Origin of the sequence: Sphingomonas sp. SORGH_AS_0789, from assembly GCF_031453055.1 — a bacterium.
Lineage (GTDB): Bacteria > Pseudomonadota > Alphaproteobacteria > Sphingomonadales > Sphingomonadaceae > Sphingomonas.
In genome coordinates this window covers 1,721,102-1,778,772 of record NZ_JAVIYV010000001.1, presented here as the reverse complement: position 1 = coordinate 1,778,772, position 57,671 = coordinate 1,721,102, and the positions used below count along the sequence as shown (strand labels likewise).

The 57,671-nt window shown below is 69.4% G+C and carries 42 protein-coding genes (1 of these 42 cut by a window edge); 21 read left to right on the top strand and 21 right to left on the bottom strand.

Features of this window, described 5'->3' with window-relative positions; genetic code table 11:
* Both QE360_RS08220 and QE360_RS08215 read left to right on the top strand, forming a co-directional pair.
* Positions 1 to 863, top strand: the 3' portion of a protein-coding gene (locus tag QE360_RS08220; RefSeq protein WP_309700692.1) for a chemotaxis protein CheB. It extends 151 nt beyond the left edge of the window; 863 of the gene's 1,014 nt are visible here — the last part of the coding sequence; its start codon lies beyond the left edge, outside the window; its stop codon occupies positions 861 to 863.
* Positions 864 to 865: 2 nt separating this feature from the next.
* Complete coding sequence (locus tag QE360_RS08215) at positions 866 to 1,159, top strand: hypothetical protein (protein WP_307104648.1); 294 nt, start codon at positions 866 to 868, stop codon at positions 1,157 to 1,159.
* A 24-nt stretch (positions 1,160 to 1,183) separates the two neighbouring features.
* Here the strand turns inward: QE360_RS08215 and QE360_RS08210 are convergent, their stop codons facing one another.
* From QE360_RS08210 to QE360_RS08195, 4 genes are all read right to left on the bottom strand, one after another.
* Positions 1,184 to 1,660: a hypothetical protein gene (locus tag QE360_RS08210; RefSeq protein ID WP_309700690.1), complete on the bottom strand. Its 477-nt coding sequence runs from the start codon at positions 1,658 to 1,660 to the stop codon at positions 1,184 to 1,186.
* A 311-nt stretch (positions 1,661 to 1,971) separates the two neighbouring features.
* A complete protein-coding gene (locus QE360_RS08205; RefSeq protein WP_309700689.1) occupies positions 1,972 to 4,821 on the bottom strand; it encodes a TonB-dependent receptor in 2,850 nt (949 codons plus the stop codon).
* Positions 4,822 to 4,983: 162 nt separating this feature from the next.
* Positions 4,984 to 5,796, bottom strand: coding sequence for a ferredoxin--NADP reductase (locus QE360_RS08200; protein ID WP_309697699.1), 813 nt, complete (start codon positions 5,794 to 5,796; stop codon positions 4,984 to 4,986).
* An 85-nt stretch (positions 5,797 to 5,881) separates the two neighbouring features.
* A complete protein-coding gene (locus QE360_RS08195) occupies positions 5,882 to 8,167 on the bottom strand; it encodes a TonB-dependent siderophore receptor (RefSeq protein WP_309700687.1) in 2,286 nt (761 codons plus the stop codon).
* A gap of 82 nt (positions 8,168 to 8,249) precedes the next feature.
* Between QE360_RS08195 and QE360_RS08190 the strand changes: the two genes are divergently transcribed.
* The 3 genes from QE360_RS08190 to QE360_RS08180 are packed head-to-tail and all read left to right on the top strand — an operon-like array spanning position 8,250 to position 10,505.
* Positions 8,250 to 8,576: a hypothetical protein gene (locus QE360_RS08190; RefSeq protein WP_309700685.1), complete on the top strand. Its 327-nt coding sequence runs from the start codon at positions 8,250 to 8,252 to the stop codon at positions 8,574 to 8,576.
* Complete coding sequence (locus tag QE360_RS08185; RefSeq protein ID WP_309700683.1) at positions 8,573 to 10,138, top strand: PepSY-associated TM helix domain-containing protein; 1,566 nt, start codon at positions 8,573 to 8,575, stop codon at positions 10,136 to 10,138. The genes QE360_RS08190 and QE360_RS08185 overlap by 4 nt, the downstream gene beginning before the upstream one ends.
* The gene (locus QE360_RS08180; protein WP_307101038.1) at positions 10,131 to 10,505 is read left to right on the top strand and encodes a hypothetical protein; all 375 of its coding nucleotides are present in this window, start codon (positions 10,131 to 10,133) and stop codon (positions 10,503 to 10,505) included. The genes QE360_RS08185 and QE360_RS08180 overlap by 8 nt, the downstream gene beginning before the upstream one ends.
* Here the strand turns inward: QE360_RS08180 and QE360_RS08175 are convergent.
* Positions 10,411 to 11,346, bottom strand: a complete 936-nt coding sequence (locus QE360_RS08175; RefSeq protein ID WP_307101040.1) for a glutaminase — start codon at positions 11,344 to 11,346, stop codon at positions 10,411 to 10,413. The two genes, QE360_RS08180 and QE360_RS08175, sit on opposite strands and share 95 nt — an antisense overlap.
* A gap of 115 nt (positions 11,347 to 11,461) precedes the next feature.
* On the opposite strand from QE360_RS08175, the gene QE360_RS08170 reads away from it, so the two are divergent.
* Positions 11,462 to 12,766 (top strand): MFS transporter, encoded by a 1,305-nt coding sequence (locus QE360_RS08170; protein WP_309700680.1) that lies wholly within the window; start codon positions 11,462 to 11,464, stop codon positions 12,764 to 12,766.
* On the opposite strand, the gene QE360_RS08165 is transcribed toward QE360_RS08170, so the two are convergent.
* Both QE360_RS08165 and QE360_RS08160 read right to left on the bottom strand, forming a co-directional pair.
* Positions 12,724 to 13,479 (bottom strand): DeoR/GlpR family DNA-binding transcription regulator, encoded by a 756-nt coding sequence (locus tag QE360_RS08165; protein ID WP_309700678.1) that lies wholly within the window; start codon positions 13,477 to 13,479, stop codon positions 12,724 to 12,726. The genes QE360_RS08170 and QE360_RS08165 overlap by 43 nt on opposite strands.
* Before the next feature lie 186 nt (positions 13,480 to 13,665).
* Positions 13,666 to 16,473, bottom strand: coding sequence for a TonB-dependent receptor (locus QE360_RS08160; protein WP_309700676.1), 2,808 nt, complete (start codon positions 16,471 to 16,473; stop codon positions 13,666 to 13,668).
* Positions 16,474 to 16,672: 199 nt separating this feature from the next.
* Here QE360_RS08160 and QE360_RS08155 point away from each other — a divergent pair, with 199 nt between their 5' ends.
* The 4 genes from QE360_RS08155 (at position 16,673) to QE360_RS08140 (ending at position 22,668) form a co-directional block, all read left to right on the top strand.
* Entirely contained in the window at positions 16,673 to 17,908 is a 1,236-nt protein-coding gene (locus QE360_RS08155) for a histidine-type phosphatase (protein ID WP_309700673.1), read from the top strand.
* 83 nt (positions 17,909 to 17,991) lie between these two features.
* The gene (locus tag QE360_RS08150) at positions 17,992 to 19,749 is read left to right on the top strand and encodes a type I secretion system permease/ATPase (protein WP_309700671.1); all 1,758 of its coding nucleotides are present in this window, start codon (positions 17,992 to 17,994) and stop codon (positions 19,747 to 19,749) included.
* The gene (locus QE360_RS08145) at positions 19,746 to 21,089 is read left to right on the top strand and encodes an HlyD family type I secretion periplasmic adaptor subunit (RefSeq protein ID WP_309700669.1); all 1,344 of its coding nucleotides are present in this window, start codon (positions 19,746 to 19,748) and stop codon (positions 21,087 to 21,089) included. The genes QE360_RS08150 and QE360_RS08145 overlap by 4 nt, the downstream gene beginning before the upstream one ends.
* Entirely contained in the window at positions 21,079 to 22,668 is a 1,590-nt protein-coding gene (locus QE360_RS08140; RefSeq protein ID WP_309700667.1) for a TolC family outer membrane protein, read from the top strand. The genes QE360_RS08145 and QE360_RS08140 overlap by 11 nt, the downstream gene beginning before the upstream one ends.
* A gap of 127 nt (positions 22,669 to 22,795) precedes the next feature.
* Here QE360_RS08140 and pelF read toward each other — a convergent pair whose 3' ends face one another.
* The 8 genes from pelF to QE360_RS08100 are packed head-to-tail and all read right to left on the bottom strand — an operon-like array spanning position 22,796 to position 34,951.
* Positions 22,796 to 24,283: a GT4 family glycosyltransferase PelF gene (gene pelF, locus QE360_RS08135; RefSeq protein ID WP_309700665.1), complete on the bottom strand. Its 1,488-nt coding sequence runs from the start codon at positions 24,281 to 24,283 to the stop codon at positions 22,796 to 22,798.
* Positions 24,280 to 25,152, bottom strand: a complete 873-nt coding sequence (locus QE360_RS08130; RefSeq protein WP_309700663.1) for a hypothetical protein — start codon at positions 25,150 to 25,152, stop codon at positions 24,280 to 24,282. Before QE360_RS08130 ends, pelF begins: the two co-directional genes overlap by 4 nt.
* Positions 25,149 to 26,093 (bottom strand): hypothetical protein, encoded by a 945-nt coding sequence (locus QE360_RS08125; RefSeq protein WP_309700662.1) that lies wholly within the window; start codon positions 26,091 to 26,093, stop codon positions 25,149 to 25,151. Before QE360_RS08125 ends, QE360_RS08130 begins: the two co-directional genes overlap by 4 nt.
* Entirely contained in the window at positions 26,090 to 27,580 is a 1,491-nt protein-coding gene (locus QE360_RS08120) for a hypothetical protein (RefSeq protein ID WP_309700659.1), read from the bottom strand. The genes QE360_RS08125 and QE360_RS08120 overlap by 4 nt, the downstream gene beginning before the upstream one ends.
* The gene (locus tag QE360_RS08115) at positions 27,577 to 29,292 is read right to left on the bottom strand and encodes a hypothetical protein (protein ID WP_309700657.1); all 1,716 of its coding nucleotides are present in this window, start codon (positions 29,290 to 29,292) and stop codon (positions 27,577 to 27,579) included. Before QE360_RS08115 ends, QE360_RS08120 begins: the two co-directional genes overlap by 4 nt.
* The gene (locus QE360_RS08110) at positions 29,289 to 30,170 is read right to left on the bottom strand and encodes an endo alpha-1,4 polygalactosaminidase (RefSeq protein WP_309704106.1); all 882 of its coding nucleotides are present in this window, start codon (positions 30,168 to 30,170) and stop codon (positions 29,289 to 29,291) included. The genes QE360_RS08115 and QE360_RS08110 overlap by 4 nt, the downstream gene beginning before the upstream one ends.
* Positions 30,170 to 31,588 carry an exopolysaccharide Pel transporter PelG gene (gene pelG, locus QE360_RS08105; RefSeq protein WP_309700655.1) on the bottom strand — a complete coding sequence of 473 codons (1,419 nt, stop codon included), beginning with the start codon at positions 31,586 to 31,588 and terminating at the stop codon, positions 30,170 to 30,172. Before pelG ends, QE360_RS08110 begins: the two co-directional genes overlap by 1 nt.
* Entirely contained in the window at positions 31,589 to 34,951 is a 3,363-nt protein-coding gene (locus tag QE360_RS08100) for a M10 family metallopeptidase C-terminal domain-containing protein (RefSeq protein ID WP_309700653.1), read from the bottom strand. It abuts the gene before it with no gap.
* A 219-nt stretch (positions 34,952 to 35,170) separates the two neighbouring features.
* Between QE360_RS08100 and QE360_RS08095 the strand changes: the two genes are divergently transcribed.
* Together QE360_RS08095 and QE360_RS08090 are read left to right on the top strand one after the other, a co-directional pair.
* Positions 35,171 to 35,851: a response regulator transcription factor gene (locus QE360_RS08095; RefSeq protein ID WP_307101071.1), complete on the top strand. Its 681-nt coding sequence runs from the start codon at positions 35,171 to 35,173 to the stop codon at positions 35,849 to 35,851.
* Entirely contained in the window at positions 35,848 to 37,203 is a 1,356-nt protein-coding gene (locus QE360_RS08090; RefSeq protein ID WP_309700651.1) for a HAMP domain-containing sensor histidine kinase, read from the top strand. The genes QE360_RS08095 and QE360_RS08090 overlap by 4 nt, the downstream gene beginning before the upstream one ends.
* A 368-nt stretch (positions 37,204 to 37,571) precedes the next feature.
* On the opposite strand, the gene QE360_RS08085 is transcribed toward QE360_RS08090, so the two are convergent.
* Both QE360_RS08085 and QE360_RS08080 read right to left on the bottom strand, forming a co-directional pair.
* Complete coding sequence (locus tag QE360_RS08085) at positions 37,572 to 39,974, bottom strand: TonB-dependent receptor (protein WP_309700649.1); 2,403 nt, start codon at positions 39,972 to 39,974, stop codon at positions 37,572 to 37,574.
* A 107-nt stretch (positions 39,975 to 40,081) separates the two neighbouring features.
* On the bottom strand, positions 40,082 to 42,541 hold the full coding sequence (locus QE360_RS08080; RefSeq protein WP_309700647.1) for a DUF3772 domain-containing protein: 2,460 nt from the start codon (positions 42,539 to 42,541) through the stop codon (positions 40,082 to 40,084).
* Between the two features lie 134 nt (positions 42,542 to 42,675).
* On the opposite strand from QE360_RS08080, the gene QE360_RS08075 reads away from it, so the two are divergent.
* The 7 genes from QE360_RS08075 (at position 42,676) to QE360_RS08045 (ending at position 52,252) form a co-directional block, all read left to right on the top strand.
* Positions 42,676 to 44,271 carry a GAF domain-containing protein gene (locus QE360_RS08075; protein ID WP_309700645.1) on the top strand — a complete coding sequence of 532 codons (1,596 nt, stop codon included), beginning with the start codon at positions 42,676 to 42,678 and terminating at the stop codon, positions 44,269 to 44,271.
* On the top strand, positions 44,268 to 44,648 hold the full coding sequence (locus QE360_RS08070; protein WP_307101080.1) for a response regulator: 381 nt from the start codon (positions 44,268 to 44,270) through the stop codon (positions 44,646 to 44,648). The genes QE360_RS08075 and QE360_RS08070 overlap by 4 nt, the downstream gene beginning before the upstream one ends.
* A complete protein-coding gene (locus QE360_RS08065; RefSeq protein ID WP_309700643.1) occupies positions 44,645 to 45,415 on the top strand; it encodes a Crp/Fnr family transcriptional regulator in 771 nt (256 codons plus the stop codon). Before QE360_RS08070 ends, QE360_RS08065 begins: the two co-directional genes overlap by 4 nt.
* Before the next feature lie 167 nt (positions 45,416 to 45,582).
* Positions 45,583 to 48,270, top strand: coding sequence for a TonB-dependent receptor (locus QE360_RS08060; protein ID WP_309700641.1), 2,688 nt, complete (start codon positions 45,583 to 45,585; stop codon positions 48,268 to 48,270).
* Positions 48,270 to 49,364, top strand: a complete 1,095-nt coding sequence (locus tag QE360_RS08055) for a phosphatidylinositol-specific phospholipase C1-like protein (RefSeq protein WP_309700638.1) — start codon at positions 48,270 to 48,272, stop codon at positions 49,362 to 49,364. The genes QE360_RS08060 and QE360_RS08055 overlap by 1 nt, the downstream gene beginning before the upstream one ends.
* Positions 49,365 to 49,519: 155 nt before the next feature.
* The gene (locus QE360_RS08050; RefSeq protein ID WP_309700636.1) at positions 49,520 to 51,031 is read left to right on the top strand and encodes a DUF1800 domain-containing protein; all 1,512 of its coding nucleotides are present in this window, start codon (positions 49,520 to 49,522) and stop codon (positions 51,029 to 51,031) included.
* Positions 51,032 to 51,040: 9 nt separating this feature from the next.
* Entirely contained in the window at positions 51,041 to 52,252 is a 1,212-nt protein-coding gene (locus QE360_RS08045; RefSeq protein ID WP_309700634.1) for a DUF1501 domain-containing protein, read from the top strand.
* A gap of 264 nt (positions 52,253 to 52,516) precedes the next feature.
* Here the strand turns inward: QE360_RS08045 and QE360_RS08040 are convergent, their stop codons facing one another.
* The 3 genes from QE360_RS08040 to QE360_RS08030 all read right to left on the bottom strand — a co-directional run bounded on the left by QE360_RS08040 (position 52,517) and on the right by QE360_RS08030 (position 54,538).
* Positions 52,517 to 52,966 carry an Rrf2 family transcriptional regulator gene (locus QE360_RS08040; protein WP_307101092.1) on the bottom strand — a complete coding sequence of 150 codons (450 nt, stop codon included), beginning with the start codon at positions 52,964 to 52,966 and terminating at the stop codon, positions 52,517 to 52,519.
* Between the two features lie 220 nt (positions 52,967 to 53,186).
* On the bottom strand, positions 53,187 to 53,975 hold the full coding sequence (locus tag QE360_RS08035; RefSeq protein WP_309700633.1) for a glutaminyl-peptide cyclotransferase: 789 nt from the start codon (positions 53,973 to 53,975) through the stop codon (positions 53,187 to 53,189).
* Positions 53,975 to 54,538 carry a helix-turn-helix transcriptional regulator gene (locus tag QE360_RS08030; RefSeq protein ID WP_309700631.1) on the bottom strand — a complete coding sequence of 188 codons (564 nt, stop codon included), beginning with the start codon at positions 54,536 to 54,538 and terminating at the stop codon, positions 53,975 to 53,977. Before QE360_RS08030 ends, QE360_RS08035 begins: the two co-directional genes overlap by 1 nt.
* Positions 54,539 to 54,653: 115 nt before the next feature.
* Between QE360_RS08030 and dapF the strand changes: the two genes are divergently transcribed.
* Both dapF and QE360_RS08020 read left to right on the top strand, forming a co-directional pair.
* On the top strand, positions 54,654 to 55,589 hold the full coding sequence (gene dapF, locus QE360_RS08025; RefSeq protein WP_309700629.1) for a diaminopimelate epimerase: 936 nt from the start codon (positions 54,654 to 54,656) through the stop codon (positions 55,587 to 55,589).
* 251 nt (positions 55,590 to 55,840) lie between these two features.
* Positions 55,841 to 56,665 (top strand): oxygenase MpaB family protein, encoded by an 825-nt coding sequence (locus tag QE360_RS08020; RefSeq protein WP_309700627.1) that lies wholly within the window; start codon positions 55,841 to 55,843, stop codon positions 56,663 to 56,665.
* 2 nt (positions 56,666 to 56,667) lie between these two features.
* Here QE360_RS08020 and QE360_RS08015 read toward each other — a convergent pair whose 3' ends face one another.
* Entirely contained in the window at positions 56,668 to 57,582 is a 915-nt protein-coding gene (locus QE360_RS08015; protein WP_309700625.1) for a winged helix DNA-binding protein, read from the bottom strand.
* Positions 57,583 to 57,671 lie beyond the last annotated feature (89 nt).

Genomic DNA, 57,671 nt, shown 5'->3' with positions numbered 1-57,671 from the left:
AGGTGATGACCCTCGACGTCGAGATGCCGGGCATGAGCGGGCTGGACTATCTGGCCGAGATCATGACGGAACGGCCGATGCCGGTCATCATGTTCTCGACCCGGACCGCCGCGGGCGCCGCCGAATCGGTCGAGGCGCTGCGGCTGGGCGCGATCGACTGTTTCCCCAAGCCCAAGGTCGCGGTGCAGGCCGAGCTGGACGACATCATCGGAAAGCTGGGCAAGCGGATCAAGTCGGCGCGCAATGCCGATCTGAAGCGCGCCAAGGCGGGCAAGCTCGCCGCCGCGCGCAAGGCGCCCGCTGCCGACATGCACTGGAACGGCCGCCTGCTGGCGATCGGCGCGGATGCGGCGAACACCCAGGCGCTGTTCGACCTGTTCCAGACCTTCCCCGCCAACTGCCCGCCGACCCTGGTCGTGCAGCAGATGAGCCCCGGCCTGCTCGGTCCGATGATCGAGCAGCTGCGCGAACAGATCGCGCCCAAGGTCGTCGAGGCGACCGACGGCATGAAGGTGGAACAGGGCACCATCTATTTCGCGCCGCAGGGCGAGACGCACATGGTCGTGGACAGCTGGCCCGAGGGCAACATCCGCCTGCTCGCGCGCGAGCCGGTGGCGGGCGAGCGCCCCTCGATCTCGCTGCTGTTCGCCTCGGTCGCCAAGGCGGCGGGGAGCAACAGCCTGGGCGTGCTGGTCGCGCTGGACGACGAGGACGGCGCGGCCGGCCTGCGCGCGATGATGGCGGGCGGGGCCTATGCCATCGGGCGCAACGGCACCGACTTCACCTTGTCCAAGGGCATGGCGTCGCAGCCGATCGCGGGCGACGCGATCGCCGCCAACATCCTCAAGCTCTGTAGCAAGTGACCATGGTCGCGCACGATCCCATGCCGGGAATGGAGCGCGAGCTGGCGCTGGCGCTGGCCGAGGAGCTGGTCGACCTGACCCGCTCCCTGGCCGAGCTGGCCTATGACCTGGGCAGCGACAGCGACACGCTGCGCCGCCACATGGTCAGCATCCAGTCGGTCGACCGGATCACCCAGACCCAGCTCGCCATCGCCGACATCCTGCGATCCGACGCGCCGGTCGCCGCGCGGATCGAGGGGGTCACGCTGGAAACGCTGGCGGATCGCCTGCGCGAACGGACCGCGCGCGCCGCCTGACCCCTTACCCGATCCGCCGGTCGATCAGCGCGCGGCCATACGCTCGATCAGCGGGCGCATGCTGCCCAGCCATTGCTGCATCCCGGTGCGGGCCTGTTCGCTCAGGCTCAACAGCGTCAGCCGACGATCGGTCGGATGCGGCGCATTCTCGAACATCCCCATCGACAACAGCATGTTGATCCAGCGGACCGCCGTGGTGCGCGGCACGCCCGAGGCGCGATAACAGGCGCTGGTTTCCACCTGTCGCCCCTCCTCTTCCTCCAGAAAGACGAAGAGCAGCATGTCGAACGCCGGATCGGCGAACAGCGACGAATCGAAGAAGCGCCCGATCCCCTCGCGCGCGGAGCGGACCACCCGCCCGATCTCGACCGGCGTGATGCGCGCCTCCGCCTCGGAGCGGACCAGGGTTTCCACCGCCTCCAGCTCGGCACGGATCCGCCGCAGCCTGTCGTCGATCCCCTCGGACACAGGTTCCGCCCCGATATCGAAGCGGTCGCTCATGACCTGCATTCCCCAGCCCATTCCATCGATCCCCCAAACCGTCCTTGCGGCGCGTCGCGATATATTCCGGTTATGCCGCGGTGCCGCAATTCATGAACGGGAAGATGTCAGCTAATCTGTCCTAAGTTAATCAGAAACTTGTCCGCAAAGGCGCCAATTTGCTCCCGCTTCGGAGCGATCGGCACGGGGGAGTCCGTCGGAAACGCGTTGGAGGCGGTTTGGGCGGCACCGGCCCGCTCCCCCACCCGGCCTCCCGCAGAATATCCTGGATGGGAGGCCGGACGGGGGAGCGGGCCGGTGCCGCTGAAACGTCAGAAGAACAGCTTGCGCACCGACAGGCGGACGGTGCGCCCGAGCGGGTCGAGATAGCCCGGCTGATAGCCGATCGGCACCGTGCCGGTCGAATCGGTCACCCGCTGGCGCTGGTTGAACAGATTGTCGACCGACAGGCTGACCCGCATGCCCCGGACCCAGGGATGCGCGCGGACCAGATCGAGCCGCTGGCCCAGATCAGCGAACAGGCGGAAATCGACCGTCGCCAGGCTGCCGAAGTCGAGCGCCTGCGGATTGGCCGCCGTGCCGCCATTGACCCGCGTCGCGCTGCGCCAGTTGCCCGAGAAACGCAGGCCCAGCCCGTTGTTGTTATAGCCCGCCTGCGCCTCCAGCTGGTGGCGCGAGCTGCCGCCGCTCGACCCGACCGCGTCGCCGCGCAACAGGTCGAGGACCGGGCCGCCATCGGCGACGGTGACACGGTCGGCGAAGGTCCAGGTGTGATAGAGCGCGAATTGCACGCGGCCACCGCCACGACCGCCGCCAAAGCCGCCGCCGCCTCCGCGAAAACCGCCACCGCCGCCCGGCCCGCGATCCGGTCCGGCACCACCGGGACCACCGGGGCCTCCGGGACCACCGGGGCCGCCGCCCGGTCCACCGCCCGGCCCCTCACCACGTGGACCGTCCGGTCCGCCGGGGCCGCCGCGCGCGCCGGGGAAAGCCATCCCCGCAAAGGGATTGGGGCCGGTCCCGGCGCGGAACGCCTCCAGCTCCTTCTGGATCTTGGACTTGATCGGCTTGGAGAAGTTGATCCCCCAGCGCAGCTGCGACCGCTCGGTCCGCGCGAAGTTGATCGGGCGCGAATCGACGCGCAGCAGATTGCCCGCCGCATCGCGGGTGAACCGGTCGGGAAAGGCCGCCTCGATCGCGGCGGTGGGCGTCGGGAAGGACGCGATCGGATCGTCGGTCGTAATGCGGAAATAATTGGCGGTCAGGTTGATGTCGCGGTCGTTCCACGGCTTCACCGTCGCGCCCAGCTTCATGACATGGCGATTGTCCGCGACCAGCGCCGGGTTGCCGCCGCTGACCGACGTCACCGTCGCGGTCGTGCCGCTGACATAGTCGAACAGCCGGACATTGGGGGTGGTGATCGTCGGATTGCCCAGCTGCTGCGGGGTGGGCGCATCCTCCTGATCGGTCCAGGAGGCGATGAAGCGCACCCCCTCCAGCGGCGACCAGTTCGCGCCGTAACCGACCGTGGTCAGCGTGCCGAAGTCCGACAGATGATCCGCCCCGCCATTGACGTTCAGCGACAAGTCGCCGATCGCGCTCAGGATGCCGCGATCGCGATTGGCAATGGGGAAGTCGAGATTGACCTGCCCGTTGACGATGTCTCGCGACACCTCGCCGGTCTGGACGGTGCCGAACCGGGTCGAGCGGCTGGAGAAATCATTGGTCTCGCCGCCCAGCTTGACGCTGGCCTGCACGTCGCCCGCAGGCAGTGCGAAGACCCGGCCGTTGAGCAGCGCGTCGATCTCGCCGGTCGAGGAGGTCGACCGCGCATAGTTGCGCGCCGCCAGCCCCAGCCCGTCGAGCGGCCCGAAGGGGTTGGCGGTCGGATCGCCCGCGTTCAACCGCGCCTGAAGCCCCGTCACGTCCAGCCCGGTGTCGGTGGCGACACGGCTTTCGGTCCGGTCATAGGCGCCGGTCAGCGACCAGCGCCACCGGCCCAGATCGCCGTTGAACACGGCGCCCAGATGCGCGGTCAGGCCGGTATTGTCCTGGACCAGCGGACCATAGGCATCGCTCAACCGGCTGATCGTCGCATTGGTCGACAGCGGGGAGTAGGGATTGCCCGCCGGCAGCGTCAGGCTGGCCGAGGGCAGGCCGTTCCAGCTGTTGCTCTGCGTCGTCTCCAGCTGCGCGTTGAACGAGGCCGCGACCTTGTCGAAGATGTTGCGCGCATAGACGATGTTCGCGCCGAACTGGCGCTGCGCCGATTGCAGCGTGCGATAGGGGGTGACGTCGGTGCTGTTGGTCGGGCTTGCCGCGAGTTGCGTCAGCGTCGGCGCGGCACTCAGCCCGGTGGGGATGCCGACCACGCTGGGCGTCCGGCCGGTCAGCGCGACCAGCGCCGGATCGCTGCTGACCAGATTGCCGCCCAGCGCCGCGTTGCTGGCCGGGGCGGTGATATCGCGCTCGGCCTCGGTCAGCCGCGACGTTTCCTGATAATCGGCATGGATGCTCAGCCGCTTGTCGCGCCGGATGGCCAGCCAGTCGAGCCGCCCCTGCCCCTGGGCCGAGCCGCCCTCGGTCGGAGCCAGCGCGATCGCCTCGGTCGCCAGCGAGCGGAAGCGCGGGCGCAGGACGAAGTTCACGACCTTCTGGTCGGGGCGATAGCCGAATTTGAGCGACACTTCCTCGGGCAGGATGTCGACGCGCAGGATCGCCTCGGTCGGCAGGTCGCGAATCTCCTGAAAGCCCGCGATGCGCCGCCCGTTGAGCAGGATCACCGGCGACCCGCCGCGCCCGCTGGTCGTCTGCGGCGCGAGTTCGGTCAGCAGGTCGGCGACGCTCGACACGCCATAGCTGCGGATGTCGGCGGGGCTCAGCTGCTGGTCGGGCGGGATGTCGCCCGGCACGGTGCCCGGTGGACGGCGGCCGTTGACGACGACGTCGCCCTCGCCGCCTTCCTCCTCTTCGGCCTCGGCCTGCGGGGCCTGGGCGCCCGAGGTCCGGCCCTGAGGCTTCTCCGCCTGCGGAGCGGTGGCGGCCGGGGCGGCGGCCGCATTTCCGGTAGCCGCATTTCCAGTGGCTGGGGCGGGTGTCGCGGCGGTCGGGCCTTGCGGCGTCGCGGGCCTCCTGCGCCTGTGCGATCGCCGGCATGGCACTCGCCAGCATCAAACCCGCCCAAAGCCGCATCGTTCGCCCTTTTCCCAAATCCTGTCGTTGGGCGTTAGGACGCAAATGTCGCACAAATGTGCCGCCCGCGACGACAAATGTCGCAGGGATGCGGAGCGATGGTCATTCCTCCCCTTGCGGGGAGGAACGGGTCAGCCTGCAAATGCCTTTTCGATCACATAGGCGCCCGGCTGCGCGTTCGAGCCTTCGGGGAAACCCATGGCCTCGAACCTGGCGCCCAGCGACTTGATCATCTCCATGCTGCCGCACATCATGATCCGGTCGGTCTCGGGATTGAAGCCGTGCGCGCTGGGCAGCCCGGCGAACAAGCGGCCATCGTCGATCAGCGCGTCGATGCGGCCGGTGGTGTGGAACGGCTCGCGCGTGACGGTCGGGACGTAATGGAACTTCTCCGCCGCGACTTCGCCCACCAGGGGATCCTCGGCCAGCTTGCCCGCCAGCTCGTCGTGGAAGGCCAAGTCGCTGACCCGGCGGACCGAGTGGACGATCACCACCTCGTCGAACATGTCATAGATGTCCGGATCGCGCGCGACCGACAGGAAGGGGGCCAGACCCGTGCCGGTCGACAGCATGAACAGCCGCTTGCCGGGCAGCAGCGCATCGGCGACCAGCGTGCCGGTGGGCTTGCGGCCCAGATAGATATGGTCGCCCGGCTGCACCTTCTGCAGCTTGCTGGTCAGGGGGCCGTCCTCGACCTTGATCGACAGGAAGTCGAGCTTCTCGTCATAGGAGGGGCTGGCGACCGAATAGGCGCGGAGCAGCGGCTTGCCGTTGTCGCCCTGCAACCCGATCATCACGAATTCGCCCGAGCGGAAGCGGAAGCTGTCGGGGCGCGAGATCGCGAAGGAGAAGAGATGCTCGTTCCAGTGATGGACGCTCTGAACCGTCTCGACGCTCAGCGCCGCGGTCGGGGTCAGTTCGGGCAGAACAGTATCGGTCGACAAACCACGCACTCCTTGGGGCCCGCCCCGCGCCGCCGGTCGATCGGCGGGCGGGCGAACAGTCAGTTTCGATGAATCGGATGCGCCCTTACCAAGAATAGCGCAGGCTGCCTACAAAGGTCCGCGATGCCCCGTAATAGCAGCCATTGTTGAAGAAGCAGCTGGTGATATGGCGCTTGTCGAACAGATTGGCGACATTGGCGGTCAGGCTCAGCCCCTCCATCGCCGGGCTGACCCGGCCCAGGTCATAGCCCAGCATCAGGTCGGCCAGCCAGTAATCGGGCGACTGGAAACGGCGGACGACGGTCTTCCCGGCCGCGACGGTGGTCGCCGTCCCGTCCGATTCCCCGACATAGCGCAGGCCCGCCCCGATGCTCAGCCCGCCCGGCGCGCCCGCGATACCCGCCTTGCCCAGATCATAGGACAGGAAGCTCGACGCGCTCCATTGCGGCACGCCCAGCGGCCGGGTGCCGGTGACGCCGCTCAGCTGGTCGCCGGTGCCGACCACGGGAGACCCCTGCGTCACGCGCGGATCGGTATAGGTCGCCGCCACCGTCACGTCGAAACCGGGGGCCAGCGTGCCGCGCCCGTCCAGCTCGATCCCGCGGATCGCGACCTCGCCGATCTGCACCTGCGAATTGGTCGGGATATTGCCGGTGCCCGCGTTCGGATCGGCGACCGGCACGTTGCGGCGACGCAGGTCGAAGGCCGACAGGGTGAACAGCGCGGTCGTGCCGCGTGGCTGGTATTTCAGCCCCGCCTCATATTGGCGGCCCGTGACGGGGGTGAAGTTCCGCCCGTCCCAGGTGCTGCCCGTCTGCGGCTCGAAACTCTCCGAATAGCTGACGAAGGGGGCCAGCCCGAACCGGGTCTCGTACAGCGCGCCCAGCCGGGTGGTGAAGGCGGTCTGGTTCAGGCGGGAGACCGCGTTGGTGTTCAGATTCTGCGTCGTCTGGTTGTAGCTGTCCCAGCGCCCGCTGGCGATCAATTGCAGCCCGCCGATCGCGATCTGATCCTGTAGATAGAGGCCGACCTGATCGCGCTTGGTGTAATTGTGCGTCTGGGTGAGCGGGAAGCTGGGCAGCGGCACGCCGTAGACGGGGGCGAACAGGCTGAGGTTCGGGATGTTGAACACCGGGTTCGCGTTCGTGCCGGTGTAGAAGGCCTGATAATTCTCGCCGCGATTATGCTGCCAGTCGAGGCCGCCCAGAATGGTGTGCCGAACCGGCCCGGTATCGAGCTTGCCGACCAGGTGATTGTCGACGGTGAAGGTCTGGAACGCCTCGTCCGACCCGCCGCCGCCGCGTTGCAGGGTGGAGAGGTCGCTGTTCGCATTGGCGCCGGTGCCGCGCGTCAGGAAGCCCGATCCATAGATCTGCCGGTAATGCAGCCCGATCGCCAGATAACGTGCGTTCGTCGTCCAGCTCAGCCGGTCGTTCAGGTCGTGGCGGAACAGGATCGTCGCCGATTTCTGAGTCCGGTCGAACGCCTCATAGGAGGGCTCCGACGTGTTGAAATCGACTGGCAGCACCCCGAACGGATTGGGCAGCGCAGAGCCATAGACGGGCACGCCGCTATACGACCCCGATTCGGGATCGCGCTGATAGTTGAGGATCAGCGTGACGCTGGTCGCCTTGTCGGGCGCGAAGGTCAGCATCGGCCGCGCATAGTAACGGCGATTGGCGGTGGATCGGATGAAGCCGTCCGATTCCTCGGCCCCCGCGATCATCCGGAACAGCCAGCGATTGTCGGCGTCGAGCGGCTGGTTCACGTCGATGCTGGAGCGCAGCAGCGCGTAATTGCCCGCCGCCAGCTCGATCCGGCCGCCCGCCCCGGCATAGGGCAGCTTGCTGGTCAGGTTGATCAGCCCGCCCGGCGTGCCCGAGCCATAGGTGACGCCCGCCGGGCCCTTCACCACATCGACCGATTCGACCAGATGGAAGTCGACCTGCGGAATGGCATAGACGCCGCCCAGCAGGCGCATCCCGTCCATGAACACGCCCGGCGAAAAGCCGCGCAGATAGAGCTGGTCGTAGCGGGTCGCGACATTGCCGCGCTGGTTGGGCGCGACCCCCGCGACATAGCCCAGCGCCTGGTTGATCGACAGCGCGTTGCGCCGGGTCAGTTCCCCCTGGTCGATGACCGTGATGCTCTGCGCCGTGGCGATCAGCGGAATGTCGGTCTTGGTGCCCGAGGCCGCGCTCTTCTTCTCGCGCTGTCCCTCGACCACGATCTCCTCGTTGCGCAGCCGCTGGGGATCGTCGTCCCCAGGAGTGGGCGCGGCGATGGCCGGTGTGGCCATGGCGGGCGTGGCGACGCCGACAAGGGCGCCCGTGGCGCAGGCCGCCAGCCATGCCGCACGAAATCCCCGCATGATATTTTCCTTAACCGCTATTGATAGTGACTCTCAAATGCTGCTAAAGCGATGACATCGAGATGACAAGGGGAAAGCGCGGGTGGCGTCACGCCAGGCCATGGACGGACAGGCTCCTTCGGGGTGGCGCGGTGGCGTCGCCATGGGCTGTCGCTGGCTGACCGCTGCGGTCGGCGGCTATGGATTCGCGGTGGCCGCCGCGATGCTGACCGCGCGCATCCTGCCGGTGTCGGACGCGCGGTCGCGGGTCGAGGCGACCGGATGGCCGATGATCCTGTCCTTCCTGGTCTATGCGGGCATCGGGCTGTGGGCGCTGCACGAGATAAGGCTGGCGCGCGTTGCCGCGGTGGTCTGGGGCGGCGCGCTGGTCATGGCGGCACTGCTCTGGTGGCTGGGGGTCCGCGCGTGAGCGAGGCGACGACCCCGGTGCAGCGCGGCTGGCGGCAGACCATGGCCTGGGCGCATGGCTGGCTGGGCCTGATCGCCGGGTGGATCCTGTTCACCATGTTCCTGACCGGGACCTCGGCCTATTTCCGCCCCGAAATCACCCAGTGGATGCAGCCGGAGATCCGCCCCGCCGTCGCGACCCCGGCACAGGCGGCGACCTCGGCGGTCCGCCATCTCGCGCGGGTCGGCGGCGACGACCTGCAATGGTATATCTATCTGCCCGACGCGCGGACGATCGCCACCCGCGTCTTCCGCATCCCCGCCAAGCCCGATCCCAAGGCGCGCGGGACCGAGCTGGACCTCGATCCGGTCAGCGGCGCGCCCCTGACCGCGCGCGAGACGCGCGGGGGCGAGCATTTCTATCGCTTCCACTTCCAGCTGCAATTGCCGTACCCCTGGGGCCGCTGGCTGGCGGGGCTGTGCGCGATGGCGATGCTGGGCGCGATCATCTCGGGCGTGATCACCCACAAGCGGATCTTCGCCGACTTCTTCACATTGCGCTGGAACAAGGGACAGCGCAGCTGGCTCGACGCGCACAACGTCACTGCCGTGCTCGGCCTGCCCTATCACGCGATGATCGCCTATACCGGGCTGATCACCCTGATCACCATGTACATGCCGTACCCGATCGTGATGAATTACGCCAAGCCCGCGCAGTTCGTCCAGACCGCCTATGGCCAGCCCGACGACGTGCCCGCCAGCGGCGTGCGCCGTCCGCTCGTGGCGATCGCGCCGCTGATCCAGGATGCCGAGCGCCGTCTGGGCGGCCCCGCCACCCGCGTCATCGTGACCAATCCGGGCGACGCCGCCGCGCGCGTGACGATCGCACAGGCCAAGCATGGCGCGATCAGTGCGCAGACCCCGATCGTCGTCTATGAGGGCGCGACCGGCCGGTTCCTCAGCCGGAGCGGCGCGCCCGCCTCGGCGATCCAGACGGCGGGCGTCCTGCTGGGCTTGCACCTGGCGCAATTCGCCGGGCCCGCGCTGCGCTGGGCCTATTTCGTGATGGGGCTGACCGGCGCGGCGATGGTCGGCACCGGGCTGCTGCTCTGGACCGCCAAGCGGCGCAAGCCGGGCGCGGCGCCCTTTTTCGGGCTCCGGCTGGCCGAGCGGCTGAACATCGCGGTCATTGCCGCCTTTCCGTGCGGCATGGCGGCCTATCTCCTCGCCAACCGGCTGATCCCGGCGGGGATGGCGGGCCGCGCCGATATGGAAGTGTCGGCGATGTTCTGGACCTGGGGCCTGCTCGCACTCGCCCAGCTTGGCCTGCCCGCGCGGCGCGCCTGGACGATCCTGTTCGGTGTCGCGGGTCTGTTCTGGACCGCGATCCCGGTCGTCAACGCGCTGACCGACACCCGCTGGCTGATCCCCTCGCTGCTCGACGGGGATCAGGTCTTCCTCGCCTTCGATCTCGCCTGTCTCGCCATCGGCGCCGGCTTCGCCGTCGCCGCGCGGGTCAGCGCGCGCCCCGCCGCCCGTACTCCCACACGGACCCGCCGCTTTTCGGAGCCTGCCCATGCTTGATACGATCGCCCTGTGCCTTGTCGGCTTCTGGTTGCTTGCCGCCGGTTCCCATCGCCATGCGCGCGACGCCGGGACGCTGCACGATGCCCGGCTTCGCACCGGATTGAAGCTGCTGGGCGCGACGGTGCTGCTGCTCGCCTTGTGGGGCAGCGGCACGGCGATCACGGGCGAGCGGATCGTGCGGCTGGCGGGGGCGGCCTCGATCGCGGGCGTCGCGCTCAACCTGATCCTGTCGGTGCGCGCGCATGCGGCCTTCGCCCCCTTGCGCGCGGTCAACCGGCTTGTGGGTCGAACACCGACCAGCCGGTCCGCTGCACCAGCCGTTCGAGCGCCAGCGTACCAAGCTGCGAATTCCCGCGCGCGTTGAGCCCCGGCGACCATACGGCGATCGAGGCCCGGCCGGGCACGATCGCCAATATGCCGCCCCCCACCCCCGACTTGCCCGGCAGGCCGACGCGAAAGGCGAACTCGCCCGATCCGTCATAATGGCCGCAGCTCATCATCAGCGCGTTGATCCGCCGCGCCCGTTGCGGTGACACCACCGAGCGCCCCGTCCCCGGATGGAGGCCCCGCGCCATCAGATAGCGCCCGGCGAGCGCCAGCTGCCGACAGCTCATGGCAAGCGCGCAGAAATGGAAATAGACGCCCAGCACCCGGTCGACCGGATGATGCAGGTTGCCGAAGGCGCGCATGTAATGCGCCAGCGCCTGGTTGCGGTGCCCCGTCTCCATCTCGGCCTGCGCCACGGCGGCGTCGATGACGATGTCGTCCTCTCCGGTCAGCGCGCGGACGAAGCGCAGCATCTCGCCGATCGCCTCGCGCGGTTCGTAACCGCCCAGCAGCACGTCGGCGACGACGATCGCGCCCGCATTGATGAACGGGTTGCGCGGGATGCCCTGTTCGGTTTCCAGCTGCACGATCGAGTTGAACGCGGTGCCCGACGGCTCACGCCCCACCCGCCGCCACAGCTGGTCGCCGACCGCGCCCAGCGCCAGGGTCAGCGCGAAGACCTTGGAGATGCTCTGGATCGAGAAGCTCTCCTCGGCATCACCCGCCAGATGGCATTGGCCGTCCGCCTCGACGATGGCGATGCCGAAACGGCGCGGATCGATGCCCGCCAGCGCGGGGATGTAATCGGCCGGTTTGCCCCGGTCGGGGGCCTCCGCCATCTCGGCGGCGATGTCGGCGACGATGGCGGACAGGTCCATGGCGCCGTCGTGCCGTGCGCGCGACACTTTGTCGAGCGCCGCGAACCCGTCATAAACCGCCGCTAGGGAGCCGTCGCTTCCTCCCCAAGCCCGACGACGGACCGACAGCAACGCCATGCGCGACAGGGACACGCCCCCGCCCGCCCCCGGATTCTGGACCCTTGCCGGGGTCGAGGCCTGGGAGCGATTCGCGATTCAGGGTGCCAAGTCGCTCCTTACCCTGTTCCTGCTGACCGACCTGCTGCGCCCCTGGGGGCCGCCGGTCCTCGGCCTGGCCGGGTTGCGCGCCGCGATCGAGGGGGTGACGGGGACGCGAGGCGACATCGCCTTCGCCTCGCAGCTTTACGGGCTGTACGGCGCGCTGACCTATCTGATCCTGCCGCTGGGCGGATGGCTGGCGGATCGCAGCGGGCGGCGGCGGGTCGCGATGTTCGTCGGCGCGGGGCTGATGGCGGCGGGGCTGGTCGCGCTGACGGGGCGGCCCTTCGCGCTGGTCGGGCTGGGCCTGCTGATCGGCGGGATCGGGCTGCTCAAGGGCAATCTGGCGGCGGAGGTCGGCGCGCTGCGCGGGTCGGCGGGAGGCGAGCGGCTGTTCGCGGCCTATCTGGCGTTCCTCAACGGCGGCGCGCTGCTCGGGCCGCTGCTGTGCGGCTGGCTGGCCGAGCGGTACGGGTTCGGCACCGCCTTCGCCGCGATGGCGGCGAGCATGGCGGTGGCGGTGCTACTGCTGCGCGCCGCCCCCCGCGTCACGGTCGCAGCGGCGGCGCGGGACGACGGAGCGGCCGTCGCGTGGCGGCAGGTGGTGCCCGCCATCGTCGCGGTCACCTTGTGCTTCTGCGCCTATGAGCAGCTGACCAATATCGTGCTGGTCTGGGCCGAGGCGCGGGTCGCGCTGTCGGTCGGCGGGTTCGCCGTGCCGCCCGGCTGGCTGGCGGCGGCGGACGGACTGTTCACCATCGCGCTGGCGCTGGGGGCGTATCGGCTCTGGCCCTGGCTCGCGCGGCGGCGGTGCGAGCCCGCTGCGGGGATCAAGCTGGCGCTGGGCGGCGTGGCGATCGCACTCGGCTATGGCCTGATCGCGCTGTTGTCGATGCGGGTCGGCGCGGTGGGGCTGGCGTGGCCGCTGGCGGCGATCCTGCTGCTCGGCATCGGCGTGGTGCTGTCCTGGCCCTCTGCGCTGGCGATCGTCACCGCCGCCGCGCCGCCCGGCCGGCGGGGGATGATGACCGGGCTGTTCTATCTCCACGGCTTCGTCGCGCATCTGGTCGTCGGGCAGCTGGGCACGCTCTATCCGGTGATGAGCGCGCCCCGTTTCTGGATGATCCATGTCGCGCTGGCGCTGGCGGGCGCGGTCGTCGCGCTCGCCATTCCGCGCGGTCAGGCGACGACGACCTCCACCGCCGCCAGCGCCTCGGCATAAGCGGGCGACAGCGGCACGTCGGTCACCAGCATGGCGACGCCGTCGAGCGCGGCGACCTGGACGGTGCCGTGGCGGTCGAACTTGCTGGCATCGGCCGCGATCACCGTGCGGCGCGCGCGGGCGATCATCATCCGGCACACCGCCGCCTCGCCCGCATGATAATCCGCAAAGCCATGGTCGAGATTGACCGATTCGACCGACAGGATCGCCAGCGAGGGCGTGAACATCGCCAGATAGTCGCGCGCCGTCGCGTCGAAACAGGCGCGATATTCATAATCCAGCTCACCCCCGGCCAGCAGCACCCGGTTGTCGTTGCGCCCGCCCAGCTCGGCGGCGACCCCCACCGCATTGGTGATGACGGTCAGCCGCTGGTGATCGCGCAGCGCGCGGGCGACATAATGGCCGGTGGTGCTGGCATCGATATACAGGGTCTGGCCGTCCGCGACGATCTGCGCCACCGCGGCCGCGATCCGCTGCTTGGCCTCGGCATGGCGTTGCAGGCGGGTGGCGAACGAGCCCTCCGTCTCCACCTTGGCCAGCCGCACCGCGCCGTGCGCGCGCACGACCGCGCCCGATGCCTCCAGCACGCGCAGTTCGCGCCGGATCGTCTCCTCGGACACCGACAGCGCCGCCGCCAGATCGCCGATGCCGCGGAAATTCCCCTCTCCGAGTAGCGCCACGATCTCGGTCTGGCGGCGCTGGCGTTTCATCATGGCTGTTCGGGCTCCTGCTATCGGGGTCATGCTAGACGGCGGGGCGTTTCGGTCAATCGGCCGTCGCATCCGGCCAGAAACGCCACAGGCCGCACACAAAGACGCCGATGGCTTTGCGGGCCATCGGCGTGAGGTGCGCTCCGATACCCGCGGGGGGCGCGTATCGGATCGGGGAGAAGGATCGGGTCAGAAGGCGTAGGTCAGGTTCAGCATGTAGATGCGCCCCGTCTCGACATAGCCGCCCTTGCGGTCGTTCGAGAGATAGGCCTTCCGCTCGCTGGTCGTCGCCCAGTAGCTGTGCTCGTTGAACAGGTTCTGCACCGACATGCCGACCGTCAGGCCCGAGGGCAGGACATAGTTGACGATCAGGTTGGAGATCGTCGTCGGCTGGATATAGGTGTCCGGGCGGCTGGAGCGCAGATCGTACAGGCGGTCGCCGGTGTAGTTGTAGTTCCACTCCGCCGACAGGCCGCCATGGCTGTAGAACAGCGCGGCGTTGTACATGATCTTGGGCGCCTGGGTCATGCGCTGGTCGCGCATCTGGCCGTTGACGAAGACGCGCGCATTGGCGCGCTGCACCGTGACATTGGCCTGGAGGCCCAGCCCGTCGAGCAGCCCCGGCAGCCCCTTCAGCGCATAGCGGCCGAACAGTTCGACACCATAGATCTTGCCGGTGGCGTTGGTGGTCAGGCTCGACACCTCGACCCCGCCCTGCTGTTCCGACTGCGGGTTGCCCCAGATGTTATAGTCGCCGGTCGCGTTGGTGGTGCCGGTCGCGAACAGGACGTGGTTGAGCTGCTTGTAGAAGGGGCTGATCGAGAAGAAGTCGGTGCCCTGCCCCTTATATTCGACCGAGGCGTCGTAGTTCCACGAGGTCTGGGCATTCAGATTGGGGTTGGGGATGAACACCCCCGTCACCTCGCCCAGATCGTTGCGGGTCACCTGCGTCGGCCCGAGCAGCAGGTCGAAGGCAGGCCGCGAATAGCTCTTCCGGATCGAGGCGCGGACGACCATGTCGTCGTTCGGCCGGTAATTGGCGATGACGCTGGGCAGCCACATGTCATAATTGCGGCTGGAGGTCGCGAACTTGCCGGTGTCGTTGCCCTGGTCCTGCCAATAGGTGCCCTTGAACCGGTTATATTCGTAGCGCAGGCCCGGCACGACCTGAAGGTCGCCGAACTGCATCGTCGCCATGGCATAGCCGCTCAGCCGGTTCTCGCGACCGTCGAGGCGGTTTTCCTTCAGCTTGACCGGATCGAGATTGGCGAGCTTGGGCGTCGAGAGCTGGCGGACCTGATCCTCGATATAGCCGGTGTCGATCAGGAAGATCGGCACCTGCGCGGCATTGTTCATGAACCCGCCGAGCATCCGGCCGGGCAGCGAGGTCAGCGCGGGGCCGGTCGCGGCGTAACGCGGCGAATTGCTGCCGTCCGCATTGGGGAAGGTATATTGCAGCGCGCCGTCATCGCCCAGCGCATTGGCGTAACGCTTGGCATCCTCGACCTTGGCACCCGCCGAGATGGACACCAGACCCTGGTCGGCATGATGCCAGGTCGTGTCGAACTGCCCCTCCAGGCGGCGTTCCCAGGTGTTCTCGAACTGCTGGGTGACATACCATTGCTTCAGCTTGGTCAGGTCGCTCAGATAGGCGCGCGCCGCGTCGGTCAGCACGACCTGCGGAAAGTTACGCTGGCCGATCGAGGTGACCATGCGGTAATTGGCGACGCCCGTATTGTCGGCGGTGCCGATATAGGGACGGCCCGCAAAGCCCGACTGGATGCGCAGCGGGTAATCCTGCGACCCGCGCGAATAGGCGCCGTGATAGTCGAAGGTGAAGTCGCCCGAGCGGGTCTGGCCGCCCAGCTTGGTCGTCACCAGTTCCTGGTTGCTGTGCTCGGTGCGGAAATAATGCGTCGCGGTCAGGCCGTAATCGGCGCGATAGCCTGCGGCGTCGTACGAGCCCTTGTTGGGGTTCGGGTTGATCTGGTCGGGGGCCAGGCTGGTCTGGCGCAGCGCGGTCTGGTCCATCCAGCTCTTGAGATTGTACCGGCCATAGGTCGAGTGCAGGTACAAGTCGGTGCTCTCGCCCTTCCAGTCGAGGTTCAGCGTCCCGCCCATCCGCTCGATGCGGTTGCGGAACGACTGCCACTGGACACCGCGTGCGAACAGATTGTCCAGATTGTCGCGGATCATGCCGGGGATGTTGTTGTTATACTTCTCCCAGTCGTGTTGGACCGCGGTCGACTCGCCCAGCACATGCTTCAGCCCGTAATAGGCCGAGGCATAGATGCCGAAATTGCCGAAGCGCTGCGCGGTCTCGACCTGCGCGACGCCGCCCCAGGGGTCCTCGCCGCGCGCGACGGCACGGCCCGCCACCTGGCCCTGCAGGCGGATCTGGCTGCGATGGTTGGGCAGGTCGAAGGCGGTGATCGGCACCATGTCGATGATGCCCGCGATCGCGTCGCCATCATATTTGGCGGTCGGCGCCTTGTCGACGCGCACCGTCTGGAGCGAGAAGGGCGACAGCAGGTTCATCGAGATGGCGCGGGTGCGCGCATCGGTCTGCGCCAGCCGCACGCCGTCGAGCGAATAGGCGTTGTACGAGGTGTCGAGACCGCGGATCGAGACATATTGCGCCTCGCCGGTCGCCGCCGCGTTGCGCGACTGGTCCACCGACGAGCTGATCCCCGGCAGGCGGGTCAGCAGGTCGGCCAGATTCTGCTGCGGCTGAAGGCGCAGTTCCTCGCCCGAGACGACGGTGGCCAGCGACTGGCTGCGCAGCTGTTCGTCCTGCGCGTCGACCACCGCCTGGCGATGACCCTTGACGACCACATCCTCGCCGACCTGCGGATCGGTGTCGGTGACGGTCGGCGCATTGGCCGTGGCGATCGGATCGGTCGGATCGGCGGCCAGCGCCGGCGTGGCCAGCATCAGCGTGGCGGCGGTGCCGCACAATAGGCGCACGACATGCGCCCGCTTGAACGAAGCGGTCATGGTTTTCCCCCTGGGACATCGTGATGGCGACGCCCCCCGGGCGCCTTCGACGGCCCCGCTAGAGACGGGCTGTGACAGTCCGATGACTTATTGACCGAATTTTGATGAATTTGAAAAAATGACCGCGGGATAGTCGCTTCGGCACGATCCGCCCGGTCAATGTCACAGTCCTGACCCGGAAACGGTTCAAAGCTCCAACATGACTCCTATCTCCGCCACCCTTCGCCGCCACCTGCGATCCGCGCTTTTCCTGATCACCGCCTCCGCACTGGCCGCGCCGGTCGCGGCGCAGGCGCCGGGCACCAGGGGCCTGACCCTGGACCGGGTGGTCCTGCTGATGCGCCACGGCGTCCGCGCGCCGCTGGACGGGGAAGTGCCGCACGGCACCCGCACCGCCAGCCCCTGGCCACATTGGACGACGCCCGAAAGCCAGCTGACCCCGCGCGGGGCCGAGGCGCTGGCGACCGAGGCGCGCGCCGACCGCGCCGACTGGGCGGCACGCGGCCTGCTCCCCGCCAAAGGATGCCCGGCATCCGACAGCATCCGCATCTGGACCAACAGTTCGCCGCGCACCATCGCCAGCGGACGGGCCTATGCCCAGGGCCTCGCCCCCGGCTGTACGCTGACCATCGGCCATCGCCCCGTGGGCGAGGCCGATCCGCTGTTCGAGCCGCTGCGCGCCCGTGCCACCCGCTTCGACGCGACGGCGGCGGTGGCGGACATCGGCCGCTTCACCGGCGGCATGGACGCGCTGGCCGCGCGGCATCGCGACGCGTTGCGCCTGCTCGATTCGGTGCTGGGCTGCGGCGATCCCAAGGGATGCGATCCGGCGGGCGCGCCGCGCCTGACGCCCTCGGCCGATGGCAAGGGCATCGACCTGTCGGGTCCGATCCGCACCGCCTCGGGCACCGCGCAGGTGCTGCTGCTGCAATATGCCGAGGGGCTGTCGCCCTCGGTCGGCGGCGTGCCGGTCGATGGCGCGGTGCTGGCCCGGCTGGGTGCGGTCCATGCCGCGCTGTTCGACGTCTATTCGCGCTCGCCCTATATGGCGGCGCACCAGTCGGCCGCGTTCGGCCGCCACATGATCGACGCGCTGACCGCCCGCGACGGGCGCAAGGTCGACATGCTGGTCGGGCACGACACCAACGTCACCGCGCTGGCCGGGCTGCTCGGCTTCGACCTCGTCGCGCCGGGCTATGCGACCAACGATGCCGCGCCGGGCGGGGCGGTGATGATCGAGCGCTGGCATGATCGCCGGGGTCGGCGCTTCGTCACCCTGTCCTATCGCACCCAGTCGCCCGATCGCCTGCGCCGCCAGTCGGCAGACGTGACCGTCACGCCCATCCGCGTGCCCGGCTGTCCCGCCGCCGCGCCCTGCCCGCTCGACCGCTTCGTCGCGCTGTTCGGCCGCCGTCTGGCGCCGCTGGCCCGGTAAGCCCGGCCGGGTGTCGTAATCCGGGACGAAACGGATGGCGGATTAAAGGCTTCGCTTACCCTTTGGGGTCTATAGCGGCGATCATGTCGCCCCCCGATTCCGTCCCGTCCCACGGATCGCCGAGCCCCGGCCTGATGCCGGTGGTCCGCGGCTGTCGTCCGCACCTGATCGCGGCGGCGGGGTTTTCGGGGATGATCAACCTCCTCAACCTCGCGCCGTCGATCTTCATGCTCCAGGTCTATGACCGGGTGGTGCCGACGCGCGGCGTGCCGACGCTGCTGCTGCTGACGCTGATCCTGACGATCGCGCTGGGCGTCTATGCGATTCTGGACGCGGTGCGGATGCGGCTGCTGCTGCGCGCCAGCATCCGGCTGGAGCGGCGGCTGGCGCCCGCCATCCTGCTGCGCATCCTGGGGTCGCCAAGCGGCACCGTGATGGAGCGCGCGCAGGCGATGCGCGATTTCGACACGGTTCGCTCCACCCTGACCGGCGCGCCCGTCATCGCGCTGTTCGACGCACCCTGGGCCCCGATCTACATCCTGATCGCCTTTCTGCTGCACCCATGGATCGGCGTGCTGACCCTGGTCAGCGCGCTGTTGCTGGGCGCGATCGCCATTGCCAGCGAGCGGATGACCGAATCCAGCGTCGTCGCGCTGCGCGGCCGCACCGCGCTGGCGCAGCGCGAGCAGGACGCCTCGATCCTCGCCTCCGACGTGGCGCAGGCTCTGGGGATGCGAGACGCGCTCGTCACCCGCCACCTGCTGGAACGCGCCGATCTGGCGCGGCGGCAGGCATCGCTTTCGCGCCGGTCGGGGCAGTTCCTGGCGGTCACCAAATTCCTGCGCCAGCTGCTGCAATCGCTGGCGCTGGCGCTGGGCGCCTGGCTGGCGGTGAAGCAGGAGATTTCGGGCGGCGCGATCTTCGCCGCCTCGCTGCTGCTGGGCCGCGCGCTCCAGCCGGTCGAGCAGATCCTCGGCGCGATCAAGCCGCTGACCGCCGCGCGCGAGGCGTGGCGCTCGCTCGACGGTTTCTGCCGCCGCCCCGGCCCCGAGCGCACGACCACCACCCTGCCCGCCCCCATCGGCCGGATCGAGGTGCGCGGGCTGGAGGTGCGGGCCCCCGGCGGCGACCGCGCCATCCTGTCGGACATCAGCTTTGCGGTGAATCCCGGCGAGGTCGTCGCACTGGTCGGCCCCAGCGGCGCGGGCAAGTCGACGCTGCTGCGCGTGCTGGCGGGCGCGCAGGCGCCCGATGGCGGCGAGGTGCGGATCGACGGCGCGTCGCTGGCCGACTGGAACCGCGAGCAGCTGGGCCGCCATCTCGGCTTCATGCCGCAGGCGCCGACGCTGTTCCCCGCCTCCGTCCATACCAATATCGCGCGCTTCCGCGGCGTCCTCGACGGCGAGAGCGAGGCGCTGGACGCCGAGGTCGTCGCCGCCGCGCAGGAGGCGGGCGCGCATGACGTGATCCTGGGCCTGCCGCACGGCTATGCCACGATGCTGGAGCGCGGCGAGGCGGGGCTGTCCGCCGGACAGGGCCAGGCGGTGGCGCTGGCCCGCGCGCTGTTCGGGCGGCCGACCCTGTTGTTCCTCGACGAACCCAATGCGCATCTCGACAGCGAGGGCGAGGCGCGGCTGGCGCGCTGCATCCTGTCCTTGCGCGAACGCAAGGCGACGGTGATCGTCTCGACCCATCGCACCGGCCTGCTCCAGATCGTCGACAAGGTGCTGCTGCTGCGCGACGGCAAGGTGCAGCTGTTCGACGACCGCGCCAAGGTGATCCGGTCGCAGGCGCCGGGCCGCCCCGACGAAGGCTTCGTCCATGCCGGGGGCGGCCGATGACCCCCGCCCGCGCCCAGCTGGCCGAGCGGCTGCACCTCGACGATTCGCCGCGCGCCGCGATCCGGCTGGGCAGCATCATTGCCTTCCTGTTCTTCGTCGTCGGCCTGGGCTGGGCGGCGGTCGCGCGGCTCGACGCGGCGGCGGCGGGCGAAGGCCAGGTCACGGTGTCGGGCAATCGCCGCACCGTCCAGCACCGCGACGGCGGTATCGTCAAGGCGATGGCAGTCCGCGACGGCCAGCATGTGACGGCGGGCCAGATCCTGTTCCGGCTGGAGGGGGCAGAGGTCGCCGCCAGCGAACGTGCGCTCGCCGCCAGCGTCATCGATCTCCAGGCGCAAAAGGCGCGGCTCGAGGCGGAGATTGCGGGCCGCGCCGTCGTCTGGCCCACCGACTTCGCCACGGCATCGGCCGAGGACCGCCCGCTGATCGCGCGCGCCGAAGCGCTGCAACTGGCGCAGCTGCGCAGCCGCAACGCCGCGCTCGCTGCCAGCGACCAGGTGCTGCGCCAGCAGGCCGCCGAGGTCGGTCGCCAGACATCGGGCTATAACGCCCAGGCCCAGGCCACCGCCCGCCAGCGCGAGAGCCTGGCCCAGCAGCTGGAGAGCACGAGGCGGCTGGCCGATGAGGGCTATGTCTCGCGCAACACGGTCCGCTCGATCGAACGCTCGATGCAGCAGCTGGAGGGGGCCGATGCCGATTACAGCTCGCGCTCCGCCGCCGCGCGCGAACAGATCGGCCAGACCCGCGCGCAGATGGTCCAGACCCGCCGCCGCCAGGTCGAGGACGCCGCCGCCGCCCTTCGCGACACCCAGTTCCAACTGAACGAGATGCAGCCCAAATGGGCCTCGGCCCGCGAGCAGCTGGCGCGTACCGAGATCCGCGCGCCGGTCTCGGGTCGGGTCGTCGGCCTGCGCGTCTTTACCGTGGGCGGGGTGATCCAGGCGGGGCAGCCGATCCTCGACATCGTACCCGATGCCGCACCGCTGATCGTGCGCGCCAATTTCGCGCCCGGCGACATCGACGGCGTCGTCGCAGGGCGGCCCGCCGAGGTGAAGTTCCTGTCGCTCCACGACCGGGGGCTGCCGATCCTGACCGGCACGGTCCATTCGGTGTCGGCCGACGCGCTGCGCGACGAAGCCTCGGGCCGCAGTTATTTCTCCGCCGAGGTCGCGGTGCCGCGCGACCAGATCGCCCGCATCGCGGCGGTGCGAGGCGGCGATACCGGCATCCGGGCGGGCGTGCCGGTCGCGGTCACCGTGCCGCTGCGCAAGCGGACCGCGCTGCAATATCTCCTCGATCCGCTGACCGAGGCCTTTGCGAAGTCCTTCCATGAACGCTGACGCGCTGCGCCGCCTCGCCTGCCTGCCGCTTATGCTGGCCGCCGCCCCGGCCGCCGCGCAGGAGCTGTACGATCCCGACACGCTCGACCGTGCCATCGCCGATGCCTATCGCACCAATCCCACGCTGGAGGCGGGGCGGGCGCAGCTGCGCGCGCACGACGAACAGATCATCCAGGCGAGCTCGCCTTACCGGTTGAGCGTCGGGGTGAACGTCAATTTCCAATATCGCCAGCAGGACCAGCGCAACCTGCTCGACCAGTTCGGGACGGTGCGGTCGCGGACCATGGGGGCGACCATCTCCGCCTCGCAAATCCTGCTCAATGGCGGGCGGACCGCTGCGCAGGTGTCCGCCGCCGAGGCGACCGTGCTGGCGGGGCGCGAGCGGCTGCGCGAGACCGAGAACGAGATATTGCTCGCGGTGGTCGACGCCTATGCCTCGGTCCTGCGCGACCAGGCGCTGGTGGCGATCCAGACCCGCTCGCTCGACAGCTATGGCCGACAGGTGGACCAGGCGGTCGCGCGCGAACGCGGCGGCGACCTGACCCGCACCGACATCGCGCAGGCGCGCGCCCAGCGCGAGATCATCCGCGCGCAGCTGGCCCAGGCCGAGGCCAATCTGCAATCCAGCCGCGCGCGCTTCGCCGCGCTGGTCGGTCGCAATCCCGGCCGCCTCGCCCCGCCGCCGCGCCTGCCGGGCAGCCCCGCCTCGCTCGACGCCGCGTTCCAGATCGCCGAAAAGGAAAGCCCCGCCATCTGGCAGGCGATCATGGCCGCACGCGCGGGCGACGCCCGGATCGCCGCGCAGCGCGCCGAGCGCGCACCGATCGTCGCGCTGACCGGCGGCTATGGCTATGCCAGTCCCTATTCCTATCAGATCCGCGACCTGGGCGGACAGGCGACCGGGGGCGTCAGCGTCACCATGCCGCTGCTCGCGGGCGGGCTGATCGGATCGCGCATCCGCGCCGCCGTCGCCGAGCGCCAGCAACTGGGCTTCGAGGCGGAAAGTACCCGGCGACAGGCGCTCGCCAATGTCCAGGACAGCTGGAACCAGTCGGTCGCGGCGCAGACCCAACAGGATTCGGGCCAGCTGGCCACCCAGGCGGCCGAGGCCGCGCTGACCGGCGTGCGGCGCGGGTTCCAGGAAGGCTTCCGGTCCAATTTCGAGGTGCTCGATTCGGAACAGCGGCTGCTCAACGCCCAGATCGTCGAGACCAATGCGCGCTATTCGGGCTATGTCGCGCAGGCGCGGCTGTTGGCGACGCTGGGCCGGTTGCAGGCGGGGGTGATCGAGGCCGGGGTGCCGAGCTATGACGCCTCGGCCCATATCCGGCAGGTAAAAAAGCAGGTCTTCGGCCCCTTCGACCCGATCCTCGCCCCGATCGACCGCGCCGCGCGCCCTTCGGCGGCGGCAAAGCCCGCACCCGTGCTGGCCGCCGCGACCGATCCGGTGCTCCACCCCGCCACGGCCATGCCCCCGGCGGGACTGGGCCAGTCGCTGCCGGTTACGCCGATGCCGGTGCTTCCGGCGCCCTCCTTCGGCGACCTCAGCGACACGGTGGTAACCGGCGGGGCACGCTAGGACCGAGCCCATGTCGCTATTCCTCCCCTGCAAGGGGAGGTGGCAGGCCGAAGGCCTGACGGAGGGGTGTCCCGCTCTCGATGGAATTACACCCCTGCACCATGCTGCGCTTGGTCCCCATCTCCCTTTAGAGGCGCGCCGCAAGTTCCCCGTACAACTGCCGATAGGCCCCGATGATCGCCGGATGGTCGTAATCGCGCACCACGCGCTCGCGCATCGTCTCGCCCATCCGGGTGCGCAGGTCGGGATCGTCCATGATCCGGCGGATCGCCTGCGCGGTGGCGGCGGGGTTGACCAGCGGGGTGACGATGCCGCCATGGCCGCTATCGGCACCGCCGCGCCCCTCGATCATCTCGCGACAGCTGCCGACATCGGGCGCGACGACCGGGATGCCGCACGCGCCCCCCTCCAGGATGACCAGCGGCTGCGCCTCGGACAGGCTGGTCAGGACCAGCAGGTCGATCCGCATCATCCAGTCCTCGATACGGACCCGCCCCTCGAAGCTCAACGCCTCGCCCAGCCCCAATTCGGCGACCAGCGCGGTGCATTCGGCGGCATATTCGGGGTCCTCGTCCTCCGGGCCCAGCACGACGAAGCGGATGTCGGGGCGCGCGGCATGGACGATGGCGGCGGCGCGGATATAGGTCTTCACGTCCTTGATCGGCACCACCCGGCCGAGCAGCGCGACGACGGGCCGGGCGGGATCTCGCCGGTCGGGCAGATGCGCGAAGCGTCGCACGTCGACGCCGTTGGGGATCGCCCGCACCCGCTCCGCCGCCGCTCCCAGCCGCCGCTGTACCGCGTTATTCTCGCCATAGAGCGCCACGATCGGGTCGCAGGCGGCGTAGCAAGCCTCGGCATAGCTGGTGAAGGCGCGCACCCACAGGTCGCGCAGGTCACGCACGCTGCGCTCCAGCTCCAGCCCAGTGTCGATCTGGTCGCCGATCCACTCGGCCATCATCACCTCGATCTGCCGTTCGAGCAGATAGATGCCATGTTCGGTGATAAAGGCGGGCCGCCCCGTCGCCTGCGCCGCACGCGCCGCCAGCAGGCCCGCAAAGCCGGTCGAGATGGTGTGATAGACCCGCGCGCGCGGCAAGGGCGCGATCAGCACCGCGAGCAGCCCGCCGAGCAACGTGCGCATCGCCCAGAAATAATGGTGGAAGGACGCGCGCGGCAGGATCGCGCGGTAATGGCGCTGCAACCGCTGGAAGGTCGCGGGATGCGCCAATATGTCGCCGGGCTCGGGCATCGGGTCCAGCCCGGCGAACAGGTCGAGCAGGGTCGCGATCGCCGCCCGCTCGCCGGTCGCGACAAAGGCCATCAGCGCCTCGGCGATCCGGGTCGCGACCCGGTTGGGAATGGCGCGCGGCGCGGCGGCGGCGGGGGCGAGGCCGATCTCGCGGACCATCGCGACATTGGGCGGCGGGGCGATCCGGAACGGCAGCGCGGCGGGCCCCGCCTTGATCGCGACGACGGCGAAGCGGATCTCGGGCAAATGGGCGATCAGGTCCTGAAGCCAGCCCGACACGCCGCCGATGACGTAAGGGTAGGCGCCCTCGACGATCAGGCAGACATCGGCGTCTAGGTCGTCAGCCTCGCCCATGCGGGTCATCGCGCCGCCTCCATCCGCCACCACAGGGCATCGTCGTCCGATTCGCATGCCAGCGCGTGAAGCCGGTCGATCGCAGCATAATCCTGAGCCGCCCACGCCGCCTCGATCGCCAGCGCGTCAGCCTCCGCACCCAGGCCATGGGCGCGGAGCAGCGTGGCCGCATCCTCGCACAGATGCTGGCGCTGGGTATCCGACAACAGGCGGTTGGCGCGGCCATGCTCGGCCAGCAACCGGGCGAGCGTCACCGCTGCCTGGCTATCGCCACTCGCCACCCGCGCCTCCAGCACGGCGCGCTGCTCGATCAGATTCTGGACGATCCGGGCCGAGGCGGCGGCGGCGAGCGCGCGGATGGTCTGGTCGGGATCGTTAAGCATCTGCGCGACCAGCGGCGACAGACCCGGCTCGAAGGCACGGACCACCGTCTCCAGCGCGCGGCGACGTGCGGCGACCGGACCATGGCGCAGGACGCCGTGCAGCGAATCGAGCCGTTCGGGGGCGGGATGATAGACCCGCCCGTCGAGCAGCCGCGCCATCTCCAGCGCCGCGCCGCGCCGCCGCGCGGGCACCGCACGCGCGCCGAACATGCGGTCGAGCCGGTCATGCCACGCGCTGCCCGTCGCCCATCGCTCGCCCATCCGGCCCAGCCCCTGCCCCAGCATCAGCCCGACCGGCCCGCCCAGCCCCAAGATCGCCGCCGCATAGCCGCCATGCGGATCGGACCGAAGCCAGACGGCATAGGTGACCAGGCTCAGCGCGGCATGCCCGAGCAGCGCGACCGCCACCGCCGCCCCGCCCGCCGGGACGAAGGCCATGACGAGGACGACCCACGCCAGATCCAGAATGGCGAGCGCGGCGTAACGCCGGGTCACGCCGATCCGTCCATCAGCGGGGCCAGCCAGCTGCCGATCTCGGTCAGTTCGGCCATGCGATGCGCGTTGAACGCCTCGATCGGGATGGTGTGGAACAGCAGCACGCCGATGGCGCCGCGTTCGCCCGCCAACGGCACCGCCGCAACGCCCAGCCCGGCCAGCCGGGTGCGATCGGCGCGGCGCGCGACATGGCGGATGCGGTCCTCCCCGGCCAGCGCCTCCACCATGGCGGGGGACAGGCTGTCGGGGCGGCCCGGGCTGTGCCCCTGCACCGCCGCGCCGCGCAGCCAGACCAGCGCCCCGTCGCCGACGATCCGATAGACGGTGAAATCCTCGCTGCGCGCCGCCAGCGCGATCAGCTGCGCGATCGCCGCGCACCGCTCCGCCACATCCTTCGCCGCCAGCCGGGTGGCGACCGCGACGACATGGCCCATGGTGCGCGGGTCGGAGGCGACCCGGCGTTGCAGCGCGCGATTGGTGCGCGTCAGCCGCTCATGCGCGTCGGTCAGCCGCCCGATATCGCGCGTCGCCTGCGCCGCGCGCCGCTCCGCCCGGCTATAACGTCGCTTGCGGACCAGCGTCGCCTCGCCCACCGCGACCGCGACGATCCCCCAGAGCAGGGGCGGCAGCGACAGGTGCAGCAGCATGTCGAGATAGTCGCGCTCGGTCCCGTCGCCATGCGCCGCAACCAGCCAGAACGCCGAGGCCGTCGCCGCCGCGACGACCCCCGCCCCGGTGCCATAGACCAGCGCCATGACCAGCACCGGGATCCAATAAGGGCTGGGCCGCACATCGGCAAAGCCCGTCCCCCCGGTCAGCAGATGGTCGAGCAGCGCGAGCGCGCCGAACGCCAGTGCGATCTCGCCCAGGATGCGCAGCCCCCGTCGCCAGCCGGGTCGGCGGACAGGATCGCGCGCCTCTTCGGTCGCCGCCGCGCTCACCGGGGCCGTCCCAGGCTGCGCGTCAGGACGGCGCGGCCGAACAGCTGCTGCCCCGAAAAGCCCGGTCGGCTGATCGAGGTCAGCCCGCCCGAGGCCTCGACGCGCCAGACCAGCCCGATCGGCGCGGCAAGCGCCAGGCTGGCATTGGGGCCATCGCCGCCGAAGCGGTCGACCGTCCAGCCCGCCAGCCCGGTCAGTTGCACCGCGCCCAGCGCCTCGCCCAGCATCGCCTGCACCGTGTGATTCTCGCGATCCGCCAGCGGGATCGCCATCGCACCGTCCGCGTCCAGCAGCGCGCGGCGGACATATTCGGCCTCCACCCGGTAGCTGAGGCCGAGCAGCGGATAGCGGCGGCGGATCAGATATTCGAGCCCGGCGGCTAGCGTCACCGTGTCGCTCGACGCCCGTTCACCGGCCAGGCCGTAGCGGTTGAGCCCCACCTCACCCTGCGCGACCAGTCCCGAGCTTAGGCGATAGGTCGCGCCCAGCGCCGCGCGCGAGAGATAGCCGCCCGCGAGCACCTGCGCGGGGGTGGCATAGTCGGGCATGTGGCGGGTCAGGGTCAGCCGCCATTGCGCCTCGGCCGGGCCATAGGTGATCCGCGCGCCGCCGCCGGTCACGCCGTCGTCGAGCGCGGCGGAGGCCAGAAGCTGCAACCGCGCCGCATCGCCCAGCGCGACCGCCAGGCTGGCATCCGCCACCGTCGCCGCCCGGTCCCGCCGCCCCTCGGGCGTATCGACCCGGCTTTGCAGGTGCCGCAGGCCGCCGCCCATCGCGACCGCATCGGTGACGGGGACATCGGCGCGCAGGCTGGCCTCGACCTGTCCCAGATCGCCGCCCTCGCGCGCGACCATCCCCATGGCGGCGGTGCCGCCCCCCGCCGCGATGGTCCGCCGTGCGCTCCTGTCGTCGGCACCCAGGGCGCGATAGCCGCGCGCCGCGCCGGCCGCGTCGCCATCGATCGCGCGCGCATCGGCCAACAGGCGCGCGGCGCGGGTATCGCCGGGATCGCGAGCGAGCAGCGCCCGGGCCTGACGCCGCCCGCGCCCCGGATAGCCCGCCGCCAGATCGGCCTCGATCGCGGCATGAGCCAGCTCGCGCGCCGGGTCGGTGGGCGCGGCCTGGGCGTCGTCGGTGTCGGCGGCGACCAGCGCGAAGCCGACGATCAGCGCCGGGCCGACGACCCGCGCATCCATCCGCCATCCCGCCGCCGGGCGCAGCACCAGCGTGACGTCGTTCCAGCGCAGATCGCCGATCATCTCGCCCGCCGCCTCGCGAAAGTCCCGGATCGCCTGTTCGCTCGGTGGGCGGTCATAGCGGACGACCAGTTCGCCCCCGCTCCGCTCCAGCGACAGCGCGACCCCGGCGGGCCAGACCAGATGCGGTTCGCCCGGCGCGACGATGCGGCGATCGACAAAGACCGTGTCGGGCACCACCAGCTGGGGCACGGGCGCGCCGCCGTTCGCCGCGAGGTCGTCCAGGGTCACGGCGTCAGCACCGCCCGCGCGCGCCCCGGCTGGCCCGAGGCGATCAGCAGCCGCGCCTGAAGCGCCGCCAGTTCGGTGTCGCGCGGCGCGGCGCGGCGCAGGTCCGTCACCAGCGCCAGCGCCTCGCCACGACGGCCCAGCCGGTCGAGCAGTTCGGCCCGCACCCGCCCGGCCGGGGCCTGCGCCAGCGCCCGTTCCAGCCAGGGCCGCGCCGCCGCCGCGCCGCCCAGCCGGGCTTGCGCGTCCGCCATCAGGCGCAGGGCCGAGAGATCGCCCGGCGTCTCGGCCAGATGGTCGCGCAGCAGGTCGCGGGTGCGCGCCGCATCCCCCGCATTCCACGCCGCCCAGGCCAGATCGAGCCGGTCGCGCGGCCCCGCCATCCCGGCCGCGACCCGCCGCTCGGCAAGCGCCCGTGCCTGGGTCGGCTCCAGCCCCCCGGCCCATGCCGAAACCCGCCGCAGCGTGGCCGGGTCGAGCGGCCGTCCGTCGAGCAGCGTCGCCATCGCCGCGCGCGCCGCGCCACGCTCCCCCGCCGCCTGCGCCAGACCCAGCCGCAGCAGCGCGATATCGGTCCGCCCCGCCAGCGGATGCCGCTGGACAAAGGCCAGCGCGGCGGCGGGCGAGTCGCGCTCGGCATAGGCGGCCAGCCAACGGCCTTGCTCGTCGGCCGGGCCGGACTGCGCCTGTTGGCGCAACCACTCGCGATCCGCCGGGGCGGGGCGCGGCCCCATGAGATAGAGCAGCCGCTGCCCCTCGGGCGAGACAGGCGATTGTCCGGCGACGGCGCGGCGCAGCAGCGCGATCGCATCGTCGCGCGCGCCCAGCGCCAGCAACCGCTCGGCCAGGTCGGGCAGGGCGGCACCGGGCTGCGCCGCCCGCGCCAGCAGCATCCGGCGCAGCCCCGCCCGGTCGCCGGTGCGGGTCAGCCAGTCGGCATGCGCCCGTTCCCGCTCGGCGGCAGGCAGGGCCGCGATGGCACGCTCGGCGGCGGCGCGGTCGCCGATGCGCTGGGCGACCCGCAGCGCCAGCCAGGGATCGGCCGCGCGCCAGTCGGCCGCCCCCGCCTGGTCGAGTTGCGCGATCCACTCGCCATGCCCCTGCGCCTCGGCGCGCTGGGCGAGATCATGCGCCAGCCGGACATCGGGCGGCGGGATCGCGCCCGAACGGACGGCGGCGACCAGCAGGTCGGGACGGTCGAGCGCATAGCCCGCCGCGACGATCGCGGGCGGCGCGACCCCGATGGGCCTGCGCACCGCCTCCGCCAGCAGCGCCTCCGCCTCGGCGCGGCGGCCGAGCTGGCGCAGCGTCTCGACCCGGAAGGCCCAGGTCCCGGGCGTCGCGCCATCGGGGCGCGCCGCCAGATAGGCGATGGCGACCGCCGGACGCCCGGCGGCGACCAGGTCATAGGCGACCTGCAGGCTGCTCGTCGCCACGCCCGTATCGATCAACGTCCGGGTCAGCCGCGCGAGCGTCGGGGCATCGGCGGTCGGCAGCATGGCGGCCAGTTCGGGATGGGGCAGCGCCGAGGGCGGCGCGGGTGCGGGGGGCGGCGCGGGCGATGCGACCGGCGGGGGCGGCGGTGCGGCGCGGCGTGCGGTCTGCTCCACCTCGCGCGCGCTGGGCATCAGGAAAAGGCCGAGCGCCAGGACCGACACACCTGCCCCGACGGGCAGCGCGACCGCCATCCAGCGCTGCGACGACTGGCGCCTCATCCCGCCGGCTCCGCCACCAGATGGTCGAGCGCCAGCGTCGCGACATAGGGGCTGAAGCCCGCCGCCCGCTCACGCGCATAGAGCGCCGCGACGGTGCGCCTGTCCGCCGGGTCCCAATAGTCCAGCGTGGTCAGCACCAGGTCGGGATGGCGCGCCTTGGCGGCGCGCAGCCGCGCGGCCTGCCAGGCCCAGTCGCTGTCGGACAGCATCTCGTACCGCTTGTCCGCGAAGCTCCAGCGCGAGGCCATGGATTCGCCCAGCAGATAGTCGATATGCGGCGCGACCTCTGGCAAGGCGGCATAGCCCCGGTTCAGCATCAGCCGGATCTCCGGAAAGCGCGCGCGCAGCGCCGCGACCAGCGCCGCGCCCGCCGCCACCATGCCCTTGCCGCCTATCGGGTCCGCCCGTTCCATCGCCTCGGCATTGTCGAGCGTATCCATGAAGATTCCGTCATAGCCGCGCGCCAGAATCGCCGGGACGACGGTATCGAGCAGCGTGGCCCGCCAGGCGGGATGGCGCAGATCGGCATGCCGCGCCTCCGGCCAATGCGGGTTGGGCGCGCGCAACGCTCCGGCACGGTCGAGCGCGGCGAAATAGGGGCGTGCCTTCTGCACCTCGCCCAGACTGACATAGCCGAGCAACAGGCCGACGGGACCGCGCAGCCGGTCGATCGCGCGGGGGTGATCCGGCTCGAGCACCAGCAGGTCGAGCTGCCGGGCCAGCACCGGATCGGTCGCGGGCCCGTAATCGACGCCCCAGCGCCAGGGCGCGCCGCCATCGCCCCGACCGGCCTGCCGCCCGGCGACCGTCAGCCCCAGCGCGCCCGCCCCCAGCACGAGCATCGCGCGTCGACCCACCATCGCCGCCATTCCGTTCATCACGCCCACCGTCCCTCGCACCCGACCACGGCGGGGTTGTTACCGACGAACAGCAGATACACCAGGCGGATCGTGGCATCGGCGACCAGCGCGATCCCGACCGACGCCGCGACGATCGCCCCGGCCATATAGCCCCAGCCGAAAGCGGCATAGCCCGCATCCCAATGCAGCCAGACGGCCAGCGCGCTCGCCAGCGCGAAGCTGGTCCAGATCAGCACCACCCGCGCGAACAGGTCGTAATAGGACAGGACGATGGTCGCGCCGATCGCGACCAGATGGAACACCGCCCCCGCCGCGCTGTGGCGAAAGGCGAAGATGCCGCGCGGGTCCGCGCCGATTAGCTCGAACAGCGGCACCGCCAGCACCCAGGCCAGCGCGGCGACCAGCGCCTGGATCAGCACCAGCAGGCGCAGGCCATCGAACAGCGTCTCGATCAGCTCGGCCCGCGCCTCCTCGATCCGCGCCAGCGTCGAGGTGCCGGTGCAGCGCGCCATCAGATTGCCGAACGCCTGGTCGAACCGCGTCTCGCTGACGATCAGCAACAGGGTCAGGCCGGGCACCAGCGTCAGCAGGCCCAGGAAGCTGCCCGCATCGTTGATCGGGTTCAGCCGCAACCGCCCCAGCATCGCGACGCTGGCCGGTCCGCCCCAGAGCAGCCATTTGTCGATCCACAGCGCCACCGCCCCCGCCAGCCCCGCCGCCGCCACGATCAGCGCCAGCCGCCACGCGATCAGCCCGCGCGAGGGCATGACCGGCGGCGCGGTGAAATAGCGACGAAGCAGCAGCATAATCGCGCCCAGCGTCACCCCCGTGCCCCCGGTAACTCCGGCCAGCACGATCGTCCCGTTCGGCGCGGGCCAGGCGGCCAGCAGGAGCGCGACGACGCCGATCCCGATCAGATAGGCGACCGGCACCGCGCGATAATGGCGCAGCGCGGTCAGCATCGGCGCGGCGATCCAGATCTGGGTCAGCCAGGCAAGCAACAGGCTGGCCAGCGCCGCCTGCCCGAGCGGCAGCCCGGCCAGCCCGCCAAAGACCACCGCGCCCATGACCATCGCCGCCCCGCCCCCGGCGGCCAGCGCGACCAGCAGGATGCCCGGCACGCCCCCGGCATCGCGCGCGAACAGCCGGTCGGCGACCAGCCGCGTCGCCAGGATCGCGATCGGCCCGGCGGTCAGCGCCGACAGGCTGAAGCCATAGATCAGGACGGTGCGCACCATGCGCGCATCGGCCGCCCCGATCGCCTGCGGCGCCCAATGCTGGAGCAGCGCCACCGCGATCGCGGTGATCAGCCATGGCCCCGCGCTGATGACGGCACCGTGAAGCGCGGCGCCGGCGATACCGCCGACCCCGCCCTCGCGTGCCATCCTGGCCAGTTGGAAACCTATGCCCGCCATGATGGCGGCTTTAGTCTTCAATTATAAATAAAAGTCGTTCGCGGTCAGGCTGTGATGGCCGAGCAGCGCGATCGAGAAATCGGCCAGCGCGAGCGCGTCGGTATTGCCCTCGACGATGGTATATTCCTTGCCGTCGATCATCTGGTAGCTGAAGCGAAGCTGGGCCGCGCCGGTGAACCTGGCCCCCGGCGTGGTCAGCAGGGTGAAGGCCTGATCCCCCCTGGCGAACAGCGAGATGTTGGCATCGATCGCCGACAGGTCGATCTTGTCCTCGCCCGAACGGAAATCGGTGATGACGTCGCGCTGTGACAAGGCCAGACTGTCCAACGTGGATTCGAAGCGGAACACGTCCTTGCCCGCGCCGCCGGTCAGGACGTCCTTGCCCCAGCCGCCGATCAGCAGGTCGTCGCCGTCGCCGCCATTGAGCCTGTCATTGCCCAGCCCGCCGACCAGCTTGTCGTTCCCGCCCAGCCCGTTGAGCACGTCATTGCCCCAGCCGCCGTCCAGCACGTCCTGTTCGCCCGTGCCGTTGATCGTGTCGTTGAAGATCGTGCCCGTCTTGGTGATGCCCACCACGTCGGTAACGCCGACCGACAGCGTCTGGGTGTCGACCGCGCCCTTCGAATCGATCGCCAGCACGGTGACGTCATAGACATTGTCGTGGTTCGCGTCGGTCGGATTCTCATAATCCGGCGCGTTCACGAACTTCAGCACGCCGGTCGTCGCGTCGATGGTGAAGGCCGCGCCGTCGCCGCCCTGCGCGATGGCATAATGCACGCTGTCGCCCAGCGGGATGTCGGCATCGGTCGCGGTGATCGTCGCAACCGCGGTGCCGTTCTCGGCGATCGACAGCCTGGCCGTATCGGCGCTGCCGAACGCGGTGATGGTCGGGCCGCTATTGGCGACATGGCCGATCGTCACGTCGTGCTGGCCGATCGACCCGATGTCGAGCGTCAGGATCTCGCCGACCAGGCTGGTCACGGTCGCGCCCTTGACCGTGGTCCAGTCGGTGCCCGGCGCCTTCAGGTCGATCACGACCTTGCCCTCGCCCTCGACCGAGAAGCTCAGGTCGCGGCCGTCGCCGCTCAGCGAGATCAGCGAGGCGCGCATCGGCAGGTCGGTGATGTGGGTCACATCGTCCGCCGCCTGGCCCATGGTGATGGTATAGGTGCCGCCCGACTTGGGCAGGAACACCTTGTTCGCGTCATAGGCGTACCAGCCTGCCACGCCCTTGATGACCTGCCCCGCCTTCTGCCCGTCGACGTCGAGCGCGAAGGTGCCCAGCCCCTCGGTCGAGGACACGGTGGCGGTGATCGTGTCGCCCGACACGCTGGTCGTGATCGACGCCTTGTGGAAGGCCGAGATGCGGCTCGCCAGATCGGCCAGCGTCACGAACTCGACCCCGGCGGCGGCCGCCTTGGCGACGAAGTTGGTGAACATCGACGTGACATAGGGGCTCGTCTGCGCGGCATCGCCGGTCCACATGGCGGGGCCGTAATCATGCCACGGCCACACGATGACCGGCGCATCGGCATTCGAGGTCAGCGAGGCCAGCTCCCTGGCCCACTCCGCCTCCGCTTCGGCGACCGTCTTCTTCTGGAATTCGATCAGCGAGAAGTCGAACATGGTGTTCGGCGCCAGATAGACCTTGCCGTCCGCCGCATTGCCCGGCGTCTGATAGCCGAAAGCGTTGGGATAGCCCGCGCCAACGCCGGTATAGCCGCCCGACAGATAGGAGACATGCTTCATGATCTCCTGGCTGGTCGCGATCGTCTCGGGCGCGCCGGGCACCGCCGCGCCGCCCAGCGACACCTGACGGCCCAGATAGGCGCTCATCTGCTTTTCCAGCTCGGCGCGCTCGGCCCCGAACTCATAGGCGATCTGCTCAGGCGTCAGGACATTGGTGTCCTCGGGATGGGTATAGCTGTGCAGCCCGATCTCGTTGCCCGCCGCCATCATCCTGGCATAGATCGGCGCGGAGACCGACCAGTCGGTCGAACGCTGCTGCGCCGGGTCGTTGCCGATATTGACGTAATAGCTGCCGACGAAATTATAGAGTGACTTCCACTGGTCGAGGATGGGCAGCAGCTTGGAATAGATGCCGGCCGAGCCGTCCTCGGGCTTCACCTCGTCCGAATATTGGCTCTGGTCCATGTCGACACGGGCCGCGAACAGCCCGGCGTCGCGGGTCATCTGGAGCCCGACCTTCAGCCCGCCGGTGCTGGCCGAGCCGTTCACCGAATAGCTGATCGCCTTTTGCAGCAGATTGTCGTCGGCCATCGCCGCTTCGGTCGAGAAGATGACGTTGCGGCCGCCGGTCTTGGTCGCGATGGCGGCGGCATAGTCCTGGCCGTTCACGGTCTGGGTCGCGATCGTCTCGCCGGTGCCGCTGACGCTGGTGAAGGCGTTCCAGCCGACGCCCTTATAGTCGCGGATCGTCTCGCCGGTGGCATAGCCGTCGAGCACGCTGTGATTGGCGTCCGCCGCCTTGATCGTCACATCGGCGGGCCAGCCGCCGGTCACGCGGGTCGCGTCGAACAGCAGCTTCATCCGCGCATAGCTGTCACCCGCCAGCGCCGTGCCGTCCGCCGCGTTGGTCATGAACTCGCCCGCCGCGATCAGGCCGATGCCGAACTGCTTGGTCGCCTGTTCCAGCGTGTGGGCGATGGCATCCACCTTGTCCGCCTGGACGTTGCGGAAGGACGGGAAGACGATCGAGTCGTACTTGGCCAGCGTCGACAGGTTGGTCAGGTCGTCTTCGGTGATGATGTCGAAGGGGGTGCCCGCCTGCATCGCCTGGCTCTGCGCGGCCATGAACAGCTGCGAATAGGCGGTCTTGCTGAAATAGGCGTTGGCCGTCGTCTCGGACCAGACGATGGCGATGCGGTGCGAGGGGGCGGCGACGATGCCGGTGTCGTTAAAGACGGTGAAGGGCTTGGCGGAATAATTGCCGGGCAGGAAGACCTGGTCGTTCACGTCATAGAGCGTGTCGATCGCCTGCGGATTGCCGATCGCGGCCTTGGGCACGCGGAACTCGACCGTCTTGCGGTCCGCCGACCATGCCGCCTGCAACCCCGCCATCACCAGCGTCTCGCCCGCGCCGCCCTGATAGAGCGAGACGGTGCCGTCGGCGTTGAAGTTGATATTGTATTCCGCGCCGCCCGCAAAGCCGAACACCTGATATCCGGTCGCGGCGTTGCGGTCGGTGTTCAGCCACGCGGTGGTGTTGGCCCCGATCGCCATCGGCGCGGTCATCGCGAAGACGAAATCGCTGCCGTCGCTCCTGGCATAGATGGAATAGCCCTCGCCCAGCCCGGTATCGATGCGGTCGGCCGCGTTCCAGTCGGACAGGTCGCCATCCACGTTGATCGGTGTCGTCGCCATGATTTCCCCGTTGTCCCCCCGCGGCCCCATGACGCCCCGTCCGGCGGGCATGGTTCACCTGTGTTAGCCCGGCTCGTACGCGCGGAGGACGCGCGGCGATATGACGGAGTCCGCGCCACCTTTGTCCCGCCTGTTCCACAGCGATACGGACGGGACGATCTTGCCAGCACAATTTTGCTCGATAGGGCAAAAGCCCGTCTGGTTTTTGGAAAGACTCGAATGAGCCTGCACCTGCTCCTCGTCGAGGACGATGTCGAATATGCGGACCATCTGGTCCGGGCGCTGCATGCGCTGGATCACCGGGTCGAGCATGTCGGCGACGGACGACAGGCGCTCGCCGCGCTCGACCGCGAACAATATGACGCGGTGATCCTCGACCGGATGATGCCCCGCCTCGACGGGCTGTCGGTGGTGGAGACGATGCGCGCGCGCGGGATCACCGTGCCGGTCATCATGCTGACCGCCTTGTCGATGGCCTCGGACAAGGTCGAGGGGCTGGAGGCCGGGGCGGACGATTATGTCGTCAAGCCGGTCGATGCGCAGGAGTTGAACGCGCGGCTGGGCGCAGTGCTGCGCGGCCGTCGCTGGACCACGAGCGAAAGCGACACGATCCGCGCCGGGGACATCGTGGTCAGCCCGACCAGCTTTCGCGCGTGGCGCGGCGGACAGCCGGTGACGCTGGCCAATCTGGAGCTGAAGCTGCTGGCCGAACTGGCGCGCCATGCGGGCGAGGTACTGACCCGCGCCATGCTGATCGAGCGGGTCTGGGGCTATGATTTCGAGCCGGAGACGAACATCGTCGACGTCTATATCCGCCGCCTGCGCATCAAGCTGACCGAACAGGGCGGCAGCGACCCGATCGAGACGGTGCGCGGGATCGGCTATTCGATGCGGCCATGATCGCGCGCGCGATCCGGCGGCTGTCGCTGCGCGGGCTGACCATCGGCGTCCTGCTGCTGTTCCTGGTGGCGACGCTGGGCACCGGCGTATCGATCTTCGCGGCCAGTCGGGTCGCGGTGGCGGAACTGGTCGACCGCCGGATCGACATCGCGGGCGATCTGGTGCTGGAGCGTGATCCGGGCGAAGGGGTGATCCCCACGCCCATATTGCTGGCGCGCATCGCCGCCCTGTCGCGACAGCGGGATACGGGCGATATCGGCCTGTCGCTGATCGCCCCCGACGGCCATATGCTGGGCGGCAACATCACGCTCAGCCGCGCGCTGCCGATCGGGCGCTCCAACCTGCGCCAGCATGACGGCATCGCCGGGCTGTCGCATGGCCGCGCGCTGGTCCGCGATGCGGGCGAGGGACGCCGCCTGGTCGTGGCGGTCGAGACCGAGCCGTTCGACAGCTATCGCGCGACCCGGACGCGCATCTACCTGGTCGGGTTCGGGTCGATCGTGCTGGTCGTGCTGGGCGGGGGGCTGGCCTTTTCGCTGCTGGTCGGGCGGCGGATCCGCGATCTGCGCCGCACCGTCGATGCGATCATCGCAGGGAATGTCCGCCACCGGGTGCCAGTGACCGGATCGGCGGACGAGTTCGACCGTCAGGCCGACGCCTTCAACCGGATGCTCGACCGGATCAGCGAGTTGATGGAGGGGTTGCGCGGCGTGTCCAACGACATCGCCCATGACCTGCGCACCCCGTTGGCGCGGCTGCGCGCACAACTGGCGGAGATGGTCGAGGACGCCGCCGACCCAGTCCAGGCCGGGCGGGCGACCGCCGCGCTGGCGCAATGCGACGCGCTGCTCGCCATGTTCGCCGCGCTGCTGCGCATCGCCGAGATCGAGGCGGGCCACCGCCAGGCGGGCTTCGCCGCGATCGACCTGGCCGCGCTGGTCGAGGATAGCGCGACGATGATGATCCCGGTCGCCGAGGAAGCCGGGCACAGGCTGACGGTCGAGATCGCCGCGCGCCCGGCGGGGTTCGTCGGCGACCGGCAGCTGCTGATCCAGGCGATGGTCAACCTGATCGGCAATGCGATCAAATATGGCGCCCCCCATGGCACGATCCGCGTCCGGCTGGACCCCGGCCCGGTGCTGCGCATCGCCGATGACGGCCCCGGCATCCGCCCCGAGGACCGGGCGCTGGCGCTGCGGCGCTTCGGGCGGCTGGACGGTTCGCGGGCGCAGGCGGGGCACGGACTGGGGCTGCCGCTGGTCGATGCCATCGCGCGGCTGCATCGCGGGCGGCTGGAACTGGGCGATGCGGAGCCTGGGCTGGTCGTGTCGATGTGGTTGCCCATCGCCTGAGATTGCGCCTGGAAACTCGTGGGCCGGCGCCGCTAGGGCGGATCGGCATTCACGATGGCTTCTTCTTTCCCTCTCCCCTGGACAGGGGAGAGGGTTAGCGAAGCTTGCCAGCCTGCTGGCTAGCGCAGCTTGGGTGAGGGGTCGAGCGAGCTCAAAGGCTCGCGCGCTCGCTTGGCGAGCGCCCACCCCTCACCCAGCTCCGACTAAGCCTTTGCTACGCAAAGGCCAAGTCTGCACAACCCTCTCCCCTCTGCGAGGGGCGAGGGACGGAAAGGTGTCGCTGAATGTCGATCGGCCTTGCCGTACTTCCAAAAAAAGGGCCGCCCCGAAGGACGGCCCCATAGTCGAGGGTAAGGGTATCGAACGGATCAGAAGCGGACCGTGCCCTCCAGGCCGATGGTGCGCGGCGGGTTGAAGTTCGCATAATCGCCCAGCGTCGCCGCATTCGCGGCCGAACGGCGGTAGATATAGGTGTTGTTGAGGAGGTTGCGGCTCCACAGCGACACGGTCATCTTGGTGCCGTTCTCGGTCAGCGGCAGATCGGCCAGCGCGATGCGGCCGTTCATCACGAAGCTCTTGTCGGTGCGCGTCGTCTCGTTCTGGAAGCTGTAGACCGGGTCGGCATAGTTGCCGTCCAGGTGGAAGCGGATCTTGGCCTCCGAACCCGCCAGCGGCACCTCGTAATCGACATAGGCCGAGGCGGCGTTGCGCGGCGTGAACACCACGAAGACCTGGGTCAGCGCGTTGTTCAGGAACGGGTTCGGCGTCGCCGGTACGTTGGTGTAGGTGTATGCATAGGACGCACCGACCGTCATGCCCTCGACCGGGTTGGTGGTCACGTCCGCCTCGAACCCGCGAATCTTGGACTTGCCCGGCGCGTTGCGGGTCTCCTCGGTGTGCAGGTTGTAGGTCGGGCTCGACGGGTTGGTGTCGACATTGTCGAAGTCGATCTGCGTGCCCGTGCGGTCCATGATGTAACCGGCCAGGTTCAGGCGGACGCGGTGCTGGAACAGGTCCATCTTCGACCCGATCTCATAGGACTTCACGGCTTCGGGACCGAAGGCGGTGAAGGTCTGCGACCGCGCGTTCGCGCCGCCCGCGCGGTAGCCGGTCGAGTATTTGGCATAGAGATGGATCGTGTCGCTGGCGTCGAACGCCGCCGTCACCATCGGATCGAACCGGTTGTTGTCGAAGGTGAAGGGGAAGTTGGTCGACTTGCCCTGCACCAGATACAGCGTGCCGTTGCGCTTGTCGTGGGTGTAGCGACCGCCGACGGTCAGGTGGAACGCATCGAAGCCCGCCGGGGTATAGGTGCCCTGCGCGAAGGCGGCATAGCTATAGGCGCGCGCGAAGCTGCCGCGCTGGAGGAAGAACGAACCCGGCGCCCAGCCCTGGTTGCCCGAGGTGATGGTGCCCAGCGCGGTCTGCGACAGGATGGTGTAGCCCGAGCCGTCGGCATTCCACTGGTTGGTCGACGGGGTCGCGGCGACTTCACGCGCATTCTCGGTGAAGTAATAGAGGCCCGCGACGTAATCGAACTGCGGCAGGCTGCCCACCGCCTGGAATTCCTGGCTGAACTGGTGCTGCTGCATGAACGACAGGCTGTAGCGGCTGAACTTGCCGTTCGGCAGGAAGACGGTGCGGTGCGCGCCGCCCGAATTGTCCCACTGGTCGGTGTCGACGCCGCGCCATGCGGTGATCGAGCGCAGCTCCAGCCCCGGCATGACGTCATAGTTCAGCTTGGCCGAGAAGCCGTGCGTGCGGTCGGTGCTCAGCGCCTGCGGCACGCCGATATCGGCGGCCTTCATGCGGTTGTCGCCCGACACGACGACCAGCGGCGACAGCGGCGCGATGGTGCCCGAGGGCAGCTTGCCGCCATTGGCGTTGATCTGCGCGATCGTCGCGACCGGCAGGCCCTTGGGGTTGTAGTTGACCAGCTGGCTGTAGAAGGGCGTGTTCTGGTCCTTGGCCTGGTCGTAGGACAGCTCGACCGAGAAGCCGTCGACCGGCTTCCACAGCGCGGCGGCATGGCCACCGACGCGGTTGAAATAGCCCCAGCCGGCGGCGCCGGGCAGCGGGTTGGTCACGAACGCGTTCTGGTGCTGGAGCACGCCGTCCAGCTTGATCGAGATGTTGTGCCACTCGGGCAGGTTCAGGTGCACCGCGCTGTTATAGGCGCCGTAATTGCCGATGCCGGCGGTCACCGCGCCGCCGAACTTGCCGGTCGGCTTGGCGGTGACGATCGACAGCGCGCCGCCCTCGGTGTTGCGGCCGAACAGCGTGCCCTGCGGCCCGCGCAGCACCTCGACGCGCTCGATGTCGAACAGCGCGGCGTTCAGGCCCTGCGAACGGCCCAGATACACGCCGTCGATATAGACGCCGACGCCAGTGTCGCGCGCGGTCTGGTTCTGGTCGAAGGGCACGATGCCACGGATGCCGACGGTCAGCGCCGACTGGCGCGCCTCGAAGGTGGCGACGCGGAGCGACGGCACGGTACCGTCGGCCAGGTCGAGCAGGCTCTGGACGTGACGGTCCTTCAGCACGGTCGGGTCGAGGACCGAGATGGCGATCGGCGTCTTCTGGAGGCTGGTCTCGCGCTTGGTGGCGGTGACCACGATCTCCTTCAGCTGGCCCGGCTCGTCCGCCGGATCGGCCGCCGCCACGGGGGCGGGATCGGCGGGCTTGGTGTCGGCGGCAAAGGCGGGTGCGGCCGCCATCGCCAGAAACGCGGTGCCGCCCAGCAGCGTCGCGCGAATGAAATCGGTCTTCATGCTATCTTATCCCTATCCCCCGACCGACCTTCCGGTCGTCGCTGGCCGCGCGGATAGGGATGCTCCGCGAAGCTGGTGTTACCTTTTCATGACCAGCCCATACTTCCTCAATTCATTTTCGTTTCATCTGGACCGGGCCGTGGCGGGGCGGGCGGGGCCGCCGTTCCGCCATGGCGGACCAGTTCCATCTTCTGCGGCAGGGTGCCGATCTCGATCCCCCGAGCCCGGAGCGCCGCCAGCAGCGCGAACAGGACCGCGCTACGCGTGCCATAGGCCGCACGCGGGCTGTCGACATGGGCGAAGCAGTTGAAATGGATGCGCCCATCGACGATCGAATCGATAAAGGCCTTGGGCGCCGGGTCGGCCAGCACCGCCGCCTCTGTCGCGAAACAGTCGAGCACGATCGCGCGGACCGCGTCCGCATCCTCCTCGATCGGGACCGAGAACTGGATCTGGATCCGCCCCAGCGGCCCGGCCAGCGTCTTGTTGAGCACCGACTTGGTGATCAGCTCGGAATTGGGGACGATCAGGGTGGAATGGTCGGCCAGCTCGATCTCGGTCGACCGCACGCTGATCCGCTTGACGTCGCCCTCGTCGGTGCCGACGCGGATCAGGTCGCCGATCTTGATCGGCCGCTCGGCGAGGAGGATCAGGCCCGAGACGAAATTCTGGGTGATCGCCTGAAGGCCGAAACCGATGCCGACCGACAATGCCGACAGGAGCAGCGCGATCCGCTCCACCCCGATGCCCAGCGACGCCAGCGCCCAGATCACCGCCAGCGCGATGCCTATATAGCGCGCGACCAGGCTGACCGAATTGCGCCCCGATCCGTCGAGGTCGGTCGCGGGGAGATAACGATGCTCCAGCCAGCGCATGAAGACGCGCACCAGCCCCAGCCCGATGAACAGCACCGCCAGCCCGCGCAGGATCGCCCCCGGCGAGATCCAGACATTGCCGACCTTGATCCCGTCGGTGAACAGCGCCAGCTGGTCGAAGATCGCCCCCGGATCGCCGCTCGCCCCGAACGGCCGCAGCAGCACGCCCAGCGCGACCAGCACCAGCACCAGCCGCAGGATTCCCGACAGGGCCAGGCCGAACTGGTCGACCATGCTGCCGCGCACGCCCAGCGCGCGGGTCAGGGTGACGCCGACCTTGCTGTCGCGCACGAACACGCTGGTGGCGATGTCGTCGGCGGCGACCAGCATCAGGTACAAGGCCGAGCCGAGCAGCACGGTCCAGCCGATCATCACCGCGACGAACCAGCTGAACCAGATATAGCCGATGGCCAGCGCCAGCCCGGCGACCGCCACCGCGATCCAGGCGAGCAGCGTGACGACGCTCAACCCCGCGCTGACCCCGGCGCTGGTGCTGTCCTCGCGTTCGGCACGCGCGGCGCGCAGCCGTCCCAGCACCACCAGCGTCGCCGCGATCAGCATCAGGTGGAGCAGCGCCTCGACCGCCTGGGTCGCGATCACCGCGCTGCGGCTGCTGCCGATCGCGCCCTCGAACGACGCGACCATCGCGGTGGTGAAGGTCATCAGCGTCAGCAACCAGGACAGCGGACGCAGGCGGGTGGCGGTCTCGTCGTCGATCGGCGCGATCCGCCAGGACGGCTGGCTGCGCATCAGGATCGCCCCCGTCACCGCCGCGGTGAACCCCGCCACGCCCGAGGCGAAGACGAACCCGTCGAGCAGCCCGGTCCAGCGTTCCGGCAACAGCCCCGACCAGCGCAGCCCCTGCACGAACACGAACGCCGCCATCAGCGGGCACAGCGTCCCCACCGCGACCCGCCAGAAGGTGTTGGCCGAACGCCGCACCCGGCTGGGCGGGGCCTCCGCGATCAGCCGCCGCTGCGCCAGCCGGTGCGCGCCCAGCCGGACGGGGCCGAGCAGGATGACGGCAAGCGCGAAGCCCAGCATCGCATGCCAGGGGATGCCGCCGCGCCACTGGCGCGCAATCTGTTCATGCCCTTGTTGCAGGAACAGCGCGACCCGGCGCAGGTCGCGCGGCGTCTGGTCCAGCACGACCTTCCAGAAGCTGGGGCTGAGCGGCGACGGCACCTTGGAGGACAGTTTCTGGCTGAACTGTTCAGCCTTGCTGCGGTCGATCTCGTCGATCAGCTGCCCCGCCTCGACCCCGGCCAGCCGTCCGCGCTTGATCGCGGCATCCAGGGTCGAGCGTAGCGCGTTCAGGCTCTTGCGCTGCGCGCGCAGCTCGGGCGCCTCGACCTCGCCCGGCGTCACCGCGCCCAGCCCGGTGATCCGGGCATTGACCAGCGCCAGCTGCTCGGTCAGCGCGTTCACCGCCTGGGTCGTCGCGTCCTGCGCGCCCTGCGCCTTGTCGCGCAGGTCCTGGCGGGCGTCGTCGTCGAGCTGCGTGTCGAGCCCCTGGTCGACCGCGCGAACATCCTGTTCGGCCTGGACGATGCGCGCCGTCGCCACCGTCATCGGGTCGCCCTGCGCGGCGACCGGCGCCGCCAGCGCCGGCATGGCGATCATCGTCAGCATCGCCGCGAGGATCGCGACGGGCCGGATGACGAGGCGAAGGGACAGCATCGGACGGGACATGGACAGGGCCAGCAGTTGCAGACGCGCCGGGTCATAGCTCCCCCTCCCCGCATTTGCCACTTGCTCCGAAATCGTGTGTATCCGGGAGCCCAGCCCGGCCGGGATCGTTCGGGACATTCAGGATTTTTTGGACGATGACCGATCTGGCCCCTCTCGACGGACATGCATGGCCGCCGGCCTCGCCGCCGGGATCGATGTCGCGTGACGCGCATGTGCTGGCCGGGATCAACCGCATCCTCCAGGAAGCGCTGCGCGCCTCGACCGAGGAGGAACTGGGCCGCCTGTGCCTGGAGGTGGCCGAGGACCTGACCGGCGCGGCGTTCAGCTTCTTCGGCGAGCGTCGCACCTCGCACGACCGGCTGGACCATATCGCGATCAGCGAACGCGGCTGGCGCTCCTATACCGGCGACGATCCCGATTTCAGCCAGCGGCAATTGCCCAACGGCATGAAGATCCACGGCATTTTCGGACAGGTCATCCTTCAGGATCGCAGCCTGATCGTGAACGACCCGACCAGCCATCCGTCGCGGGTCGGCCTGCCCGACGGGCATCCGGCGCTGCACAATTTCCTGGGGGTGCCGCTGCGCCGCGACGGCGAGACCTTCGCGATGTTCGCGCTGGGCAACCACCCGACCGGCTTTACCGAGCGCGAGCGCGCCATCGCCGAGGAACTGGCCCCCGCCATCGTCCAGGCGCTGCTGCGCAAGCGGGCCGAGGTCGCCTCGCGCGCCAGCCAGCGGCGGCTGCTGACCCTGATCGGCGGGATTCCGCAGCTGGTCTGGACCGCGACGCGCGACGGGCAATGGACCTGGGCCAGCCCGCAATGGGTCGCGATGACCGGCCTGTCGGTCGAGGAGAGCCTGGGCCATGGCTGGCTGGTCGCGGTTCATCCCGACGACCGCGAGGCGGCGCGGCGCTTCTGGGCCGAGGCCAGCGATCGCGGCGACCTGGCGATGGAGGGACGGCTGCGTCAGGGACAGATCGGGCGCTATCGCTGGTTCAAGACGCGCGCGACCCCGGTCCATGACGATCATGGTGCGGTCGTCGAATGGTTCGGCACCTCGACCGATATCGACGACCTGCGCCGCCTGCGCGAACGGCAGGAGACGCTGGTCGCCGAATTGCAGCACCGGGTGCGCAACATCCTGACCATCGTCCGTTCGATCTTCACCCGCACGGTCGAGAGCGGCGGCCCGATCGACGAGATTTCGGACCATTTCCGCGGCCGCCTCGACTCGCTGGCGCGCACCCAGGTGGTGGCGACGCAGACGCGGTCGGGCCGGGTCGACCTGGAAAACCTGATCCGCGACGAGCTGCTGGGCGTCGGCGCGATCGAGGACGAGCGGCTCTCGATCGGGGGGCCGGACGTGGCGCTGGCCGCCGATACCGCCGAGTCGGTCGGGCTCGCGATCCACGAGTTGACGACCAACGCGCTGAAATACGGGGCGCTGCGCCATGCGGGCGGGCGGTTGTCGATTACATGGAAAATCGAACCCAAATCAGATTGTAAATGCGAACTGATTGTAAAATGGGATGAAACAGGTGTACCAGCAATGCCGGTCCCGCCTGTACGCCAGGGATTCGGGACCGAGCTGATCCGCGAGGCGCTGCCCTATGGGCTGGGCGCGCGGACCAGTCTGGAATTTCGCGGCGGCGGTGTCCTGTGTGTGATGTCGCTGCCTTTGCCGGGCGACGATGCCGGGCTATCGAACCGGAGCGCCGAGGGATGAGCCATTCGCCACTCGCCGAGAAACGGATCCTCGTGGTCGAGGACGAATATTTCATCGCCCGCGACCTGGAGCGGGCGTTGCGTGCGGCGGATGCGATCGTGATCGGCCCGGTCGCGACCCTCGAACAGGGGCTGGCGCTCGCCGAGAACGAGGCGCTCGACGCCGCCGTGCTCGACGTCAACCTGGCCGGATCGCGCGCCTTCGCCATCGCCGACCGGCTGTCGGCGCGCGACGTGCCCTGGGCCTTTCTCACCGGCTATGACGAATGGGCGCTCCCCGCCCCCTATCGGTCCGCGTCGATCGTCGCCAAGCCGTTCCACGCCGATCGCGTCATCCGCGCGATCGGGGCGCTGATACCCGACAAAGGATGCGCATGACTTCGACCTCCCTTCGCGCCGAAGCGATGATCCCGCCCCCCGAAGACACGCTGTCGACGGCGGCGCTCCGCCGATTGTCGGCGCTCACCCCGCTGGATGAGGCCGATCTGGCGCTGCTCCGCCGCGCCGCCGCCGATCCGACCAGCTATCCGGTCCGCCACACCTTCCTGACGATCGGACGCCCGGTCGCCGAGCCGATGCTGCTGCTCCAGGGCTGGGCGGCGCGGGTTCGCATCCTTCCCGACGGGCGGCGGCAGTTCATGAGCTTCTATCTGCCCGGCGACGTGATCGGGCGCGCGCATCATCCGATGCCCCTCGCCTCGGCCACCGTCGTCGCGATCACCGAATGCGTGGTCTGCCCCGCCCCCGCCGCGCCGCCCGGATCGGGACTGGCCCAGGCCTATGCCATCGGCGAGGCGCTGGAGGAGGCCTATCTGCTCGGCCATGTCGTCCAGCTCGGCCGCCTGAACGCGCAGGAGCGGATCGGCGACTTCCTCCTCGAAATCTACGAACGGCTGTCGCTGGCGGGGCTGACCGTGGGCGGCAGTTTCGAGATGCCGCTGACCCAGGAGATGCTGGCCGATGCGCTCGGCCTGACCCCGGTCCATGTCAACCGCATGATCCAGCAGGCGCGGCGCGACGGCGAGCTGATGTGGAAATCGGGCCGCATCCTGCTGCGCGACCCCGACCGCACCGCGCGCACCATCGGCCGGATCTCGCCCCAGGTCAGCGGAGCCCCCCACCCCGCCCAGAAGCTGGCGCCATAGGGCGGATCGCCGCCGCGCCGGACTGCGGTGGAATGACCGGGAAGTGATCGCTTGGTGATCCACTCACCGCGTTTCACCGGAATGTCATCAACCTTTCGTCAAGCTGACATGCACGCCTCCTAACGCCGCCGCCGAACCGGCAGCAAGGCCGATGGGGGAATCATATCATGCTTACGTTGCGCAGCCTGCTGAAGGCTTCGGCCTCGCTCATCTTCGCGACCGGCCCGCTGACCGCCGCCGCACAGGAAACCGCCGCGACCACCGCCGCCGCGCCGCAGGCCGCGCAGGACAGCGATGCCGCCGGTCAGAATGACGAGATCGTCGTCAACGGCACCTATGCGCGCAGCCTGGCGGCGGGGATCGAGACCAAGCGCCGCGCCGCCTACGGCGTCGACTCGATCAGCTCGACCGATATCGGCAAGTTCCCGACCCAGAATGTCGCAGAGGCGCTTCAGCTGGTCCCCGGCGTCGCCATCACCCGCCCGCGCGGCGAGGGCCTGTATGTCAGCGTCCGTGGCCTGGGGCCGCAGTTCCAGAACACGCTGATGAACGGCCGCACCGTCGCGCTGAACGACCTGATCGAGAATGGCGGCGCGGCCGGGCGCCAGTTCCGTTTCGAGATGCTGCCCGCCGAGTTCACCTCCAGCATCGACGTGGTCAAGACCCCGACCGCCGACATGAGCGAGGGTGCACTGGGCGGCAATATCGACGTCAAGACCTTCCGCCCGCTGGAGGTCGGCAACAAGACGACGATCAACATGCGCGGCACCTATACCAGCCAGACCAAGGAGGTCCGCCCCAACGTCACCGTGCTGACCAGCGCGAAGAACAGCGACGGCACCTTCGGCATCCTGGCGGGCGCGCAATATTGGGCCAAGACGGTCCGCAACGACCGCTTCATGAATTTCGGCTGGCTGCTCAACCGCTATACCGATGCGGCGCGCGGCGGCGCCCCGGCGGGGCTCTATTCGCCGACCCGCACCCGCCCGACCGTCGAGACCGAGGATCGCAAGCGCATCTCAGGGCTAGTCTCGGCCCAGTGGCAGCCGACGCCCGAGCTTCAGACGACGCTCGACGTCGTCGCGACGCGGCTCGACGTCGCCTATGACGAGTTCGGCCTCGACATCTATCCCGACGACGCCAACGTCACGATCGGCGGCGTCAAGCAGCCCTCGACCGTGCTCCAGCCCGGCTATACCGTCGTCGGCGACACGATCACCAAGGCGACCATCGCCAATGCCCGCTTCATGGCGTCGCGCGAATACAGCCTGAACCGCCACGACCTGATCACCATCGGGCTGAAGCAGACGTGGAACCCCGATCGCTGGCACGTCACCGCCAACGTCAACTGGTCGGCCGCGCACAGCTATCACCCCGACTACAAGACCGGCACGGTGCGCAGCCGCGCCTATTTCATCGCGCCGCTGAGCTATGACGCCAGCGGCGGCTATCAGAACATGCCGACCTTCACCACGCCGGTCGACGTCACCAACCCGGCCAATTACAAGCTCTACCAGTTCAACATCGCGCCAAAGGACAGCAAGGACTGGGACTTCTATTCGCGCCTGGACATCGGGCATGATTTCGACGGCTTCCTGTCCAAGCTGCAGGCGGGCGGCGAATATCACTGGCGCAAGCGCGACTATTTCCGCCGCGATTACCTGATCGACACCGCGACCAACCAGCCGCTGACCAGCCTGGGCGCGGGCGCCTATCAGCAGGTGCCGTACGGCGATTTCCTGTCGGGCGTGTCGGGCAATGCCTTCCGCAACTGGCTGGTGCCGGTGACCGACGCCTATGTCGGCAATTTCTTCACCCCCGCCATCCAGGGCCAGCCGCTGACCAATGGCGACCTGCGCTCGTCCTTCGTCGTCTCGGAAAAGATCGCCGCCGCCTATGTCCGCGCCGATTACCAGTTCGATGCGGGCGCGGTGCCCGTCACCGGCAATCTGGGCGTTCGCTATGTCCACACCGATCAGGTGGCGAGCGGCACGCTGACCAGCGGCAACACCGCCACGCCGGTCAGCTATCCCAAGACGTTCAACAACGTCCTGCCCAGCTTCAACCTGCGCGCCGACCTGACGCCCAAGCTGGTCGGTCGCCTGGCCGCCAGCCGGGTGCTGACCCGCCCCAACGTCACCGACACCGCGCCGCGCATCACCGTGTCGACCGACGCCGCCACCGCCAGCGGCGGCAACCCGCAGCTGGTGCCCTTCCTCGCGACCCAGTTCGACGGCTCGCTGGAATGGTATTTCGCGCCGTCGGGGATGCTGTCGGGCGCGGTCTTCTACAAGGCAATGGACGATTACATCACCCAGTCGAATACCGAGATCAACATTCCGGGTCGCGGCACCGTCCGCCTGTCCAGCTCGGTCAATGGCGGCAATGCCAAGGTGTACGGCGCGGAAGCCGCGTACAGCCAGGTCTTCACCTTCCTGCCCCAGCCCTTCGATGGCTTTGGCGTGCAGGGCTCCTACACCCATACGGAAGTGAAGGCCGACTACACCGCCGGTTCGCGCACCATCAAGGACCAGCTGATCGGCCTGTCGAAGAACAGCTTCAACCTGGTCGGTTTCTACGACAAGGGGCCGCTGTCGGCGCGACTCTCCTATGTCTGGCGCGACAAGTACCTGTCGAGCACGGGCAGCACGGTGCAGGCGCCGACCTATGTCGCGGCCTTTGGTTCGCTCGACGGCCAGCTCTCGGTGCGCGCCGCCGACAATCTGACGCTCAGCCTGGAGGGCATCAATATCGCGGGCGCGCATCAGGACACCTATAACGACAACAGCCTGCGCTTCGGCGAGATCAACTATTATGGCCGGACGATCCTGTTCGGCATTCGGGCGGAATTCTGATGAAACGCGTCCTCACCCTGGCGGCGGTCCTCGCGACCGCCGCCGCCCCGGCGCCGCAGCGGCCGCTTCGGATGAACGACATCCAGGTCGTCGGATCGCACAACAGCTACAAGCAGCGGATCGCGCCCGCCGTCTTCGCCGAACTCGAACGCCGCGACCCCAAGCTCGCCGCCGCGCTCGACTATGACCATCTGACGCTGGCGCAGCAGCTCGACCGGGGGGTGCGCCAGCTGGAGATCGACATCTTCGCCGACCCCGAAGGGGGCCGCTTCGCGCATCCGATGGGCGAGAAACTAGTGCGTGCGGCGGGCGAGCGGACCGGCTTCGATATGCCTACGATGATGAAGCCGGGCTTCAAGGTCTTCCATATTCCGGAAGTCGATTACCGTTCCTGCGGCACGTTCAAGCAGTGCATCGGCCAGATCGACGCCTGGTCGCGCGCGCATCCGCGCCACCTGCCGATCATGGTGACGATCAACGCCGCCGACCGGCCGATCAACAAGCCCGGCGTCACCGATCCCCTCCCGCTGACCGCGCCGCTGCTCGATGCGCTGGACGGCGAGATTCACGACGTGCTCAAGCCGAACCGGATCATCACGCCGGACGATGTCCGCGGGAACGCGGCCACGCTGCGCGAGGCGGTGACCACCAAAGGCTGGCCGATGCTGGAGCAGGCACGCGGCAAGATCTATTTCGTGCTCGACACTCCCAGCGACGTGTCCGACCGCTATCGCGCCGGGCATCCCTCGCTGAAGGGGCGGGCGATCTTCGGCTGGTACGACACCGACCAGCCCGAGGCTTCGGTCGAGATCGTCGGCGATCCGCGCACCGATGGCGCGAAGATCAAAGATTGGGTGAAGCAGGGCTTCATCGTCCGCACCCGCACCGACGCCGACACGGTCGAGGCCCGGTCGAACGACCATGGTCGCCAGCAGGCCGCGATCGACAGCGGTGCGCAGGCGGTGTCGACCGACTATTATCCCGGCGCGCCGCGTCGCCCCTGGAGCCAGGGCTTCACCGTCACCCTGCCCGGCGGGGTGATGGAACGCTGTAACCCGGTGACCCAGCCGGTCGGCTGCAAGCTGCCGCAATAACATCTCATTCCTCCCCTTACAGGGGAGGAAAAGTGTCCGGCCGCTGACGCCCTTTTCATCTCGGGGCAAGGCGGGGTTAAGCCATCATCCGCCACTTTACCCTCCGATGAAGCCCGCGCCGCGTCGGCGTGTGGCGGGAACGGAAGAAGCGGTGCATGACGCGAACCGCGAGCCTGTTGATGATAGCCCCGGTCCTGATGACCGCGATCCCGGCCCATGCCGCCGATCCGGCGCGCGACGCGGCTTGGGCCGAGCGGCTCGGCTGGGGACCGTCCGCCGCGCCCGCCACCGGCCCCGCCCCCGGCAGCGACGCCTGGCTGCGCGGACAGCTGGATGCGACGCCCGCCCCCCTCCCCCCGGCGGTGCAGGCGCAGATCGATGCGATGCGCATCTCGAAGGAACCTGTCGCCGCGCTGGTCGTCGAGACCGACGCGCTGCAACGCGACGCCAATCTGCTGACCGATCCCGACCGCAAAAAGGCCGCGCGCGAGGTCTATCAAAAGGCGATGAATGCGCTCGCCGACGAGGCGCGGCAGCGTTTCGTGCTGCGCGCCCTCTATGCGCCCGATCCGTTGCGAGAGCGGATGACCTGGTTCTGGTTCAACCATTTCAACGTCCAGGCGGGCAAGCGCGACATTCGGGCGATGGTCGGCGATTATGAGGACACGATTCGCACCCATGCACTGGGCCGGTTCCGCGACCTGCTGGAGGCGACGCTGCGCCATCCGGCGATGTTGCGCTATCTGGACAATGACCAGAATGCGCGTGGCAAGATCAACGAGAATTATGCGCGCGAGATCATGGAGTTGCACTCCATGGGCGTCGGCTCGGGCTATACCCAGGCCGATGTGCAGGAACTGGCGCGCATCCTGACCGGGGTCGGCGTCGACCAGAAACCCGATGCCCCCAGGCTGAAGCCCGAGCTCCAGCCGCTCTATCTCCGGGCCGGGCTGTTCGAGTTCAACCCGGCCCGCCACGATTTCGGGACCAAGCATTTCCTGGGCCATGAGATCAAAGGATCGGGCTTTGCCGAGGTGGAGCAGGCGCTCGACCTGATCGCCGACAGCCCGGCGACCGCGCATCACATCGCGCAGAAGATGGCGGCCTATTTCACCGGCGACACGCCTCCGCCCGCTTTGGTCGAACGGATGGCGGCGACCTTTCGCCGGACGCATGGCGACATTGCCGCCGTCCTGAAGACGATGATCCGGTCGCGCGAATTCGCGGCATCGGCGGGCCGGGGGTTCAAGGATCCGGTCGACTATACGCTGTCGGCCGTCCGGCTGGCCTATGGCGACCGGGTGATCGCCAATCCGCAGCCGGTCGTCGGCTGGATCCGACAGATGGGCGAAGGGCTGTACGATCATGAGACCCCGGACGGCTATGACCTGACCAGCGCGGGCTGGTCGGCGCCGGGGCAGATGGCGACGCGGTTCGATATCGCGCGCCAGATCGGCGGCGGCGCGGCGCGGCTGTTCCAGTCGCCCGACGCCGCACCCGGCACCCCGCCGCCACCGGCCCCGCCGCCCATACTGAAGGATTCGCCCGTCCTGACCGCGCGGATGGCGACGCTGGGCAAGCCGACCCTGGCCGCGCTGGCGCAGGCACGCTCGCCCGCCGAATGGAACGCGCTCTATTTCTCCTCGCCCGAATTCATGCATCGATAGGAGGATGGCATGACGATCCCGCCCCTGCATCGTCGCGATCTGTTGAAGGGCGCCGCCGCCATGGCGCCGATGGTCGTCGCCGGCCGCGCCTTCGCCGCACCACAGGCGGGCAGCCGCTTGCTGGTCGTGTTCCTGCGCGGCGCCTATGACGCGGTGAACATCGTCAGCCCCAGCGGCAGCGACTTCTATCGCCAGTCGCGCCCGACGATCGCGCTGGCCCGGCCCGATCCGGCCGATCCCCATGCGCCGTTGCCGCTGGACGCCGACTGGGCGCTCCACCCGGCGCTGAAGGACACGATCCTGCCGCTATGGCAGACGCGGCAGATCGCCTTCGTGCCGTTCGCGGGCACCGACGATATGAGCCGCAGCCATTTCGAGACCCAGGACACGATCGAGCTGGGCCAGCCGGTCGGCGGGCATCGCGATTATGGCTCGGGCTTCATGGCGCGGCTGGCGGATATCCTCGGCACAAGCGAGCGGCCGATCGCCTTCACCGACCAGCTGCCGCTCTGCTTTCGCGGCGGCGAGGACCCGATCCCCAATCTCGCGCTCGCCAATGTCGGCAAGCCGATCGACCAGCGCCAGGCCGCGCTGATCCAGAGCATGTATGCCGGTCATCCCGAACTCGCCCGTTCGGTCAGCGAAGGCTTTGCGGTGCGCGACACGGTCTACCGGACGCTCGACCAGGAGATGAAGGCCGCCAGCCGCGGCGCGGTGTCGCCCAAGGGCTTTGCCCTGTCGGCGCAGCGGATCGGGACGCTGATGCGCGATCGGTTCAACCTGGCCTTTGTCGATGTCGGCGGCTGGGACACGCATGTGAACCAGGGCGGCGCGACCGGCTATCTGGCCGACCGGATCGGCGAACTGGGCCGCGGGCTGGCGGGATTCGTGCAGGCGATCGGGCCCGAGGCATGGCGCACGACGACGGTCGTCGTGGTGTCCGAATTCGGCCGCACCTTCCGCGAGAATGGCGATCGGGGCACCGATCATGGCCATGGCAGCATCTATTGGGTGCTGGGCGGCGGCGTGTCCGGCGGCCGGATGGCGGGCGATCAGGTGGCGCTGTCCGCCGCCACGCTCAACCAGAATCGCGACCTGCCGGTGCTGACCGATTACCGCGCGTTGATCGGCGGGCTGGTCGGCCGCCAGTTCGGCCTGTCGGGCGAACGTCTGGCGACCCTGTTCCCCGGCAGCCGCGCGAGCGATCTGAAGCTGGTCTAGCGCCGATCGCCATTCAGAATTGCCTTTCCTTCCCTCGCCCCTCGTAGAGGGGAGAGGGTTGCGCAGACTTGGCCTTTGCCAAAGCAAAGGTTTAGTCGGAGCTGGGTGAGGGGTGGGCGCTCGCTTTGCGAGCACGCGAGCCTTTGGGCTCGCTCAACCCCTCACCCAAGCTGCGCTAGCCAGCAGGCTGGCAAGCTTCGCTAACCCTCTCCCCTGTCCAGGGGAGAGGGAAAGACGCAATGCTGAATGTCGATGAGCTCTACGTCAGGCCGACAGCCGCAACGGCACCGCCTGATCGCGGGCGCGGATGTCGTCCAGCACATCGTCGAGCGTCAGTTCGGCCAGCTTGTCCTCCAGCGCCTCGCGCACCGGGGTCAGCATCGATTCCAGGCTGGCGGTGATATGCCGGTCGATCAGCCCGTCACCCTCGGGCGGCTGGCGGTGAAAGGCGAAGAAATTGCGATCCTCCACCGCCTGATAGACATCGACCAGCCGAATCTCCGCCGATCGCCGGGCCAGCATCGCGCCGCCGCGATTGCCCAGTTGCGACCGGGTCAGCCCGGCGCTCGCCAGTCGGAGCAGCAGCGCGCGGACCACCGCCGCGTTGGAATTGACGCTGAGCGCGATGTCTTCCGAGCGCAGGGGCGTATCGCCATGGTCGGCCATGAGCGCAAGCATATGCAGCGAAACGACAAAACGCGTGCTGGTCGGCAAGAAACGTTGCTCCTTATTCCTTCGTCCCATGATCCGTCCGCGCGGGCACAGGGCTCACCCTCTTATGGCCGGATCGGGCCGAACACGCAATTCATAACTCATGTTATTTTTGCATATTCCCGCTGCGTAAACGCGCAAGTCCGCATCCGTATCCGGCCCCACCATCGGGAAAATATAATGGCGCCAAGGATATGCGAGGCGCGACGGAACGTCGCCCGCCTCAGCGGGCGGGTGCAGACACGGGCAGGCGGATCTCGAACAGCTCGGGCCAGTTCTTGCCGGTGACGAAGATGCGGTGCTTCACCCGGTCGAAGGCGATGCCGTTGGCAACCGAGTCGGGATCGGTCAGCCCGACCCGCGCGATCAGGTCGCCCAGATCGATCACCCCGACCACCTGCCCCGAGGCGGGATCGATCCGCACGATATAGCGGGTCATCCAGACATTGGCCCAGATCTGCCCGTCGATAAATTCCAGCTCGTTCAGGTTCTTGAGCGGCCGTCCGTTCACCGTCACGTCCAGCGTGCGCGCGACCTTCATCGTTGCGGGGTCGAGGAAGCGCAGGCGCGGCGTGCCGTCCGACAGGATGATCCGATGCCCGTCATCGGTCATCGCCCAGCCCTCGCCCTCATAGCGCCATTCGCCGACCCGCTTGAGCGCCGGACGGCTCCAGCGGAAACCCCGCCCGCCATGCCAGGTGACGCTGCGCAGTTCCTGGCCCCAGGCTACGATGCCCTCGCCGAACAGGCCGTCGGGGACGGTCGCCTGGCGCTGGGTCTTGCCGGTGGTCAGGTCGACCTGGCGGATCACGCTCTGCCCCTCGCGCCCCGTGCTTTCGTACATCGTGCCGTCGGCGATCAGCAGCCCTTCGGTAAAGGCGGTCGTGTCGTGCGGATAGGCGCGGACCAGCTCGGGCTTCTCCACCACCGGCGGGGCCGGTGCAGGGGGAGCCGTCTGCTGCGCCGCCGCCGGAATCGCCAGGGCGAGCGCCAGGATCAGGGCGAGCCGCATTACAGCGTGCGCACCAGCCGCGCCACCCGCGCGATCCAGGCGGGGGCCGCCACCGTCACGCCGGCGGCGCCGGGTTCGAGCGGCAGCAGGCGGAGCGTGTCGTCCCCCACCGCCGCCAGCCGGGCAAAGACATAGCCGCCGACGGGGCGCGGCACGAGGATATCACGATTCATGGCATCGGCGAACCTATCGGGCGCCAGCGGTTCGCACCAGAGCTCATCGCCCGCCCGATAATCGCCGACCGCGCCGGTGACGGTGACGGCGATCATCCCCGGCGTCGCACAGGGCGGCGAGACGGCGCGCGCGCTGCGCGGTGCAACCGCCCCGCGCGGCCCCAGCAGGGCCGCGACCGGCAGCGTCTCGCGCACCGGCAGCGTGACCAGATCGGCGGTGGTGCAGCCCAGCGCGGCGGCAATGCGGTTGAGCCAGGGCAGCGACACGGTCCGCGTCCCCATCTCCAGCCGCCCGATCGTCTGCGGCGTGGTCGGCGGGCAACAGGCGCGCGCGACATCGTCCAGCGTCATGCCCTTGGCCCGCCGCACTTCCCGGATCGCGGTGATCATGTCCCTGTTCCCCTCCAATCCCTGCCGGCGGTCAGCCGGTCCGGCGCCCGCGCCGCTGGCGGAGCCCGTCCGGCTGGGCTAAGCGCCGAGCCATATTCTGTCGGAGTTATCGCCCATGCGGTTCGAGATCGTCAAATGCCATGGTTCGGGCAATGATTTCCCGATGATCGACGCACGCGCCCTGACGCTCGGCGAAGCGGAATGGGCCGCGGTCGCGCGCGCGCTGGCGAACCGCGCGGGGCCGGTTGGGGGCGATGGCTTGCTGCTGCTGGTCCCCGGCGACGACCGCGCCGCCTTTGGCATGGTGATGCGCAACAGCGACGGCAGCGAGGCCGAGACTTGCCTGAACGGCGTCCGCTGCGTCGCGCGCGCCGGGTTCGAGGCGCTGGGGATCGAGGCCGCGACGGTCCGGCTCAAGACCTCGCACGCCGATGCGGTCCATGACGCCGATCTGGCGCCGGGCGTCTATACGGTGCGCGAGACCGCCGGGCCCGCCGGGCTGTCGACCGCCGCCTGGCCGATCCATGGTGCGCCCGACCGGCTGGTCGAGGCGGCGCTGCCCATGCTCGATGCCGGGCGGCGCTTCACCGCGGTCACCATGCCCAATCCGCATCTCGTCCATTTCGTCGACGCGGTGGACGAGGCCGAGCTGGTCCGTCTGGGCGGCATTTGCGAGGCCGCACCCGACTGGCTGCCCAACCGCGCCAATGTCTCCTTCGTGGAGGTTCGCGGCGACGCGCTGTTCGTCCGGACCTTCGAGCGCGGGGTGGGCCTGACCGACAGTTGCGGCAGCGCGATGGCCGCATCCACCTATGCCGCCTGCCTGACCGGGCGGATCGGCTGGGACGTGCCGACCGTGGTGTTCAACCGGGGCGGGCTGGTCCGCGCCTTCGCGCAGGCGGACGGCATGGTCACGCTGTCGGGCAATGCGACTTATGAATGGGCGGGCTCGGTCACGGTCGACCTGGCGAGCGAAACCGCCAGCGACCTGGTGGTGGAACGGCATTTCCCCGACGAGCGCGCGGCGTGGGAGGCGGCCCGGCGGGGTTGAGGGGCGCGGGTGTCGGGCGTGGCCTTCGACTTCGCTCAGGCTGAACGGAGCGGGGGGATGTGTCCTTGGCGTGATGTTGGCCTGTCCATGCCCCCCCACAAGATTTGCCCGTGCGTCCCTTGCCCCAAACTCCGTTCAGCCTGAGCGAAGTCGAAGGCCACGGGAAAACACGCGCGGCAAGCATCGACCGTCCCGATGCCCCTCGCTCGCACGCAACGCAACGCAACGTCCCGCCGACGCGTTATCCCGCCATGCTCCCCGTCCGCCGCCAGATTGCCGACCAGATCCGCGACGTCGTCGGCAGTCGCGAACTCGACCTGACCCGGCCGCCGGGAGATGACGGGTTGTTCGGCCCCGGCTCGGCGACCTGGGCGGTGCATGGCGATTTCACCGCGATGATGGCGGGCGGCATCGCCTCGCTGCTGATCCAGATGCTCCATCCCGCCGCACTGGCCGGGGTCTGGGATCATAGCGATTTCCGCCGTGACATGGCCGGGCGGCTGCGGCGGACCGCCGGGTTCATCTCGGTCACCACTTATGGCGCGACCGAGGCGGCCGAGCAGATGATCGCGCGGGTGCGCCACGTGCATGACCGGGTGAAGGGCACGCTGCCCGACGGCACCCCCTATGCCGCCAACGATCCGCACCTGCTGACCTTCGTGCATGCCGCCGAGGTCGACAGCTTCCTGCGCGCGCACCGCACCTATCGCGACCCCGACTTCTCCGATGAACAGGCCGACCGCTATCTGGCCGAGATGGCGCAGATCGCGCGCCGCCTGGGGGCCGTGGACGTGCCCGAGGACCGGCACCAGCTTGCCCGGTTCCTCGCCTCGGTGCGCGGCGAGTTTCGGGTCGATGCACGGACCCGCAGCGTCGCCCGCGTGCTGCTCAACCAGCCCGCCCCCAGCCCTGCGCTCGCGCCCGTCAGCAACTGGCTGACCCAGGCGGGAATCGCGCTGCTGCCCGACTGGGCGGCGCGGCTGCATGGCCTGGACGGCGCGGTCGCGATGCGTCCCGCCATCCGGGCGGGCACGCGGCGGCTGGGCGGCGCGATCCGCTGGGCGCTGGCGGGCTAGACTCAGCCCAGCCGCCGCAGCGCCGCCAGATAGGCGCGCATCCCCTCCAGCGCGCGGTCGGTCAGCACCATGAAGGCGCGGCGGCGATCGGCGGGATCGGGCTGGCGCGCGAACAGCCCCGCCTCGGTCATCTTGCCGATCCAGCGCAATGCGGTGGTCGGCGCGACGGCGGCGGCGATGCACAGGCTGGACACCGATACGCGGTGCCCCTCCAGATGCGCGGCATAGAGATCGAGCAGCATGTCCCAGGCGGGCTCCTCGAACAGCCCCGCTCCGAACAGCCCGTCGCGCAGCCGCCGCGCGCGGATCATCCGGCGGACGATCTCGGCATCGCCCGGCTGGGCGCGCGCGGTGGCGGCGTGGAAACTCTGATGCCGGTCGCCGACCCCGCCGCGCCCCTCCTCCTCGCCCTGCACCGACAGCCGCGCCAGCACCTCGGCGATCCGGGCGACCTCGGCGTTCAGCTGGCGCAGCCGTTCGGATTCGCCCTCATGGACATGGCCGTGCAGCATCGACGCGCCGCCATTGGTCGCCCCCGCCACCGCCAGCGCGGCGACCAGCTCCAGCTCGCTCGCGTCGCACAGCATCACGACGCGCGGGCCGAGCAGCATGGCCGCGACCAGATCGATATCGGCGGTCGGCAGGCTGACCAGCACCGGCAGGTCGAGCGCGGTCGCCACCGCGTCGATCCGCGCCAGCGCCACCTCCATCGCCAGCGCCTCCGCGCCGTGCGTGTCGATCATCAGCAGCGGCCGCCCCGCCTGCCGCCCGATCTCCTCGGCGACCGCGGGCCAGTCGATCGCACGCATCACCCGCCCGCCGGCCTGGCGCACCGCCTGCCCCGCCGCGCCGCTCAGCGCGGGCGCGCTGATGACGACGACCGGAAATCCGTCCCCATAAGGGTCTAGCTGTTCCACACCTGCTCCCCGCCGCCCGCCATGGCGGGCTTTCGATCACGGTCGCAGCATGACCGGCCCGGCGGAGCCGTCGCCCCGCCATCGCCATC

Coding starts and splice junctions, on each gene's coding strand:
- dapF (WP_309700629.1), top strand. CDS start 54,654: ATGCGGTTCGAGATCGTCAAATGCCATGGTTCGGGCAATGATTTCCCG.
- QE360_RS08060 (WP_309700641.1), top strand. CDS start 45,583: ATGCTTACGTTGCGCAGCCTGCTGAAGGCTTCGGCCTCGCTCATCTTC.
- QE360_RS08075 (WP_309700645.1), top strand. CDS start 42,676: ATGACCGATCTGGCCCCTCTCGACGGACATGCATGGCCGCCGGCCTCG.
- QE360_RS08085 (WP_309700649.1), bottom strand. CDS start 39,974: ATGAAGACCGATTTCATTCGCGCGACGCTGCTGGGCGGCACCGCGTTT.
- QE360_RS08045 (WP_309700634.1), top strand. CDS start 51,041: ATGACGATCCCGCCCCTGCATCGTCGCGATCTGTTGAAGGGCGCCGCC.
- QE360_RS08155 (WP_309700673.1), top strand. CDS start 16,673: ATGACTCCTATCTCCGCCACCCTTCGCCGCCACCTGCGATCCGCGCTT.
- QE360_RS08140 (WP_309700667.1), top strand. CDS start 21,079: ATGAACGCTGACGCGCTGCGCCGCCTCGCCTGCCTGCCGCTTATGCTG.
- QE360_RS08160 (WP_309700676.1), bottom strand. CDS start 16,473: ATGACCGCTTCGTTCAAGCGGGCGCATGTCGTGCGCCTATTGTGCGGC.
- QE360_RS08215 (WP_307104648.1), top strand. CDS start 866: ATGGTCGCGCACGATCCCATGCCGGGAATGGAGCGCGAGCTGGCGCTG.
- QE360_RS08055 (WP_309700638.1), top strand. CDS start 48,270: ATGAAACGCGTCCTCACCCTGGCGGCGGTCCTCGCGACCGCCGCCGCC.
- QE360_RS08115 (WP_309700657.1), bottom strand. CDS start 29,292: ATGAGGCGCCAGTCGTCGCAGCGCTGGATGGCGGTCGCGCTGCCCGTC.
- QE360_RS08175 (WP_307101040.1), bottom strand. CDS start 11,346: ATGGACCTGTCCGCCATCGTCGCCGACATCGCCGCCGAGATGGCGGAG.
- QE360_RS08170 (WP_309700680.1), top strand. CDS start 11,462: ATGCGCGACAGGGACACGCCCCCGCCCGCCCCCGGATTCTGGACCCTT.
- QE360_RS08180 (WP_307101038.1), top strand. CDS start 10,131: ATGCTTGATACGATCGCCCTGTGCCTTGTCGGCTTCTGGTTGCTTGCC.
- QE360_RS08095 (WP_307101071.1), top strand. CDS start 35,171: ATGAGCCTGCACCTGCTCCTCGTCGAGGACGATGTCGAATATGCGGAC.
- QE360_RS08050 (WP_309700636.1), top strand. CDS start 49,520: ATGACGCGAACCGCGAGCCTGTTGATGATAGCCCCGGTCCTGATGACC.
- QE360_RS08110 (WP_309704106.1), bottom strand. CDS start 30,170: ATGAACGGAATGGCGGCGATGGTGGGTCGACGCGCGATGCTCGTGCTG.
- QE360_RS08145 (WP_309700669.1), top strand. CDS start 19,746: ATGACCCCCGCCCGCGCCCAGCTGGCCGAGCGGCTGCACCTCGACGAT.
- QE360_RS08035 (WP_309700633.1), bottom strand. CDS start 53,975: ATGCGGCTCGCCCTGATCCTGGCGCTCGCCCTGGCGATTCCGGCGGCG.
- QE360_RS08030 (WP_309700631.1), bottom strand. CDS start 54,538: ATGATCACCGCGATCCGGGAAGTGCGGCGGGCCAAGGGCATGACGCTG.
- QE360_RS08100 (WP_309700653.1), bottom strand. CDS start 34,951: ATGGCGACGACACCGATCAACGTGGATGGCGACCTGTCCGACTGGAAC.
- QE360_RS08070 (WP_307101080.1), top strand. CDS start 44,268: ATGAGCCATTCGCCACTCGCCGAGAAACGGATCCTCGTGGTCGAGGAC.
- QE360_RS08150 (WP_309700671.1), top strand. CDS start 17,992: ATGTCGCCCCCCGATTCCGTCCCGTCCCACGGATCGCCGAGCCCCGGC.
- QE360_RS08080 (WP_309700647.1), bottom strand. CDS start 42,541: ATGTCCCGTCCGATGCTGTCCCTTCGCCTCGTCATCCGGCCCGTCGCG.
- pelF (WP_309700665.1), bottom strand. CDS start 24,283: ATGACCCGCATGGGCGAGGCTGACGACCTAGACGCCGATGTCTGCCTG.
- QE360_RS08210 (WP_309700690.1), bottom strand. CDS start 1,660: ATGAGCGACCGCTTCGATATCGGGGCGGAACCTGTGTCCGAGGGGATC.
- QE360_RS08065 (WP_309700643.1), top strand. CDS start 44,645: ATGACTTCGACCTCCCTTCGCGCCGAAGCGATGATCCCGCCCCCCGAA.
- QE360_RS08020 (WP_309700627.1), top strand. CDS start 55,841: ATGCTCCCCGTCCGCCGCCAGATTGCCGACCAGATCCGCGACGTCGTC.
- QE360_RS08165 (WP_309700678.1), bottom strand. CDS start 13,479: ATGATGAAACGCCAGCGCCGCCAGACCGAGATCGTGGCGCTACTCGGA.
- QE360_RS08090 (WP_309700651.1), top strand. CDS start 35,848: ATGATCGCGCGCGCGATCCGGCGGCTGTCGCTGCGCGGGCTGACCATC.
- QE360_RS08195 (WP_309700687.1), bottom strand. CDS start 8,167: ATGCGGGGATTTCGTGCGGCATGGCTGGCGGCCTGCGCCACGGGCGCC.